Genomic DNA, 41,635 nt, shown 5'->3' with positions numbered 1-41,635 from the left:
TCATAATAAATATTATTTTAGAGCAAAGCTACCGGTCGAAAGTCAGCTAATCAAGATGCAGTTGGTGGGGTGGATACTCACTAGCTATACTTTCTTCCCTTTCCCATTTAATATAGTTTCTTGGAATTCTTTTTAAATCTGAAATAGAATTATTTAGTATTTCAGTTGGTATCCATTTTTTATGCCTTTTGGGATCTAAACTATAATGTAATTTTTCGTCTGCGGTATTAATTGCAGATGCCATAAAATCATTCGGAGTTGGAGGCAGTACCGAACTTTGAAAAATTTGGAATTTACTTTCTATCTCATTCGAGAACTTACCGAATGAAGATGAAGTCATTATTGACCAAATAATCAATTCTTTAAATCCACCACCAACTGGAATAAATAAATCTTGCTCATAGATAAGGTTTTCAGTAATTTTTATTTCCTTTTCAAGAATCTGATTGGAAAGTATAAATGAAAGAGAAAGTGGTGAACCAGATGTTGTAGGATCTTTGTATATTTCTTCAACAATTTCTATTACATATTCATTTGAAATTGGGCTTGTTATTGGTTTAATTTTAGCTAAAAGATAACCAGTTGTATATTTAATTGCAATTGTTATGGGGATATTATATTTTTCTGGCTTAACATTAGTCTCAAATTTTACTTTTTCAAATTTCGAATTATTTAATTTTTTAAAACTTACCGCTGTAAAGGCAACACTGAAGTCAAAATTATTACTTAGTCTAAGCCTTGTCTGAAAAAGGTGATACTTAAATGCTTCGGCTTCATTTTTTAATGGTTGAAAATTTGAGAAAATGCTGTTGTATCTGATTTTAAAATGTTTCAATCCTCTGAACCCAATTAAATCATTTGAAATAATATTTTTATTAGATTCACTTGTAAATAGGAAATAACGCTCCTTATCTGATTTGTTTTTTTCAGGGAATATTTTTTTATTAAGATTGGATAGTTCATTTTTCAAAATATGCCTAGTGTCAGATAAATCAAATTTTGGATTAATGTTACATCTATACAATGCGGAATCAAGCATGATGTTCTGACTATGTGTACAAAGTAGGTCCTGCTCATTGGTCTCAAAGACTACAGTTTTTTCTAATATACCGTCTATTTCGACTTCTTTAATTTTACTTGGCGTTGTAAGTATATTTGATAATACTAAGTCTCTATTAATACCCTGGATTCCAAGAACTGGTTTTGCAAAATTAAAATCTTCTTGTTGAATTAATAATTGTCTCGGAGCAAATTTATTTGCAACATGTAAGGAATCGGTAAAAGCTAAGTTACTAATAGATGGTGTTTCTTGTATCTCTTTTACAGGGTAGTACTCATATGTCGAGGTGACATTACTATCTAATTGCTCAACAATAAAAAGTTTTCGTTTATCATCGTTATTTATCCAAAATTGTTTTTGAGTATCTTTTATTTCAAAATTTATTAGAGCTATATAGTCAAATCCTTTATCAATATTCTGTAAGATTAATTCATGCTCCCAAACTTCATTCGGATTATTATTTGATAAATTCACAAACGACTTAAATGATAACCAATTTGAATTATGCTTAAAGATTTCTTTTAACCCAATTTTCCATTTCTCATTTTGTAATTGGGTTGGCAAAGTTGCAATAAACCTATCAATAAAATTATCTAATTCATTATCGGGAATATCTCTAGATTCTGAATTATGAGGTTTTCTTATATATAAAACATTAGCAATAAGACTAGATGTCTTGATGCGTTCCTTTTTTGAAAGATCCACTGATGGCGGATTTGTTTGCTGGATTTCCACATAATTACCCAATGAACCTATAAATGGACTTTCCCATTTAATCTTAATTTTATTGGTTTCTTCATCAAAGATACTGGTAATGAAATCCTTCTTCTCAGGTGTGTTGGATGGGGCAGTTTGTAGAGAAGAACGAAATTTGAAATAAAACAGATTTGTCGGTACACTGTTGGATGTCTCCTTTGAAATAATTGGAATTGGTTCGCTTTCTTGGCCGAAAATATCGACAGAAGTTGCCCAGAATCGGTAACCTTGTGGTTTTGACTGAGGTAAGCTACCTCTCCATAAATTTGGAGCCCAATTCGGTTCTAAAGATTCATTAAAAGGGAATTTATCCCATGTTAAAGGTAATGTTGGATCATACTTGTTTTTAAAGCCCTCTCTTATATTTAAATGATAAATGCATACATCTCCATTACCATCCTCTGATTTAGATTTAGGCATGAGCTCATATAACACTCTTCCATCTTCAGTTACATTCAAAATCTTTTCTGTATTTGAATTTTCACCTGCTTTCTGAAATGAAGGTGATTTGGGAGGATTACTTTGAAGTTTATTTATATTTTGATTTGTTGCTAAAAAATAAGGTTTAATATCCTTGGAGTAGGAGTATCTTCTTGATATAAGCCATGGTTTCAATTCATCTAACCCAGGATTGTTATTTGTATCAGTAAAATATCTATTTAAAGGTGAAGCACTTGATTCCGGCTCCCAAATACCGTAAATATTCACACCAGTAATGATGCTTGATTTCTCTTCATTTATTGTTCCATCTGGTTTTACTACAGGAAAATATTTATCATCTGGTTTAGTAGTTTTAAAAGTTACCCGACCATCGCCAGTTGATATTTCTAAATTTTCACTATACTTAATTTTATCTTGTAAATCCTGATCATTTTCAAATTCTGTTTTTATTCTTTTCAAATTCAAGTCATATTCTATTTCACTTGATTTTGGTTTATCTGGATTGCAACTAGTTTTGAAGCTTAATACATTTTCCAAACTGTTGCTCCCCTTATTTTTAATGATATTTAACTGAGATTTTAAATTGGGAATGTCTTCCAAAAAGGATTCATCATGTAGATCCCTCCAATCGTAAACTTTAGATTTATTTAATGTAGTTTTTGTTGGAGGAACATATTCAACACTTATCAAAATTTCATCGCCAGAGTCAATCCATTTCTTAATTATTGTCATTTCAATGTTTCCAATAGTAGTTCCAAATCCCAAGGCTTCTGCTAAAGGATACTGTTTTCCGCAATCATTTTCAACTCTGTTTGGTTGACTTATAGAAGGGCTACACCAATAATCGATAATATCCACACCCTGTCCAATTAAAATTGACAGTTGAGATTTTAAATTTTCTGCATTTGCTATATCAGTATTTATATTTTTTAAAAATTCAATGTTTTTAAAAAGTTTTAATAGAATCGAAGCATTGTTCCAAGCGCTAGTTAGTGTATCTTTGATCTCACTATTTGTGAATGTTTTTTTCGTTTTGAATTTATTATTTATGTGAAAGGTAAAAAGCTCAGGTATTTGATCTACTCTTTTTATTAATGAATTCTTGAAAGTTAAACTTTCCATTTTTTGAAATTCTTTTATAAAAATAGCTTGTAGATTTTTCGGTCGAATCTGATTAACAATCAAATAGCTTGCGAAGTTTTCGGCATAGGATTTTATTGAAACTTCTGAAAATAACTTATTAGATTCAAAATATCTATTATTAGTTAAAGCTACGATTGTTTTATCAAGTATTTTTTTCGAGTATCTACTTTGACTAGAATCGGCTAGTATGTGATAAATGCCAACGCCAGCATCTGGGTCGTTTTCTGGATTCCATTTTGGGTCGATAGGTTTTAAGGGCATACCTGACGTGGGAGGTGCAACCATAAGATAATTTAATGGTAGTATTTCAGGTAATATCAAATTACCTACTACTGGAATTTTATCAACAGCCCCATCAGCCTTTATGTATTCTTTTGAAAATTTGGTTCTTATGTTTAAGTAAAACTTGCCTTCAGGATTTGGAAAATATGTTACTTTATTCTCTTCTTTTATTTCATCAATAAACCATCGAACCAGAAATTCAAACTTCTGATTTTGTTTTTCTCTTAGGATGCCTATACAGTTTAAATCGAATGCCATATAAATTTGATTAAAATTGTGGTAAAAATTGATAATTAAGTGGAGCTGCCTCACAATGTCCAGAAATTACAGTAACTGTAATGTCTATTGATTTACACTTGGTCACACAGCCTATTTTGACACAGAATCTTGTACCGAACGAGCCGCCAATATGGGTAATGCCATTTTTAGTGCTGCCGCAAACTCTCATCCTTGCATAAGCACTTAAATAAACACCAGCCAATGTAATTCCAAAAATACTTACCTCAGCATATCCTTTTAGGTCTGCAAATACCTCACCCAGTATGGCATTTAGGTCGAAAGCCATATTCAAATCTCTTTTGATCATTGAATAATTTTCAAATATTGTTTCAAAGTATTCGGTCTCGATTGTTAAGTGACTATGGTAAGTTTGCAATTCATAATTATATGTAGAGTATATTTTATTTGCATATCTGTTTTTTAATTTAAGTGTTTCAAATCTAGATTCTTTGGTCATTATTTTAATAACAAGAACCCCACCTAAACTTACTTCTAGACCTGCTTTGCCTATACCAAAATTAATTTCATATTTCCAGCCAGCTTTTAACGCTGCAGCAAATAATAAATAGCCTTTGTCAAAGTCCAACTCATACATCACACCTGCAGCAACCATATTAGGCATTGGAAAAGTTGGGGGATACCAAGTAGCTTGGTTAGCTTTGCTCCAATCTCTTTCATATGCACTACCTCCAGTTTGAGGAGGCCAACCTAGGCTCCATAAAAAATATGGACTTCCACCAAAATTGGTTCCAAAGAAGACTTGCCCGGGCTGAAATACAAGGGATGGATTAACTTCTGTTGGGAAATAGAAGGTAGGTAATTGAAATCCTACTAATAATCTTTTCCTTACGAAATCTATCGAGAAAACAATTTGAACTTCATCCTTAATGCCAGGGATTTTAAACCAACCTTCGATTCTTAGCAACCCTTTTGATGAATATAATATACCTGTAATGCCTTTCGGTTTTTCTGTTACACTGCCATAAGCAAGTTTACCAGATGCAATTAGAGTCAAGCCTGTTTTATCAGAGTAATCAAATTCTTCAAGCCATTGGATTTTTTGTTCAAAATCAACAGGGCCTTTTAATGCTTCTATGCCTTTAAATGCACCGTTTATTACTATATTTTCAATACTTTTTAACCTGTCAGAGTTTTTAGAAACTAAAAACTCGGGTTCATGCAATTTTCCAAATCCGAGATTAATTTCTTTATCCCACCTAAGACCAAAAAGAGAAAATGGAATACCATTTTTTGAACCAATTTTTGCATAAATTTGAAAATCACCAAACATACTTGGTGCCGTTAGATTTAAAATCCCCATAAATGGTCGCCCACTTCCTTCATTAAGTGATTCTTTCTTTAAAGGCTCTCGTGGAAGAGATTGAGGATTTTCATAATATTTGGACGGATATGTACCACCCCATTTAAAGAGGCCTTCAATTTTTAGTTCATCTGATAAGGCAAGACTACCACCAACTCTGTCTAATTGAATATCAAAATCCCAACTACCAGATGCTTCATGGCTCAATACTATTTTGCCACCTACTTTTAAAAAGTTTTCCATTCCGAGGTTAAACTCACCAACTATTTCAAGAGTGTTTTTGTTAGAGCTATTTATAAAAATATTAACTACTTTAATTGCCATTGGCCATTTGCCAAATACCTTAATGTTTTTTGATGTATCTAAGAAAATAGAAATGACAGCAGCACCAGTTTCTAAATCAAAAGATGCTATAGTTTTTAAAACATGAGTTAAGTTAAGTTCGCCATCTATTTTTTTGTATTGCTCAAATATTGGGAGTACATTTATTAATTTTTCATCAGGAAAAAGTTCTATAGAAGCAAAAAGCTGCTTAAAATTAGTTTCGAATTTATTAAATCTTATATAATCAAAACCTGGGATTGTGTCAGATACACGGATTAGATTTCTGGATTCTGTAATTGGAGTAATAATAAAATTATCTATTCCTTTGTCATTAAATGTAATATGTGCATTTGCCTTAATACTAAATTTATGGTTATCTGCTGCTGTTTTAATGAGACCCAAAAAAACGTCAAAAGAAAATTTAGACAACTTACTTTCTTGCCCAATACATTCGATTTTGGAAATATTGAATTTTACTATTGAATTATCAACAATATTGAAACCTGTATAGTTGGGATTGCTTGTTATTGATTCTGGAATTCTAGAAATCCATGTAACTCCTTTTTCATCACGCCACCCAAATTCTAAAAATAAATTCCGATTAATCTCGTCAAGTAGTTTTTTTAATACTGTTGAAATTTTATTTGATGGCACTTGAACCATTAGTGGCATGTTCCTAAAGATAACGCCTACAAATTTCTCACTTGTTGGATCAATTTTCCCATTTGTAGCTTGATTTCCATTGTATGTTGGAAATAATAAAGGATATTTTGTTGTTATTTTTTTAAAACTGACAGGATTAAACCCGAAATTTTTGGATAAATCAATTCGACCTGCTTTGTTTTGGTCTAATCCAATACCAACTATAATATTTGAATTCGGAAAATTATTGTTAACGATGTCAAAGCAATACTTTGCACTTTCTCCTTTTTTCTTAATGACAAGAGGAATGCCTATAAAGCTTATAATTGGCCAAAAGCCTATAGAAGTTGGTTTTGCTTCAGTGGGTTCATCGATATTAATGTTGTCGTCAATAAACTTCTTAATTCTCTCATTGTAATTATAATATACTATAGTTAGTTCATTAACATTTTGATTTAGTAGCCATTCCTTAACCCTTGGGTCATTAAGATCTTCTTTCTTAAAATTTATATTTACATACTCTTTCCCTTTCTTTTGAAGACAGGTATAAATTTCTTTTGGATTAGCTGTTTCACAAATCAAACCTCCTGCTAAATATGCTGCACTAAATCCAATAGCCCCAGCATAAGCTATATAAATAAGTTTTTCTTTTTCTGCTTCGTTTACAGTTGTCGTGGTAATTATTGTGGATGTTACTTCTGTATTCTTGAATTTAAAGTTAGGAGCCGGTTTGTCATATAAGACGTCCAAATTCTGACTATCTAATATTTGAAATGAACTGGTTGTTGGGTTAATAGAAAATTTTTCAAGCCAATCTTCATTAGGATTAACACCATCTTTACCAATCTTAAATTCGACCTTGTTTTCTTTATAAATCCAATTTAGTTTATCGAAATTTAAATTCAATTGTGTTTTTAGATTACCTGGGGCAAAGGGTGAAGTTTCTAACTCTGGTGAATTTATTATAAATTTCTCGTCTTTTGTGTTTATTACAAAACTTGATTTAGTTGTGCTACCATTAACAACTAATGATGACGGAATACAAGGAATCTTTACCAGCCTTTTGTTTGATTCTTGAGTGTTTATTTTAGGAAGAACGATTGAATTTTGTTTTTCCCCCTTCACAGTAACACTATCGCCTGCTTGTAAAAAGAGTTTCTTTGAATTAGTATCTAACCTTAATACAGCAAGGTTTGCATCAAGTTTTACACTCGAACCTTTCTCATTATTAAGCCCCCTCACTTTAATACCGTAATGCAGATTGGTTAATGTTGGAGTTTCTTCTAAATTACTTTCATAAACAAAATGAGGTACATCTATAAACTTTTTGTCATTTAATTCTAGTATGTTATCATCATTTAGTGCGATATTATTAATCACCAAAGGATAATGAAATGTTAACCGTTTAGTATTTGTATAAAGCTTGGTTCGTAGTTCCAAGTGATTTACTAAAGGATGTGTTTTTGATATTGTAGTTTCTACATCTTTAAACTTTTGCGTAGTCAACCAACCGTCAGAACAAACTATGCTATCTATTTCAAGAAACGAAAAACCTACACCAATATTTTTATCTAACTCCCATTCAGAATTGTCATTAAATTGAACAAAATGGTCACTAGCCATTGTTGATAAAAATTTGAGATTTAGTTGGCCTAGCTCAAAATTTATAATTGTGTCACTGGATAAATTCACTGATACAGATTCAAAATCATCTAATGTAATTGAGGTGCTTGGAGAACCTGCAACAATACATATACCGTATGAATTATTTTCTAAATAAAAACCAAATCTACCAGTTCTGGGAGATTTTAACTTAGTTAATCTTAATGGAGGGTTATTGGTGTCAAAATATATATACGAGTTGTTAATATCAACATTTTGTATCTTACCAATAATTGACATTGCTAATTTTTCAATTGAAATTTCTAAAGAATTTGATTTTGAAATACCTATTTGCTTAATATACAGTATAGGTGAAATTTCATTACGGAACAATATTAAAATATTACTAAAATCAAAAATCCAAAAATCCAAAACCAAATCAATGAAATATAGAGAACCTTCTTTTAAAATACTTATTTTATCCAGTGGAATTATTAAGGGGTTTGATAAGTATTCATTTCCGTTTAAGGATAAACACAAGGATATTTTGCCTTCAATATAAAACTTTGATGAATTAGAATAAATCGTGCTTTCTCCTTCAACTCCCTGAAGTTTTATTATGCCATTAAAGTCTTTTGTAAGAATTGTAAAGCTCATAAGATTTAAATTATTTTATGTAAATAATATCTCCAGGGTTAAGAATTTTGAACGGAGGATAATATTGCTTTGTAATTTTAAAGGGATATATTGTTGACCCACTCAATACATTACAACGTGAGTAAACTTCTCCTTTTATTCTTTTTGACTTTTTGCCTATTGTTCTTCTGATTAAACTATTAGATAAATAATCATTTAAGAAAAGTTTTGAATAAGGGAGAACAAATTTCTTGTTTTTATAAATTACAGTTATTGTTGTAAAATAATCCGGAACGCCAAGTTGAACCATGATATTTTTAACTCCTGGTTTTCCGTTAAGTTTATTCAAATAAAATAAAGTTATTAGTCTTTCAGCTTCAAAATAGGAAGTACAATTTGAACCTCCACAAATTCCGTTATTTGTAACTTTTAACTTGTAAGAGTTATTTATTGCGTTAAACCAATTATTGGGATTGCTTATAGTGTTTTCATATTGAACATTCGGACTATTTTTTTCATAAAAAGGAGGCAAAGTAATCATGCCATCATTATCAATTAAACATGCTATATTAATTGATTTTTGTTCCCAAACGGTAAATGCTGTGTTGGCTTGAAACTCATAGTTTATTGTTAAGTTTATCTTTGTGTTAGGTTCAATGCAGTAAAATAAGAAAGGATCATAATCTATTTCTACTGATAAGCCATTCTGAACTAACAAGGATTTAAATCTTGAAAGTTTATTTCTAGCAGTACCACTACCCGGTACCCAGTTAATTGTGTCATTCTGCTGAAACTCAATCTTAATTTCGTTAGATAAAATTTGACTTAACAAAACCATTGTGCTTTTATTAATCAAATTGATATCATAATTCAAACCACTTGGATCCAAAGTAGTTTTTATATCAGTAGTGGAAAGATTGTTGCTAAATATCCTTATTCTGAAATTGTATTTACTGATATATGAGCTTGGCACAACATTTTTTAAATCTTCATCATATGCGTCCAATATTGACAACAAATTTGTGTCCGTTGATAATTCACTGGAAAATACATTTTCAAAAGACGTTTGCTCTTGTGAAAAACATTTTACGGATACAAAAATGAATGAAAATATAATTACAATTTTTTTCATGGTTTAGGATTTTGAGAGTTTGTGTTTAATGATATTGCTAAAACTCCAACAATTACCCCCAAAAGAGACTTAGTTAACTCAGGAATAAGAGGAACAATTTTATTGGTTTCAGTTATAAAATCTCTATGAGCCCAAACAATTGCCGCAGCAATAAGTGAAAGTATGTAGACATAACACGCAATTGTTTGAATGGCTGATGGAGATGGACTTGTAAATAAACTCAACGGATTCCATGATTTGGATTCCCTGAATTTAGAAGTTGGGTTCGATACTGTAATACCTAGTACGGCACCAAGATTAGTTGAAAGAACTGCTGCTATGCTTGTAACAGTGTTCGATAAAAACGCAGCAATTTCATAGTCATTGCCATGATGTGGCCAAGATTTCAAGCATGCTTGTGCTATTCCATAAACGAATGCTCCACATCCTATGAAGATTAGGAAGCCCAATAAGTAAGTGATTGGTTTGTTCATAATTTTTAAATTAAAATGTTTTAATTTATTTGTTTATTTTAAATTCATGCTGTGTCGTCTTTTAGGAATAAGGTAAAATGCTCATAAATTTAATTTTACTCTTTACGACAAAAAGCCAGTTTTGAATGAAGCCAGACCAAATTGTCTTTGTATAATTCAGATGTTTGAAACTTTTACACGATAACAACAGTTACCAGAAGAAGCTTCTTCCTCTGCTATTTTTCCATTTCAATTCATCTAAAATTTTATCCCAAAAACCCAAACCCGCCATTTCCTTCCCTCACTATCTCTCCTGCATTTCTAGTTATCAACAATAGGATTTAAAACTCAAGTGGAATTTGTTCTCATTTAAAATCAAATTCGAACAACTAAATATAAATAATATTTTATTCACAAAATACTGTACGTCAGAAAAATAGGGTTGATTTTGAGATAACTTTCCAAGAAACGAATTATTCATTTTTAATCCTATTCATTATGAAAAAATCAATCTACCCAACAATTGTTTTTTCGCTGTTTTCATTTCCGCTATTTGCACAGATTGGCGGAATTGAAAATTCCGTAAATGATATTGCGGATACCATCCGGACAATATTCCCCATTTTACTTGGGGTTATTTTCCTGGTAGGCTTCCTTTTTAACGCGGGGCACTTCTTTGGTGAGAACGCAGACCTTAAAAAAGGGATCACCCGGGTGCTGATCTTTGTCCTCATCGCAGGAGCAGTAGTGGGCATCTTCACCTACTTAATAGGTATTGTGGTATAATGAAACGCTTCGAGATCTATAGAAACATCAGGAAAAGGGCCATGATCTGGGGTTTACCGGTATCGCTCTTCGCTTTGATGATGATAGCAGTGGTAGGATCCCTGCTGGGGATCATCTTCTCCTTCAGTTTTGGAGTGGTTATCACTGCGCTTGCTTTCAACTGTTTGCTGTACATAGGGCTCACCCGTTTTGCCAGTCGGCCGCAGTTATTTCAGGTTGCAAGGGTATTTCCAGCTTCAATTAGTTCCAAACGTTTAAGCCAGTTGTATTATGAGCAAGATTAATCTCGCAGCTTCCCTTCCCATTGCAGATATCCAGGCTAATATCATCTTTGCCGGCAATGGCAATGTGGTATTAGCCTATGGAGCTGTGTTGCCTGAGATCTACTCATTATCTGAAAATGATTTTGAGGAGCTTCATGCTGCCTGGTTTCAATCGCTGAAATCCCTCCCCACAGGGACAGTAATTCATAAACAGGATATTTATCTTAAGCGGAATTATTCTTCAGAAAAGCTTCCGAATAAAACCTTCCTGGAAAAGGCCACCTGGTCCCACTTTAAAGGCAGGGAATATATGGAACATCGCAGTTATCTATTCTTTATCCTGACAAAGAATAAGTCCCTGAACAACCCTAAGTATGTGAATCCGTTTCAAAAGATCAGCAAGAAAATTACTGCTGACCTGGATGATAATATCAGAAGGTTTAAGAATGCCGTAAACGATGCTGTTTCTTTTATAAATAATAGTCGAAAACTGGAACTGGTTCCTATGGGGGAGGAAGAAATAAACGGGCTTACCACAGGTTATTTTAACGGCTTTAATGAAGGACTGGACACGAATATCCTTTTGGAGAAGAATGACATCAGTATTGGCGACCATCATTTTGATGTGCTGGCGGTAAACAGCGAATTGTGTTTTGGAGAGGGGGTACAGACCAGTAAAACCAATGACAGGTTTACTTCAGATGATTTTGTTTTTCAACAGGGATTTATAGATGGCCTGGGGCTGAATTTAAAGGAAAACCACATTATAAACCAGATCATTTACCTGGACGACAAGCAGAAATGGAGAAAGCTGTTAGATGCGAAAGTAGAGGAGCTGAATAAAAGTTCCAATTTCGGTTCGCAGAACAAAGTGGTGCTTAAGAAGATCCAGCACATCCTGGACCAGGTGAATTCCGATGAAACCTCCAGGATCATCAGGGGGCAATTGAATGTGATTTATTGGGACAGGGAAAAAGCCAGCCTATCGGTTACGGCTGCCAGGATCAAAAGCGAATTTAAGGAACTGGATATTGTTCCGTATTATCCGAAAGGGGAGGAGCGCAAGAATTACTTTTTGAACAGTTACTGCTGTTTTTCTTCCAATTTTTCCAATGAAGATCTTTATGTGACCGATCTAAAGCACGCCCTCTGCCTGCTTATTAATAACAGCAATTATAAGTCAGATCCCAAAGGAATTATTTTCAATGATCGTGAGCATAATATTCCGGTCTTAAAGGATGTGTGGGATGAAAAGAAAAGGAGGATCAAGGCCAGGAATTTTGCCATATTCGCCCCTACAGGAGAAGGTAAATCTTTCCTAGCCAACAATATTCTCCGGCAATATTTTGAGAGTGGCGTCCGCCTGGTGATTATTGATCTTGGTGGATCTTATACCAAGTTTGCAAAGCTTTATCAGAAGGAGCATACCATTCTGCGCTATGAGAACGGGAAATCGCTTGGAATTAATCCTTTTTATATTAGCAGCTGGGATGATCTTACTGCGGACCGGCTGGAGGACCTTTCGGAATTTCTGTTCGAATTGTTCGCTTCAGATCTAAAAGTGACCAAAGCCCAGTCTGTTTCGGTCAAAAAGATTCTACGGGATTATTACACAAATGTTCACGACAAACATTCTCTCCAAAGCTTCTATCGCTATGTGGAAAGGCATAGTCTTGATCTTCTGAACGATCTTAAGATACACCCCGATTACTTCAATATCAACAACTTCCTGCACATCATGTCTGAATACGTAGATAAAGGGATCTACAGTTTTCTTTTTGAAAGAGGGGAGGACCAGACTTATAAGATCGAGGATAAACGCCTTATCGTCTTTGAACTTGATGAAGTAAAGGATAATAAGGAGATCCTTTCCGTAATGCTGAAGCTGATTAAATCGGCTATACAGCGTACCATCTGGAGGAACAGGGCAGAGAAGGGGATTATCCTGTTTGACGAGTTTGCCAAGCAGCTGAAGTTTGAAAACGTGCTGGAAAGCGTGGAGTTTTATTACCAGGCCATCAGGAAGCAAAATGGAGCTATCGGGATCATCCTTCAATCCATAAACCAGCTACCTAACAATTCCACTTCAGCAAGTATTCTGGAAAATACCCAGGTGATCTATAGCCTGCACAACGAGAAAGGCTATGATGAACTTAAGAAGCGGCTCAACCTTTCCAGCCACGATCTTAATCAGCTGAAGTCCATAAAGAACAACTTCACCGGAGAAAGAAAATATACGGAGATCTTTATAAAGATTGGGAAGCAGAGCAATGTCTTTCGCCTGGAAGTTCCCAAAGAAGTGTATGCAGCCTACCTAACCGATGGAGCGGAAAACGACGCGATCATGGCACTCTATGATAAACACCAGGATATGGAGGAAGCCATTAGACAATTTACAGGTTCTAAAAAAATATAAAATGAAAACAAGAATTGCAATGCTTGCTCTGTTGCTCCTGTTGGGAGCGAAGGCAGGCGCACAGGGAATGCCCGTGTACGACAACACGAATTTTATAAGCCTTGCCAAGTCCTTGATCGAATCAGCTAAGCAGACCACGCAGCTGCTTAAAACAGTGGAATTTCTTAAAACACAAAAAGAGAATATTGAGCGGGTGAATAACGTCATCAGGCAGGTAAAGGCAGTGAGGGAACTTACCCGAAATAACCAGATACTGCTGGAAACTGTTCGGGATGATTTAAGGGATATTCTGAATTCCCCATACATCAAACAGGAAGAAGTAAACCGAATTTCAGCATCCTTTAATGCCATTATAGAAAACTCCCTGGAAGACCTGGATTTTATCGATAAGATTCTCACTAGTGACTATTTTAAAATGACTGATGCGGAAAGGGCACAGGTGCTCCGCGAAAGAGAACTGCAATCCCGCGAAATGGTGGCGGAAATCACCTTAAAGACAAAGCGCTACAACGACATCATTTCCTTCAGGGAGATGCAGGATAAGATCAATAACAGGGAAATTAAATATTAAATGGTAGCGGGTATCTTTTTAGGAATAGGCCTGGAATATGTGGACACCGTCTTCCAGGCTATTAAGGCCAGCAATTTTTCGCAGTACACCATTGCGGGAATGAAATCGCTCGCGGTACTATTTTTCCTGGTCAATATCCTCAAAAAATATACTGAAGGAGCGGCAGAAGTAGGAGGGCATACCTGGGGACTGAGTCCGGGAGAACTGATCAAGAACTTTGTGATTGTGCTCCTGGTGATTTTTTCCACCCAGATCCTAAATTTTTTTGACGCAATACTGGTGAGCATAGAAACGGATTATAAAGACACGGCCCCAGCGCTTATTCCGCTTCAGCTGCAGGATATTGATATCGAACAGGAAGTGGGCGCGCTGGAAGTAGCCAAAAAAGCAATGGCTTTATTATACGAAGCACTTGTGACACCACTATACCCGGTGAAGGTGATCTCCTTTGTAGTGGGATTGTTTTTATGGGTGCTGGATCTGTTTATCTACCCGCTTTTCCTGGCAGAAAGATTTTTCCTGTTGGGAATTATGCAGGCCTTCTTTCCCCTGGTATTAAGCCTGGCGGTATTTGAGAAATTCAGGAGTATGGCCTATTCCTTTTTTAGATTGTACGCGGCGGTTTATATGCTCGTACCTGCATTCTTCCTGGTGAATGTTTTTGTCAATAATTTGTATGCAGAGATCAATACTAATTTCTGGTCAAATCTCCTGGGAACATCAACCGATAATAATATCATCCGCATCATTGTAGAAGCAGGCTCTATCGCATTTATCGTCTTCCTGAAATTCAAACTGTACTCCCGTGCCACCTCTTTTACGATCAGGTTATTTACGGGATAAGTTATACAGCTTTTTCCGAAGAATTTTTTGATCCAATCATTTAAAAATTAAATTATGAACACACCTTACCAGAATATATACAATGTTTTAAAGATCAACAGGTTTATTGTCCTTACCGCCGTTTGCGGGGCAGTGATCTCCAGCATCTTCTTTGGCTGGATGGTTTTTGATATACATCGCTCTGCTTTAAACAATTCCTTCGCCATCAATACCGATGGCAGCGTAATTCCGCTAAAATGGGTCACCCAAAAAGAAAATCTTGAGGTGGAAGCCCTGGCCCACCTGGAACTGTTCCATACCTACTTCTATAATATCGATGCCAGTAATTATGAGCGCAACCTGGAAAAGGCGCTTTGGCTTGGCGACAGCTCTATAGATAATCTTTACAGGCAAAAGAAGGCAGACGGGGTTTATAACCGGCTGCTACAATACTCCCTGGTTCAGAAAGTAAAGAGTATTGAATCTGAAGTCAACATTGAGCAGGAGCCATACAGTTTTAGGACGCGGACCGTCTTTGAAATCAACCGCGGAAAAATTGTGGATACTTATGAACTGATCTCTTCCGGGAACCTGATAAATGTAGACAGGAATTTTCCCAACAACACCCACGGGTTGTTGATCACCAATTATTTTGAAAACACCTTAAAAAAATTAAATGATGAAAATTGACAAAAAGAAAGTCGTCTTTGGCTCTGTGCTGGCCCTGATTTTAATATTCATAGCGGTCTACAGCATGCTCATCCTGGGAGAGGATGAAGAGGAATCGCCCCAGTTGAAGCAAACCCTGGTTCCCGAACTGCAACAGGAACAGGAAGATTTTAAGTCCAGGCTGGATGCGGTAAATGCTTTAAAGGAGGTGCGGGAAACCACTACGCCCAGTATCTATGATGAAAAGTTCCTGGATTCCATGGGCTATTACGATCCTGAACTTCCGGAGCGGCAAAAGGGAGAAATGTTGGACAGTATTTACAGGAGTTCCGGCAGCCATTATGCAGAATATGATTTTCAGAATGATTTTTATGAGGAGGAAAGTTATGATCCTGAAGAGAACCAAGTGGAACAGCAGGAACCAGTTTCCACCGCTGTAGCTGCAAAGGAAATGGGCCTGGAACACCAGCTTTTTTATGCTTCCAACCCGGAAGTCAATCCCATTATTCCCTCAGCAGGCAATACAGAGGAAGAAATTTTAGTGGAAGTGGATGGCGACCAGGTGGTGCAGGCAGGTTACCGGCTCCGGATGAGGCTGAGTGAAGAGGCCACCCTCAATAATATCCCAGTTCCCGCTAATACTCCCGTTTATGGCTTTATCAGGTTTCAGCCGAACAGGGCATTGATCGAAATAGAGAATATTGCGCATCATCCGGTGAAGTTAAAAGCTTATGATCTGCAGGATGGTAGTGAAGGCATTTATGTTGAAAACAATATTCGTGCAGATGCCAGTAAGGAAGTGATTGATGATATTATCCAGGACATCAATGTTGCCGGGATTCCCCAAATAGGAGGAATTAAACAGTTGTTCCAGAGAAACAACAGGAACGTAAAGGTGCAGGTGACCAATAATTACAAACTTATATTAAAGTCCGTAAGGCAATAGAAATTATGAAATGAGCATATTGAGAATTCGATACAATCACGAATAAAGATGTGTGAATTGTATATGAACATTAAAAAACAAATATTATCTACATATGAAAAAGCAAGTTTTGATTTTCGGATTAATGATGGCCGCTTTTACCAGATTAGCAGCCCAGGAAGAACTATCTTTTCCTAAAGAATTGGATACGATCTACGCCAATGATAAAATGAATGTTGCCCTATTTTTTCCTGATCCTATCCGCCAGGGAATTGCGGGTGCCGAGAATTTTGTTTTCACCTATAACAGGGAGAAAGAACAGCACCTGGGCTTGCTGCAGGCAAAGCCGGGGGAAGAAAGTAATTTACTAGTGATCAGTACAACAGGTTCGGTTTTTTCGTATATTGTAGAGTATTCAGAGAAGCTTGAAAAGCTTAATTATTTTATAGCAGAATCCGGTAAGATTGGGGACGAAGATCCTCGTTCTTCCGGGGAATATAAAAAAGGCGATACGTTAATTTCAGATTCTACAACTGAAGAAGTATTGGCCGATAAAGAAACTTACTATAAGAATTTTAGTTCCTATTTATTGCAAAGTAAACAGCACCTTGGAAATTTAAAGAAAAGCCAGGATGGGGTACAGCTGAAAGTCGAAAATATAGTTTTCCATGATTCTAAACTGTATTTCGTAATGGAGATTGACAATGGCTCGCCCATAGATTATGAGCCTGCTTTCCTGAATGTCTCTGTGGAGACCAGGAAGAAGTTAAGAAAGAAGTCAGTCCAGAAGCTGCCGATGGAAGCTGTTTATAAATACCTGTTGCCGGAAATAATTCCGCAGGAAAAGAGCAGCCGGTTTGTTTATGTGCTGCCAAAGTTCTCCATTGCCGAAGATAAGGTGGTGGTAATCGACCTGAAGGAAGAGCATGGGGAACGGGATATTAAACTTAAAATTAAAAAGCGATTTATAAATAACCCTAATTGATATGTTATGAAAAAGCTTATTCTATTACCGACGCTAATCCTCTTCCTGGCCTGTGCCGAAACTGGTAAATCCTATACAGAAACTGCGCAGATCGTGGTAGAGAGTTTTTATAACAAGGATCTTAAAACCCTTAAAAAATACACCACCGAGCAGAGCTACCAGGCATTTGTAGCTGTACAGGATATGTTTGCCACTCCTGAGGCTGCCGATTCTGATTTTAAAGTTTTACAGGAACAGGAGGATGGGGAGATCGCCTGGGTTAAATTCACCACGGCCTACGAGGAAAAACCCGAAACTTTTAAGCTAGTAAAGGAAAATGACCAATGGAAAGTCACTGAGATTGGAATCCGGGAGAAGGGGCCGTTTTAAAATAAATCTTTTAATTTGAGCGATTATGAATTTTCTACAGGGAAGTTCTTCATTGTTTGAGGTTCCATTTTTGAAGTCATAGAAGTTTATAACATGCGCATTTCAAATTGAAAATATATTGATACTTGCTACTGAAGGAAAATACATTTTTTATATTTACCATTCCTTTAACAAGTTGTAATGTCCAGTAAATTTTTTACTAATAATCATAATAACAGTCTCTTTCATAAATTCAAAGGAGTTTTTGAAAATCAGAATATTCACCATTTTGACGCTTTAGTAGGTTACTTTAGAGCTTCGGGATATTTTAAAATTCGACCTTTTCTAGACAAAGTACCAGAAATAAGAATTTTGGTGGGAATAAATGTTGACGCTCTTATAAATGAAGCGCAAAAAAAAGGTCAATTATATTTAGAGGATACGAATCTCACAAAAGAAGAGTATTTGAATTTTGTGATGAAGGATATTTCCAAAGCAGATTACAATGAAGAGATAGAAAAGGGTATTCTGCAATTTATTGATGACATTATATCAAAGAAAGTTATAGTTAGGGCTCACGGTAAAAGAAATTTACACGCCAAAATTTATATTTTTCGTCCAAAACCATTTAATCATCATACACACGGAAGCGTTATAACCGGTTCGTCAAACCTTACTGATGCTGGTTTAGGAAGTAGAGAGGATTCCTCAAACTATGAATTCAATGTTTTGCTCAAGGATTATGAAGATGTGGTGTTTGCTACAGAAGAATTTGAAGATTTATGGGAGGAATCTACAGAACTATTACCAGTAGATTTAAAAGGGTTAAAAAAGAATACATATTTAAATGACGATATAACCCCTTATGAGTTATATATTAAAATGCTTATTGAATATTTTGGCGATGCTGTAATTCGAGATAAAATATCAGGTAAAGATCTTCCAGAAGGATATACGAATTTACAATACCAAGCTGATGCTGTAGTAGAAGGATTTGACAAATTGATGAAGCATAACGGATTCATTCTGGCCGACGTTGTTGGTTTAGGTAAAACTGTTGTGGCTGCCAGAATTATAAAAAAGTACATCGAAAAAAACGGTTATAACACTAAGGTTTTGGTGGTATATCCTAATGCCTTGGAAGCTAACTGGAAAAATACAATTAAAGATTTTGCCATTTCCAACTATGTACAATTTATCACTGTTGGGAGTCTGCATAAAATTATTGATGGCGAGAATATTAATTATAACAACCCTGAAAATTATGACTTAATTGTAGTAGACGAGTCCCATAAATTTAGATCTGCTACTTCAAATATGTATGGTTTGTTAGAGCTAATATGTAAAACCCCGCGCATTTCAGTTGGTAATGATATAAATAGAAAAAAGAAAGTGATGCTGATTTCAGCAACACCTTTAAATAATAAACCTGAAGATATAGCTAACCAGGTTTATTTGTTTCAGGATTCTCGAAAATCAACTATTGAGGGAGTTCCCAACTTACAATCCTTTTTTTCACCCAAAATAGAAGCCTATAAAAAACTTTATCAAATTAAGGATCACAAAGAGCTTATTCAAAAGGTTAAAGATATTTATTTGCCTATTCGAGATAAGATTTTCACCGAATTAGTTATCCGTAGAACAAGGGCTGATATTCAAAATATAAAACGATATAAAGAAGATGTAGATGCGCAGGGAATGGCATTCCCTGATATCAGGCAGCCAATAAAGGTAGAATATGCTTTTAATAAAAACTTGAATGATCTTTTTTATGAAACTGTCTTTAGTCTTATTGACGAATTAGGCTATTATAGGTATAGGGCGATTGAATTTATTGATGAAGAATATTCAGATATTTATGATAATGCAACCTTGATATCAAGGCAGCTGGCAATGATAATGAAGACTCAAATGGTAAAACGTTTGGAAAGTAGTTTCTATGCTTTTAAAACTTCATTGTCGAGGCTACAGGCCTCCAATCAAAGGATGATTGAAATGTTTGAAAATGATAAAGTTTTTGTGGCTCCAGATCTAGATTTAAATAAATTCTATGATGAGGGGAAGGAAGATGAGATTGAAGAAAAGATTAATGAATTAAATGAGCAGTCACCCAATAATGCAATTTATAAATCAAATGATTTTTCACCTGAATTAATAGAGGGTTTGAAAAAAGATCAAAAAATAATTGACGATCTTTTTCAGAAATGGGAATCTGTGAAAGAAGACCCAAAGATTAAGAAGTTTATTAAGGATCTTAATTCAGTCTTTTTTTCAGATGGAAATATGGAAAAAAAACTGGTTATCTTTTCGGAATCTAAAGAGACTGTAAATTACTTAGCGGAGTCTTTAGAAAAAGAAGGCAGAAAGGATGTTCTTTCAATTAGTGCCACCAATGTTAAAAAACGCTTTAATACAATTCGTAAAAATTTTGACGCTAATTATCCCGGAAAAAAAGAAAATAATTATAACATAATAATTACCACAGAGGTTCTAGCAGAAGGGATTAACCTTCACCGCAGTAATGTGATTTTAAATTATGATATTCCTTGGAATGCAACAAGATTAATGCAACGTATCGGACGTGTGAATCGAATTGGAACAAAAGCTAAGGAAATCTTGATTTACAACTTTTATCCTACAGCACAATCAAATGCTCTAATTAAATTAAATGAAAAAGCTCTTAAAAAGTTGCAGGGCTTCCATTCAGCTTTTGGAGAAGACAGTAAAATTTATTCAGAACAGGAAGAAATCATCAAAAATACTTTAGGAGATTTACAACCCAAGGAAGAAATTGATGAGCGCCTTCAGTATTTAGAAATAGTGAGGGAGTTATATTTGAATGAGACCAAAGAATATATACGATTAAGAGATCTTCCGGTAAAAAGTCGAGTAGGACGAAAGGCTTGTTTAAAACATAAGATAGCGAAAGATGTTATTTCTAACTCTTTGGAAAAAGGAACTTTGTGTTATTTGAGAAATAAAATAAAGGAAAGTTTTTATGTGTGTAATGAAAGCGAATGCGTTGAAATTACCTTTATACAGGCTGTAAAGTTATTTGAAGCCGAGAAGAGGGAAAAATCTACCTTACTTGTGGAAGGACATTTTAATGCAGTGAATAATGCTATAAAACATTTCAAAACTGTCTATAATTCTATGTTTTCAATGGAAGAGTATGACACAACAAATTTATCAGTTCAGGAAAGAAATTCAGTAATGTTTTTAAAGGCAATTATAGACTTAAAAAAATCTTTCCCAAATGAAATCTCTGATCAATTTGAAGAATTATTAAACACTTCCCTCAAAATAATATATATGGGAGTGTTCAGGAAATTTAGAAATGAGTTATCAGCATTGGCAAGGAGACAAAAAAAGCGTAAAATGCCTTTACCTAAGATCATTAGTGAGTTAAATACATTGATGAACAAATATCCTATCAAACAGATTGCACGAATGGATGCTTTACGTTGGGAGGAGGAAAAAGAAAGCAAACGACAATTTGAAGATCCCAAAATTGTCATAACAGAGACCTTCGCATAATATGAATAGAGATAAACTCAAATCAATTTTACAAAGCGGTTATAAAAGAGAGGATTGGAGGAATGTCCTTTCTTTTTTGTCTGGAAATAAAGATCTATTAAAACAGCGTTTAGAACCAAAGGAAATCGTCCTTGGTACTCAAAAAGCTTCTAAAATTGTTAAAGAACTATATGAGCTGGGTACACTTACTACTACAGATGGAGTTCAGTTGCCGATATTTGAAATCGAACTTCATAATAACATTAAAATAGAATATAATAAGGTTGGGGTTAACCCATTAATAAAGGATTATATTCTTAGAGATGCTGGTAAAGGAGCTATTGCAACTTTTCATTATTCAGACGACAGTCATCAGGAATGGAGGTTTTCTTTCATTAGTAAATTCGGAGGCAGTGAGTTCTTTGAAGAAGTAGAAGACGTTGAGACTAATCCAAAAAAATTCACATACATATTCGGAACTCCTGAGGAACATCGAACAGCTCTGGATAGATTATATAATCTGGAACAATCTACGTTTAAACTTGAAGATTTCTTTGAAGCTTTTAATGTGGAACCGGTTTCGAATAGTTTCTTTAAGGAGTACAAAAACTTCTATGTTGACTTTGTAAATTACATATCACAAGATGAGTCTTCCAGAAGAATTTTTGAAGAAGAAAAATCAGATGATTTAGAAAAGGATATAAGGAATTTTGTAAAACGTTTATTAGGACGTATTGTATTTTTATATTTCTTACAAAAGAAACACTGGCTGGGAGCGTCTAATACAGATTATGTGGATGGAGATACTAACTTTCTTGCTAAACTTTTCGAGGCAGATAAAGAAAATTTTTACACCAAATGGTTAAGTAAATTATTTTTTAGTGCTCTTAATACCCCTAACCGATCTAATGATGGATTTTTAATGCCTGATGGTGAGAATCTCTGCATTCCATTTTTGAATGGAGGGTTATTTGAAGAAAATCAGGAACCAAAGCGCCATCGGGAATTAAGATTGCCTTACTATTTATTTGAAGAGTTATTTTCATTTTTTAATGGTTATAATTTTACTATCTATGAAAATAGCCCTGAAGATCATACGGTAGCTGTTGACCCTGAGATGCTCGGTAATATCTTTGAAAATCTTCTGGAAGATAATAATGATAAAGGAACTTTTTACACTCCAAAAGAGATTGTTCATTATATGACTCAGGAGAGTTTAATTGAGTATCTAAGTACTCATTTAAGTAGAACGAAAGAAGAAGTGGAAAACCTGGTTAGAAATCAGGTGTTAGGTAATATTTCCAGGGAAGATTTAATGATTATCGAATCATTAATAGATAAAGTAAAGATATGTGATCCTGCTATTGGTTCAGGAGCCTTTCCAATGGGTTTATTGCAGGAAATTTTTAATCTAAAAGCGTTTTTACATTATGAACTAGGATATGACGAATGGAATCCGGCTAAAATTAAACAGGATATTATTCAAAATTCAATCTATGGGGTTGACATAGAAGAAGGAGCGGTTGATATTGCAAGACTTCGTTTCTGGTTATCATTGGTAGTTGATGAGGATAAACCACAACCCTTACCAAACCTTGATTATAAGATAATGCAAGGTAATAGTGTAGTGGAAAGCTTCAAGGGTATCGATTTAAGCAATGTTTCTCAGGGTAAAAATGTGAAAATTGCTGAGCTAGACAGAGACCTATTTGGTAATATTAAAAGTGATCAAATCAATTTAACATTTGATAAAGTAGGAGTTGCAAACAGCATAGAAAAGAAAACCCGAAAGTATTTTACTGCTTCCGTCGATCAAAAACCAATTCTTAAAAAGCAAATAAATGATTTAGTTCTGGAGTTTATAGAATACAATATCGAATTACGACAAAACCAAATAGATCGGTTTATTGATCAGATTGAGCGGGAAAATAAAGATGAGTCCAAAAGAACTAAAAAGCAAAATAAAAAATATAATGAATGGCTCTCAATTCGAGACGAATTAATTAAAAATAAGGCAGAATTAAAGGAGCTGCAGTATAAAGAAGAGAAACCATTCTTTCTCTGGCATTTATTTTTTGCAGATGTTTTTAAAGAGGGTGGTTTTGATATTATTATTGGTAATCCGCCATATATTAAAGAATATACAAATAGAAATGCCTTTGATGAATTCAGAAATACGGAATATTACCAAGGAAAGATGGATCTATGGTATGGTTTCGCCTGTAAGGGTCTGGATTGGCTGAAAGATGGAGGAGTAGAATGTTTTATTGCTCAAAACAATTGGATTACAAGCGCTGGGGCTTCAATTCTGAGAAACGAAATTCTTAGTCATTCTGAAATTAAAACTTTCATTGATTTTGGAGACTATAAAGTCTTTCAATCAGCGGGTATTCAAACTATGATTTACCTCATTCAAAAAAAGAACCAGCCTTCAAATGAATATAATGTACTTTATGGTGCCCTAAAATCTTCTAAAATTGATAGTATAGAACTTTCCGACTTTTTACAAAGTAAAAAGTCAGAAAGTGAATATTTTGAGAAATATACTCAACCTTTCAAGCCAGAAAAGCTATTAAATAGTTATATAAACTTCTATACTCCTGCTGTTAGAAAAATACTTCAAAAAATAAGAGATCTGTGTTCACTTAAATTGCAGCCTAATGAAGCAACTAACGGTATTCATACTCATCACGATTATTTGTCTAAAGCTATGTTGAAAAAATTGGATAGCAATTTTAAAGTTGGGGATGGGATATTTGCGTTATCAACTGAAGAACTTGAAAATTTAAATTTATCTACTGACGAAAAAGAATTAATAAAACCGTACTATTCAAAAACTAAAAAAGTTAATAGGTATTTTCTCGATTCTAAAAATGATGAGTGGGTTATATATACTTCTTCAGATTTTAAAGATCCAAATTCATTAGACGGATATCCAAACCTCAAAAAACATTTGGATAGATTTAAAGAGGTAATTACTTCTGATAATAAACCTTATGGTTTGCACCGAACGAGAAAAGAAAGCTTTTTTTTAAACGAAAAGATAGTCGCTACTCGAAAATGTCTTACTCCTACATTCACTTATTCAAAAGAACCGAATTATTTTTCAGCTGCATTTTACATTATTAATTCCGATAGAATTAACCTGAAGTATTTAACAACTTTTCTAAATTCTAAATTAATTTCATTTTGGCTGAAGTATGAAGGCAAACTTCAAGGGAATAATTTTCAGGTAGATAAGGAGCCATTAATGAATATCCCTATTCACAAGCCTGATAATTACAGTCCTTTTATTGAGCTTTTTGATGTTGTTCATTTCATTTATTGCAGTAAGGGAAGTATTATAGACAAGATTGGAAATGATCAATTAGCCCAATTTTTTGAAGAGGTAATTGATGGGTGTTTCTTTGAAATTTATTTTAAGGAAGAAATGCTTGAAAGAAACCTTGTTGTAATCGATATGGTAATTAATGAACTACAAAGCGTTAAGCTATCTAAGGAATTTGAAAATGAAAAACTTGAAGATATGAATTCAAGAATTAAGCTTCTTTATAATAATATGAAATTAGGAGAGGTTCAAAAACGAATCCAGATGTTCTCTATAAAAAGTCCCAAAACTCTTAAACCTATTTTGGAAAGCTAATGAGTTTTATTGATTTATTAAAAATAAAAAACTTTAAAGCGTTTAATGAAGAGTTTACCATAGAAATAGGAGGTCGACATTTACTTTTATATGGCGAAAATGGAAGTGGTAAAAGCTCTATTTATTGGTCTCTTTATACCCTTCTCCAAAGTACTACAAAAAGGGAAGAAGAAATTGAGAAATACTTTGATAGAAATAATAGTGAAAACCTTCTGAATATTTTCTCTGGATCCGATGATTCATTTATTAAGATCTCTGCAATTGACGAGGTAAACACCTTTCATAGTATCGGAAAGAATGGTTACTCATTAGAGGGCACAACGATCCGACAATATGATTACTTAGAAGCACTTAATAGTTCCAGTGATTTTATTGCTCATAGGTTGCTAATCAACTTTTATAACTTTAGAAATTCAAAAGAAATAAACTTATGGGAGGTGTTTGTTAGGGATATTTTTCCATTTCTTACTACTACTCATAATACTCGAAAGTTGACACTATCTCAACTCTTTAAAGAAATAAAAGAGACCTTACCCTTCTGGAGTTTCAGTCAGCTTCGTAAGACATTTAAAGTCAGACAGAAAAATCATCACCAACGAAATGCCACTAATGACCGTATTAATTCTCTGAATCGGGCATTGAAATCCGAATTAGCAACTATTAATAACCTGGTCAACAAATTTTATGAGGATCATTTCAAGGAAGATTATGAAGAGAAAATTGAGATCAGCCTTGAATATTCTGTCGAATTGAAATTTGGAGAGGTAACTCAATCAGAAGAAAGAGGAGGAGTAAAATATTTTTTTCCTTCCAAAAAGCATATTGTACTTAACAGTCCCTTTATAAGTTTAAATATAAAAAATCAAAAAGAGGATGGTACTTGGCATAATATACAGAGGCCGCAATCTTACTTTAATGAAGCTAAACTTACCCAAATAGCGTTAAGCATAAGATTTGCTTTAACGGAACAAAGAATGGGAACTTTTCCAGAGCAATTTTTAGCTTTAGATGATTTGCTAGTGAGCCTGGATATGAGCAATCGTGATAAAGTATTGGATATTCTATTAGGCAAATTTGCAAGTGAATATAAAATATATCTTTTCACCCACGAAAAATCTTTTTTTGAATTTTGTTTGTATAAAATTCAGCAATACAATCAAAAAAAGGAATGGAGTATACAGGAAATATATGAATCTGAAGGAAACGGATCACAGCCTACCCTTGTTAAAAGCGAATATGATAATTATGAGAAAGCAAAAAAGTATTTTAAAGCAAAAGATTATGTAACTACGTCACTTTATTTGAGAAAAGAGTTCGAGAAAGTAGTGAAAGAGAGATTGCCTATAGAATATACTAAAGTGATAGAGGGGAAGCCTCCTAATTTAGCTTATTACTGGGCGGAGTTTCGAAAACATTTTATGGCATTAGGAATCGATATGGATGTCTTAAATCCAGAGATGAATGATCACTTTGAACAGTCTAAAACTTTTATTTTAAACCGGCAGGCTCATCATAATTTGTCGGAACCTGTTTATACGATAGAACTTAAGAAGGTGTTTGATTTAATAGATGAGATTAAAAGTTTCTTTCCTATTCCTGAAACCACTATTCTATTGAGTAAAGGAATGATTTTGAAATTCTCACATCCTGATGAAAATTATACTATAGAATTTAAGCTGGTAAACGATTGGAAATTAGATAAAATTGAAGGAAGTATAGATTATAATATTCCAAAATGTGAAATTAAAACTTGGCAATACAACGATGTTGAGTTCTGGGATTTTAAAAAAGAAGAAAAAATGGATAAAACTCCGCCACCCACCGAGAACAAACTTGATTATATAAGAGATAATCTTGTAGCTAATAATTTTGTTCCACTTAATATCACTGATAAAATGTTCTTCGAAAATACGTCGGTCCATAACGGCCTATGTTCCTTAAAACAACTTATGGATAGCTATAAAGTTACATTATGAGTTACAATTACAATTTGACTGGCACTGCAGGTGAATACTTTGTATGTTCTGAATTAAGTCAAAGAGACATACTGCCTCTTTTAACCCCAAAAAATAATCCATTATTTGATATTATTGCTACCAATCAGGATGGCTCAAGATATGTGGCAATTCAGGTTAAAACTATGGGGCACGGTAATAAACAGGGCTGGAAATTAAATAAGCAGATCCAGGTATATAAAAATAATCCCAATCTTTTTTTGGTTCTGGTTAACTTAACAGAGGGTGGAAACAGTGATTTCTATGTTTATCAATATGACAAGTTTGTTGAGAAGGTTAATTGTACCTATCAGGCCTATATAGATAAGCCTCACCATATTACAGGTAAGCCAAAAAAAGAAGTGAATTTTAGATGGTATAACTTTGCAGATTTTGCTCCTGATGATTTTGAAAGAAAAAATGATTGGGCGCCAATAATTGAGAATTTAGCGGGTTGAACTTAGCAAGAAAATAAAATGTATTATTCCTTACTATTAACTATACAATCTTTTTTGAGATTAGTTGTTAATTTATAATAGCTCACCGTGTCGGAATGATATATTTGCTTTGGATTTTAATACTAGAAGAAACAGCAAGTTTTAATGAATCAGGAATTAAAATATAGTCTAGACAAATTAGAAATGCTTAATAATTCTGAGCATACTTCTGGATTGGTTCCTGTTCAGTATATATATTCTGATAGAGATTTACCGCCGGAAGAATATATCGCATTGGAAAATGCTAATAAATATGGTGCCCATTATGTTTATTTCCGAAAATTCGAAAATCGCCCATCGGTTGCACAGGTTTATCTCTACGACTTTACCAATAAGTTAGATGTAGAAGAGGATGAATTGACGAGTTTGCATAAGCAGCTGTACAGTTCTGGTCAAATCCCAATGTTTTTTGTTTTTACCAAAAAAGATGTTCGAATATTCAATTGTTTCGAACCACCAGCGAAAGGTAAAAATCTAAAATATACTCCTCTCACCACTATAAAAATTGCATCCGATTTATCCGAAGAACTTGATTCTGAAAATCAAGAAAAATTTAAAGCGTTTTCCGGAAAATATTTTGATAATGGAACTTTTTGGGAGAATTCAAAATACAGTGATGAATTTAGATTTATTAATAGTGCTTATGAAAAACTACTAACTGAACTCAAACAGGCTTTAAAAGATATAATTAATCAAGATATTCTGCCAGCAAATTTTGCTCGTAAAATAATGGTGGTTTCTATTCTAATAAAGTATTTGGAGGAACGTGAAGATGAAAAAGGGAACAAAGTATTTCCAGAAAACTTCTTTTCCCGCTTCTCCAAAAATGCTACAAAATTTTCAGATGTTTTAAATCAGACGGGATCATATCTTAAATTACTAGATTATCTCGCAACACATTTTAATGGAGGTATTTTCCAACTTGAAGATGATGAGCGAAAATTTATAGCGAATAAAGATTTATCAAGATTTGGCCAATTTTTAGATGGAGAAACGGAAGGTATTCAGTTCGTATTCTGGAGACTTTATTCGTTCAATGATTTGCCTGTTGAACTCATCAGTAATATATATGAAGAGTTTTTAGGTAAACAACCAGGAGTTGTTTATACCCCTCCTTATCTAGTTAACTTCCTGCTTGATGAGTCAATGCCTCTTAGCAGTGAAGAAACAGATTTTAAAATTCTTGACCCAGCTTGCGGATCGGGCGTTTTTCTTGTTGGAGCATACCGACGTTTAATATATCGATGGCGGAAAAAAAACAAATGGTGTGATCCGGATTTAGAAACTTTAAAAAAATTACTCCGTGAAAATATTTATGGTGTTGAACTCAAAAAAGAAGCTGCGGATCTTACAATTTTCAGTTTAAGCTTGGCTTTATGTGATGAATTAACTCCCTTACAAATTTGGAAAGAACTTAAGTTTGATGACCTTCACAAAGAGAATATTCTCCATGATGACTTTTTCAATGTTATTTCTGACAAGAAACTGCAAAAGCAATTTGACTTAATTATTGGAAATCCTCCCTTTGAAGCAAAATTGACGGAAGCAGCTAAAAAGATTGAAATAATTAAAAGTAGAGAACGAAAAATCTCTATTCTGTTAGATGATAATAAGGTAAAGGAAACACCTGTAAAACTACCTGACAATCAAATAGCTTTACTTTTTCTTGAGCAATCTGTGGAGCTTTGTAAAGAGGAAGGACTTGTATGTCTTATTCAACCTTCTGGGCCTTTACTCTACAACAACTCTTCTTTCCAATTCAGACAAATACTGCTGAAAAAGTACAACATTCCTCAAATAATAGATTTTACACATATAAGTAGAATTCTTTTTGGCAAGAATGGAGATGTAGCAACTGCGGCTATTTTTATTAAAAATGAAAGTTCTAAAGAGAATGGGTTACTTCATGTAACCGTTAGAAGAACAAAGCCCCATAAGGAAAAACTATACTTTGAACTTGATACTTATGATTTTCATCATGTGCCATTTAATTTGGCTTATAACGATTCCTTAATCTGGAAATCAAACTTTTTAGGAGGTCATAGACATCATCAAATAATTCAAAGACTTTCTAAATTATCAACTTTCGAAGATTTTCTGATTAAACAAAAAGATGAAAATGGATGGGCCTATTCAGAAGGTTTCACCGCTGCTATAAAATCCGATATAAAAAAGCTGGACAAACTAAAATCAGAAAGATTCAATTCATATGATTCAGAAGAATCATATCAAAAGGAATTAAATAAATTAGAAGCTCCTTTTTTAACTGGAAAAAAACATCTACCTGTTGAAGCCCTTAGTTCCTTGGGTGTAGATGAATCCCAAATTGAAGAGTCATTGAATTTACAATATTTTCATAGTAAGGGAGACCCTAAAATATATGATGCCCCACATTTATTAATTAAAGAAATAATAGAGAGTTCTTCTTTTTCCATTCCTGTCACATTTCGAAATGATGATTTGGTTTTTAAAAATTCAATTTATGGTATTCATGGCCACTCAGAAGAAGCACTACTTGAAGTTAAAAATCGATTTTCTAACAATCAATTATTCCCTTATTATTTAGCTGGCATTAGCGGAAGGTTTATGGTAAATAAATCTTCTTCCTTGTTGGCTACCGACATTAAGAACCTTCCCTATCCTGAAGATCATAAGGAAATTGAATTAAACGATTCGGAAAAAACTGTCGTTAAAGACTTTGTTGAATACCTCATTGAATTCAGACGCAACGGAGAAAAATCGACAATTGCTATACAGGATGCATCTATCCAGCATCTTTCAGATTTTGGAGACACATATCGTAATGTTCTACGGTCAATTTACAAATCAATAACACCTTTTCACCCTTTTGAAACCGATTCCTATATCTGTTTCCCTTTCTATTTTGGAGAGAAACCTGAAATTGATTTTACCGATTCCGAACAAGCCGAAAAGCACATAGAAAAACTCGTTCAAAAGAACTCAGGACTTAGCTTAAGATTAACTCGAATTGTAAGATTATATGAAGGAAATATCATTTACCTAATCAAGCCGAAAAAGCTCCGTTACTGGTTAAAATCTATTGCTCTCCGAGATGCAGATGAAACTTTTTCAGATTTAAGAAAACAAGGGTTCTAATGCTGGCAGATACTTCTAAAAATACAACTAGCGGTCAGCTAACCCATGGAATTGAATTGGATTCTTCAATTACTTCGGTCGTTGATTTTATAGAAGTTCACTTTGCTCAGTTTCGGGAAAAAATCAAGGGAGAAGTCACTGCTAGTGAAAAGTCTCTTACTGATAAACTGTGTAAATATTTCAATCGTAATGCAGGAAATTATCCATTTTATTTTCACCATGAAAACGTTGAAGATCACTCTACAGGAAAAAGTCCTCAAATTGATATTGGTACAGTTTCTAGAAGCGAACAGATTAAAATTGGGGACAGAAACTATAGTGAATGGGATTCTTTTTTTTCATTAGAAGCCAAAAGGCTGCCAACTCCAGGACATAACCGTGAAAGAGAATATGTAATTGGCCAAGATAGACGAAGTGGTGGAATTGAAAGATTCAAAAATGGAATTCACGGTAAACCTTTAAAATATGCAGCTATAATTGCTTATATACAAAAAGAAGATGCAGATCATTGGTTTTTAAAAATAAACGATTGGATATTAGAATTACTGGATTCAGATCCAGACGTTTGGACAGAGCAAGATAAATTAATTCGGACGCAGAGTGAATCTATTGGAGTGGATAAGTTTTTATCGAAAAGCTCTAGGGCATGGGGTAAGGAGAAGCAAGAGCATATAAACCTTTATCATTTGTGGATTAATCTTGCAGATGAGTAAGAAATAACAGAGCGTTTTGGTAATGAGTAATATTTTTTTCTTTCCATTAATCCTCCTCCCGTTTAAAAATAGAATTCGCTTCCAAATAGATCCTGGCAAAATTGACATCCAACTGCTCTAGGGTATATTGATTTTCCTGGGGTAGTTCTCTTATAATTTTAGGCAGTTTAAACTGTACCTTCCTGTCCTTACCATCAGCATAGGTAATGAACTCTCCTTCCTTGAGCCTGAAAAATTCATCAGCCCGAATTTTGGATACTTCTTTTTCGCCGGTGGTTACCCTTGTATCAAAATTTAAATTATGGCCACGGTTGATGCTGGTGGTCTCTTTCTTTACAATTTCAAAAAATCGTTCATAGTATTTCGCGGTATCAGGATCATTCACCTTTCCGAAGAACTGGTAGGAGAGATTGGAAAGGATCGCTTTGCTGGCTTTATCCCCGTAAATTATATCATTCTGTACCTTATCCTGCATCACGTACACCGTGGCGATATCATAACTCCTTAAAGTAGCAGGAATGCGGTGCATATTTAGCAGCCGGATAGTAGGCGCTTCTTCCATAAGGATAAAGGAGGTTTTCGCATTGCGAACACTCATTTGCTTGGTGATGGTATGGATAATGGTCGCTATCACGGGAGAATAAGCAGTTTCATATTTAGGATTATTGACCACGGAAATAACCGCTGGGTTTTGAGAGGAATTTATGTCCAGGGGAACTTCATCGGCCGATAGAGCCATAAAGATGTTTTTGGTACAGATCTTTTTAAGTGCATTGGCCAGCGTACTTTTGACTCCTGCCGTTTGCCTTTCGGAGCCTATCCCGGTTAGAAAAGCACTGGCCATTGCCCGGGAAATGGTATTGGAATTCAGGAAGGCGAGCAAACCATCGTTGGGCAGATTCTGGTAAATAGCAATAAGATGCGGGATGGTACAGAATTGAGGATAATCAGTTCGAAGTTTCCAGATGAGTCCGCCCACCAGTCCTTCCGCAGCATCATAAAAGAATTTATTGGAACCTACCGTGGTGGAATCTTTCTGTTCCAGGAGGTTGTCCAGCAAAACCCTGGAAACTTCATTTACGCTCTCTTCATTTTCCAGGTAACGAGGCGCAATGGGATTCACCCGGTTAAAGATCTTGTCGAAGGAGATGATATAAAAGGAATTTTCCTGTTCCTTAAAAAGGGGATAGGCGATTTCAGTAAGCTCAAAATTTTTATAGTCGTGGATGATCCCGCAATAAGAATACTGTTGGAAATGCTTCAGGAAACCATACACAATACTTTCCGTTTTTCCGCTGCCGGCTGCCCCAATTATGGAAGCACCCCTTCTAATATTTTTGATCTTCAGTTCCCCGGGTTCCAGTTTGAATTTCACCTGGTACCTGGAATCATTATCAAGTTCTTTTTTCTGAAGAAATACATATAAGAGGATGTTGCATAAAAGCAGCGGACAAATGACTAAAAGCACAGACAATAAAGCGCTATTCCAGGATCCGCTTAATAAGAGTATGTTGAGCAGGACACCTCCAACGAAAATGAGGTTTGTAAGGAATGCATACCTGATAATTTTGTATACCATGTACATAAAAGCGCTTCCCAGGAGGCATAAAATAAAGAGGCTGATGTTCATAATTAGCAGAATTAAATTCCAATGGAAGAGGATTCTATAGCTACACCCAATCCTCTTTTTAAGCTGTTAATAGACTTAAGGGTAAGCTGGACTTTGTTCGTGGGAATGGAAATAATGGGTATTCCTGTTTCTCTTAGGATTTTATGGGCTATCGCCTTTTCACTTGCGGTTAACCCCATTAAAGTGCGAATATATTTTTGAGGATCATTTATAAATTGCTTCCTGGACTGGTAAGCTTCCACAAAATTTCGTTTATAGCCGAAAGTGGCATCAAAGGTATTTTCGGCTTTGGTGAAAAAAGCATCCCTGTCAAATCCCCTTTTTACTATTTTTCCGTTCATTTCAACATCTGAAGCTTTATACTTGCTGCCGGGGGATAAGCTGAAAGTGTTGGAAACATCTTTCCTGCTTACAATAATGTGAATATGGCTCTGGTTCCCTTCCTTCTTCATGCCCTGCACAATACGCTGGCCGTTGAGCTGATGCGGCGCAGAAGCTTCCAGTTTATTTATTTGCTTTTCGATGTTTTTAGTATCCCCGGAAATTTCGCCCCGCTGGATCTTCCGAAGTTCCGTTTTAAGTTCAAGGATTTGAGTAGCGTACGGCTGGTTCTCTTTCACCTGGATATCGGTTCCTTTATAGGTTCGTTGGTGCTCAATTTTGGCGTAATATTTAATATCTTCTACCGTTATTGGCCTGCCGTTGATCTCGCGGTTAAAAGAAGCCGCGTAATCTTTTATCAGCTCACGGGTATATTGCTTCAACGCTTCATTGTCATTTTCTAATCGGTTTAATTCATATTTGCTGGGGCTTACCGTAATGGAATAAAATTTCGGCTCCACCTTTTTAAGCTTGGCGGTGTTGGCATCGATTTCCGATACCACTTCTTTAGCGGAAATTTTATCCTCGTACTGGTTGAAGAAAAACTCCTTATCCTCGAGGTCCAGGCGTTCCGCCTCCAGGTTTTCTTTTTCCAGGTAATCGACAAAGTCGGCAGCGCTTTGGGAATAATTGTCTCCAAGTTTCTGCGGGGTTATGGTGATATACATATGAAGTGGGTTTTTGAATTATTTTTCAGGTTTTATTTCCAGTAATTATCCTTGTCAGGAAATTGCTTTTTCTCCACGTATCGAGGCTCTTTTTTAGGTTCAGGTTGTTCCAGGAGCGCATTCAAAATAGAGATGGTCGGTTTGGTCTGGTTCTTCTCTATATCTTTCATGATGGCTATAACCGCATTGATTCTTTTCTGTAAATTCTTTTCCAGGCGCACCAGGTTTTCTCCAACATCATCATGAGGCGAAATGGAGTTCCTCTCAAAAAAATCGATCATCACAGCAAGGGTTTCCGAATGTGTGGCCGCAATTTTTTTTGAGAATTTCCTGAATTTTTTAGCCACAGGATTTTTAATACTCACTGCGGAAAATTCTGGTTTTTTGGATCCTTCCTTCTTCATTTACAGTAAATTTCAACGTGTTTTCAGGGGCTGCCAGGGCATTTACAGTAAATTATCAAACGACCTCAAAAGGGATTAAAAATTAAGTAACTGTAAATCAAAATATTAACAACAAAAATTATAGCTCAACCTCGCTTTGCGGGTTGCCCTCTTGCTTTTCATTTTTGTCCGCCCCAAAGCGGACAAATTTTTCAAACAATGATTAAAACCATTGCCTGGTTATGTGGAAAGTCAAATGGGAAAAGCCTAAAATTTTACGTCGTAATTGTTACTTGTAGAAGTCAAAAAGAGTAGTAACAATAATTAATTGAGCTAAGTTTCAACTCTTTAAAGATAGCTTTTTTTCTTCTGCGGAAAGAGGAATTGCTTATTTAAAAATTCCATTTTTTCAGTTAAATTCATAAAAAAAGCCTCTGCGTAACAAAGGCTTTTAAACTGGATGAAAGAAATATTTATCTAGAGCAAACCTTCATCGGCAAAGCTGAAGTAATCCCCTTCCGAAGTTAAAATCAAATGATCGAGGACTTTAATATCGAGAAGTTCCCCGGCTCTTTTGATTTTTTGGGTAAGGGATTTGTCCGCTTCACTGGGGCGAAGGGTGCCTGAAGGATGATTGTGAGAAAGGATCACTGCGGTAGTAAGGCTTTTAAGAACTACCGCAAAAACTATTCTTACATCTACAAGCGTACCGGTGATGCCCCCTGTGGAAAGGGTATAAATCCCTTTGACTTTATTGGAATTATTAAGGAGGAGCATTTTAAAACTTTCCTGGAGTTCAATATTGTTTTTATCCCAGTGCTCAAAAAGAATAGCTGCCGCATCCCGGGAAGAAGTGATTTTCGGATATGATTTTGCTTTGATGTTTCCGCTGTAACTTATGGCGATTTCATTAACTTTAGGTTCCATTATGAGCTGATTTAAAAGTGAATAATGAAAGAGGGCGAAGCTTTCCAAGGAGACGCCCTCTTTGCTTTTCTAAGTTTAATTATCCTGTTGGTTACCTGAAGTGCCAAGAAGCAGGATCTCATGCACTAAGATCTCAGTGATGTAATGTTTTTCCCCGGACTCGTTTTCATAGGTACGGCTGGTCAGTTTTCCTTCAATGGCTATTTCTTTTCCTTTGGAGATGTACTTTTCAGCAAGTTCAGCCTGTTTGCCCCAGGCCACCAGGTTGTGCCATTGAGTCTGCTGGATTTTTTCACCATCTTTTAAGTAATAATCATTGGTGGCCAGCGAGAACCGAACCACAAGATTTCCATTTTCGAACCGGTGGGATTTAGGATGTTCTCCCACGTTTCCGATTAACTGTACTTTGTTTCTAAGCGTTTTCATAATGATAAGATTTAAAAGGTTTATAATTGATTTTTAAAGATTTACTTATTGCATCCTGAACGTTTTCCCTTTTTTTGATGCTTTAATTCCGCTTCCTTTTTGCGTGAGTTGTATGATTTCATTTTTTCAGTCATTAGATTTACTTCCCGCAGAGCCTTCACTGTTACCTTTTTTTGATGCCAATACAGTTTCAAAATTTAGAATTAGGGAGGACTTATAAATAGGGAATGAAGAGACCGGCTTTATGCAGTCCGTACTAACTTCTGAATTTTGGTATTTCGCATCACAAAAAAAGGTAGGGGCAGTGAAGGCAGGGCAGGAGTTCTAATGGGAAAAGGAAGAATACAAACAGGAGCAGGAAGCGGAATTAAAATAAACACGAAAATCCATTTTGGCGGACTTAAGTGGAAAAGCATAACCGGAAATAGGAGAGGAGTTACTAGCATAATGAATGAACAGAACAAGTCATTTATAAATAACCTTCTGTTGCTTTTGCACTTGTGTCCAAGACTTTTTAAGAGGAAGCGCTTTTCCCTGGAGGAACGGAAGGGGAATGGGCTGAGGGGTGTGAAATAGATACTTGTTCCAGTAAATAGTTACCACTTATGTACTAACAATAACCTACTACACACTTACTAATGGAAATGCTTACTCCTCGGTAATCTCATAGGTGTCAGTGCTAAAATCATACATAAATGTAAATCCTTCCTGGCCATTGTGGCGATATTGAAAATAAGGATCCCAGCTCCAGCTTAATTCATACAGGGTTATAAGGATGTGATCAACATCCTCCACAGGATCAATCTTTACACCTGCTTTTCTATATCTTTTAAATACCTGCGTAAAGATTTCTCTCCCGTTATTAGTGGCTCCTGAAAAGGACATATTTCTTGTAACAATGTTATTATAACCATCGGTTCTAAAATATTCAAAGCTTATATCATAATCCGCCACGGTGTCTTTAAAATATACACGTGTTTCGACTAAAATATCGTCATAAGAAGTAAGTTCTGTGAATTCATCTTCAATAGTACAGGAAGAGAATAGCAACAACATAAAAGGGATTAGAACCGAGGGAGTTTTCAAAGAGAGTGTTTTACCTAAAGATTAATTAAAATTTGACGGGGAAAATAATACTTTGTTTTAAGCATTCGTAAAAAATTGCAGGTTTTTGCTTCTTCTTTTTTAAAAAATATGAATATTAGCATTCTGCTATTTTGGAAACCAACTTAAAAATGCTGAAAACATCTCGTTTTGTACTGATAATATATTTTCTTGTGTTCTTTTATTTTTCCGGTAATGCCCAGGAGAATGACCTTGAATATGGATTAATGAACATAGGAATAGGAGGTATAATTGGAGGAGTGGGTGCGGTAATCAATAAGAAACCAGATCAAAACTTAGGCAGAACCGTTGTTAAAGGTTTTACACATGGAGCTTTAGGTGGCTATTTAATCTTTGAAAGTAAGCGATTGGTAAGAAAATTTGGAAGTGAGAAAAACTACAATTATATCTGGCCTTCAAAAATAGTTAATGCAGCAGGGAGTTCTATTATCGAGAATGCTGCGGCAAATCGGGAGTTATGGGAGCGCTGGCATTTAAACCTTGGCTTCAATCATATTGAAGTAGATTTTAAAGATAAATTTAAGGTAAGTTATAGGATCATGCCTTTTTCCTTATTACGTACATTATATCTTTTCAGTAAAGCACGTCTCGATATTGATCGGAGTATGGTTTTTGGAATTCTGGTTTTCAATCAGGAGACACCAGAGATTTTAGAAGAGGGCAGGAGTAGCAGAGGTAAAGCTTATTTAAATCATATTTTATTGCGGAGAGGAATGCATCAAAGTACTGAGGCCCATGAAATTATTCATACCTATCAATATGAGGGATTTTCCGGTATAAATACTTTTTTTGATAGTCCTATGTCCCGGTTAGAACAGAAGAGCAAATTAGCTAGAATTTATAATAAGATATTTTATACAGATTTTAATGCTGTTTTCTCAATGAGTATATATAATTTTGAATGGGAACGTAAAGGTTACTGGGAAAATTATTTTGAAAAGGAGGCCCGATTTTTCTCTTATTAATTTTTTGCGAACCGCCGAAATTCAACATGTTCCAAAATAAGAAATGTGTAACTATTGATTCATGAACAATGTATAATTATCAATTCCTCAAGCCTTGTAGTATATCTTTTGGAAAGTCTTTCCTGTTTTACTTTCCAGGTTTGGCCAAGGTCCTGTCCGCCAAATTTCACCTTGTCTGATAAATTCCGGTTCAGATGGTCGATGGTTTTCATCAGTTGTTCATGCTTTGGATTTGTGGCTGAAAAGAGGGATAACTGCTTTTGATTTTCAGGTCTCAAACCCATTAGTATAATGCCTGCCTTTTTATATTCATAGCCCTGCCTGAAAATTTTTGCCAGCCCCGATAATGCAGCCCTGGTTATTTCGATAGTGGAACTGGTAGGGGAAGGTATTTGTACAGCTATATTACAACGGTATTGCTTTAGGTCCTGCCGGTGCGGATTGGTATGCAGGAAAACATAGATCATGCTACAGCAGGAATTTTGTTTGCGGAGTTTAAATGCTCCCCTGACACAGTAAGTGCTTACCCGTTCCCTGATTTCATGATATTCGGAATACATTTTTTCGAATGCCCTGGTAACCGCAATATTCTTTTTTATGGCTGGTTCTTCCAAATCCAGAATGTTCTCCCCGGAAAGATCTCTCTTTAATCTTAGCCCCACCTGTGTCATTTCCTTTCTTACGTATTCGTTGGGCAGCCTTGTAAACTGTAATGCATTATAAACTTTTATTTGATGCAGTCTTTTTGCATGCTGTCTCCCGATCCCCCATACATCTTCTATTTTTGTCCATGCAAGTGCTTTCTCAATTTTTTCTTCAGAATCAAGAATAAAAACGCCACCTGTTCTTTCGCTAAACTTTTTTGCAATCTTATTTGCGATTTTTGCCAGGGATTTTGTGGGAGCGATACCTACGCTAATCGGGATACCGGTACCACGTTTTACCATTTTGATCATTTGAAGCCCTACCTGACGGAGATCAAAAAACCTGAATCCTTCGAACTTCAGAAAAGTTTCATCAATAGAATAGATCTCGACTTCGGGAGAGAACCGCGAAAGAATATTCATTACCCTTGCGCTCATATCACCGTATAAAGCATAGTTAGAAGAAAAAACATTTACCTTATGCTTATCAAATATCTTCTGAAACTGGAATGCCGGAGCGCCCATGGGAATATCCAAAGCCTTGGCTTCATTAGATCTGGCTATTACGCAGCCATCATTGTTACTAAGCACCACAACGGGTTTATCGAGCAGAGATGGGTCAAAGACACGCTCGCAGGATGCATAGAAATTATTACAGTCAACCAGGGCGAACATCTAAACAGCTTTAATAACATTGGTGACAATTCCCCAGATTAGAAATTCGTTATCTGCGGTTACTCTTATTGGCTTGTAGGCATCATTTTCAGGAATTAGACACACCGTGTCCTTTTCAATTTTAATGCGCTTTACAGTGAATTCCCCATCTATAAAGCACACGGCAATTCTTCCTGAAGCCGGTTCCAGGCTTTTGTCTATAATGAGCAGATCGCCATCGGTAATTCCGGCATCCCGCATGGAATCGCCTTTAACTCTACCAAAAAATGTAGCGTCTTTATTTCTGATTAATTCCTGGTTAAGGTCTATGGCGTTTTCCAAATGATCATCTGCAGGGGAGGGGAAGCCAGCAGAAATGCCGCATCCCACTAGCGGGAGCAATACTTCCTTGATTTTAAACAAAGGGATGGGAGAGATTAAAACTTTCATGGCGGCTAAGTTATAAAAAAGGAAATAATCCATTTATAAGGAATATATCCATTTCTGAGAAATTTTTAGTTTTTTAAAGTTCAAAACCATTTTTCACCTAAACATGAAGAGCCAACCAAATTTTTCCGTGCCATCTTCAATGGTAGTTCTAATTATTGTATAAGATTTCAGAAATGGAGGAAATAAATCTCAATATCTTTATAAACCATACTTTTACTACGGTTCAACCTTACCTGAAATTTATTTAAGAATCCTATTTTAGCCACTTAATTTGATTCTTGTATGGGGCTCAGGCGCCGGAGGCCTGCCTGAATGTGAGAGGGAGTAATTATTTGTTCATATAATCCTGCCAGGTTATCAGGATATATTTTCTTTTGTTGTTTTCAATCCTGGATAGAAAACCGAATTCATATACAAATAAATAAATATCCCCTTTTTTATTTTTCCAGTAGTGGGTGAAAAAATTGGGATCAAAACCCTTGTCGGTTAAAATATGGGCCCTTACCGTTGCTTTGCCGGCTTTGTTGAAGCTCTTTAAGATCTTCCTGTTCATTTTTAACTGGCGGTCTACAGTGGCATAAAAACTTCCGGAGCCTTTTTGTATTTTTTTATAGTGGTAGTTGCTTTTACAGTAGGGATCGCAGAATTTTTTATCCCTTCTGCCCTCTAATTCTTTCTGACAGGCCAGACAAAGTCGCTTTATATTCATTTCTTCCATAGCCGTTTTATTCGTATAATATACGGATAATAAACGCTTAGTGGCTTATTACCGGTTACTTTTACTTAAAAGTAACAGCAATGGAAAAGAGGTTTGTCACTTTAAAGCATCTAATGATCGGTCAGCAAAGATGTATAGGGATAAAGTTTCATGCAGATAAAGTTTTGCAGGCCCTGGCCAATGAATTGCCGGGAGCGGCATGGAGTGAGGAATATCATATGTTGTATATTGAGAACACTCCGGAAAACCTGGAACTCGTTTTCAGCAAATTCCGCGGGGTTGCCTGGATCAACTGCAGTTACTTCTATTCAAGCAGTAGTTTTCAACGGGATAATGAAAATGCGGATATGCAGTGGTTTCATAAAAGGAAACCTGCTGAAGGCCATAGAACCTGCCCTGAGAGCTACCTGAACAAGCTGGAACTGAAGCGTTATGCAAATAATACCATAAAAACATATGTTTCCTGTTTTGAAGCTTTTATAAACTATTACAGGGAAAGGGAACTGCAGGAACTCAATGAGAATGATATCAGGGTTTATCTGCAAAAACTGATCAGGGAGCAAAGTTCCAACTCTTATATCAACCAGGCCATAAATGCTATTAAATTTTATTATGAGGTGGTTTTGGAAATGCCCAACAGGTTCTATGCTGTTGAACGGCCAAGGAGGGAAGACAGGCTCCCGCAGGTGCTGGCAAAAGAAGAAGTACTTTCTATAATTGAAAATACTAATAATTTAAAGCACAGGTGCATTGTAAGCCTGCTATATTCAGCCGGCCTAAGAAGAGGGGAAATTCTTAACCTCAAGCCTGAGGACATTGACAGCAAGAGGATGGTCATAAGAGTACGTTCAGGCAAAGGAAATAAAGACCGTTATACCATTTTATCTGAAAAGCTTGTGGGGGAATTAAGGAAGTACTACAAAGTCTGGCGACCAAAGACGCTTTTGTTCGAGGGGCCGGGGTGTAAGCCCTATAGTGCAGAGAGCGTGACTTGTATAGTAAAGGGAGCTGCAAAAAGGGCAGGGATCAGGAAAAGAGTGACTCCCCATATGTTGCGGCATTCCTTTGCCACGCACCTTTTAGAAAATGGCACCGATTTGAGGTACATCCAGGTGTTGTTAGGCCATAAAAGCACCAAGACCACGGAAATTTACACCCATGTGGCCACAAATATTTTTTTTAAGATCAAAAATCCGTTAGATTAGCTGGTAAAGACAAAAGAGATATAAATGTAATACTGCATTTATTCGTACGTTGTGAGGCATCAAAGGGTAGAGTAGAGGGCGAAAATTGAACTTTCTGCTATTTTTGTTTAAAAAGGTTTGGTCT

At 35.3% G+C, this 41,635-nt stretch carries 31 protein-coding genes; 18 read left to right on the top strand and 13 right to left on the bottom strand.

Features of this window, described 5'->3' with window-relative positions:
- Positions 1 to 46 precede the first annotated feature (46 nt).
- Genes AB8M93_RS17275 through AB8M93_RS17260 form a run of 4 tightly spaced genes read right to left on the bottom strand, consistent with a single transcriptional unit; the run spans position 47 to position 10,091 of the window.
- Positions 47 to 3,940 (bottom strand): hypothetical protein, encoded by a 3,894-nt coding sequence (locus AB8M93_RS17275; protein WP_373060020.1) that lies wholly within the window; start codon positions 3,938 to 3,940, stop codon positions 47 to 49.
- A 10-nt stretch (positions 3,941 to 3,950) separates the two neighbouring features.
- The gene (locus tag AB8M93_RS17270) at positions 3,951 to 8,507 is read right to left on the bottom strand and encodes a hypothetical protein (protein WP_373060018.1); all 4,557 of its coding nucleotides are present in this window, start codon (positions 8,505 to 8,507) and stop codon (positions 3,951 to 3,953) included.
- 10 nt (positions 8,508 to 8,517) lie between these two features.
- Positions 8,518 to 9,618 carry a hypothetical protein gene (locus tag AB8M93_RS17265; RefSeq protein WP_373060016.1) on the bottom strand — a complete coding sequence of 367 codons (1,101 nt, stop codon included), beginning with the start codon at positions 9,616 to 9,618 and terminating at the stop codon, positions 8,518 to 8,520.
- The gene (locus tag AB8M93_RS17260; RefSeq protein ID WP_373060014.1) at positions 9,615 to 10,091 is read right to left on the bottom strand and encodes a hypothetical protein; all 477 of its coding nucleotides are present in this window, start codon (positions 10,089 to 10,091) and stop codon (positions 9,615 to 9,617) included. Before AB8M93_RS17260 ends, AB8M93_RS17265 begins: the two co-directional genes overlap by 4 nt.
- Before the next feature lie 477 nt (positions 10,092 to 10,568).
- On the opposite strand from AB8M93_RS17260, the gene AB8M93_RS17255 reads away from it, so the two are divergent.
- The 15 genes from AB8M93_RS17255 to AB8M93_RS17185 all read left to right on the top strand — a co-directional run bounded on the left by AB8M93_RS17255 (position 10,569) and on the right by AB8M93_RS17185 (position 31,335).
- Entirely contained in the window at positions 10,569 to 10,856 is a 288-nt protein-coding gene (locus tag AB8M93_RS17255; RefSeq protein WP_373060012.1) for a hypothetical protein, read from the top strand.
- The gene (locus tag AB8M93_RS17250; protein WP_373060010.1) at positions 10,856 to 11,140 is read left to right on the top strand and encodes a hypothetical protein; all 285 of its coding nucleotides are present in this window, start codon (positions 10,856 to 10,858) and stop codon (positions 11,138 to 11,140) included. Before AB8M93_RS17255 ends, AB8M93_RS17250 begins: the two co-directional genes overlap by 1 nt.
- Positions 11,127 to 13,535: a TraG family conjugative transposon ATPase gene (locus AB8M93_RS17245; protein WP_373060008.1), complete on the top strand. Its 2,409-nt coding sequence runs from the start codon at positions 11,127 to 11,129 to the stop codon at positions 13,533 to 13,535. Before AB8M93_RS17250 ends, AB8M93_RS17245 begins: the two co-directional genes overlap by 14 nt.
- Position 13,536: 1 nt before the next feature.
- Positions 13,537 to 14,106 (top strand): conjugal transfer protein, encoded by a 570-nt coding sequence (locus AB8M93_RS17240; RefSeq protein ID WP_373060006.1) that lies wholly within the window; start codon positions 13,537 to 13,539, stop codon positions 14,104 to 14,106.
- The gene (locus AB8M93_RS17235; protein ID WP_373060004.1) at positions 14,107 to 14,949 is read left to right on the top strand and encodes a hypothetical protein; all 843 of its coding nucleotides are present in this window, start codon (positions 14,107 to 14,109) and stop codon (positions 14,947 to 14,949) included.
- Positions 14,950 to 15,003: 54 nt separating this feature from the next.
- The gene (locus AB8M93_RS17230) at positions 15,004 to 15,618 is read left to right on the top strand and encodes a conjugal transfer protein TraK (protein WP_373060002.1); all 615 of its coding nucleotides are present in this window, start codon (positions 15,004 to 15,006) and stop codon (positions 15,616 to 15,618) included.
- Entirely contained in the window at positions 15,605 to 16,543 is a 939-nt protein-coding gene (gene traM, locus AB8M93_RS17225) for a conjugative transposon protein TraM (protein WP_373060000.1), read from the top strand. The genes AB8M93_RS17230 and traM overlap by 14 nt, the downstream gene beginning before the upstream one ends.
- 94 nt (positions 16,544 to 16,637) lie before the next feature.
- Positions 16,638 to 17,507 (top strand): DUF4138 domain-containing protein, encoded by an 870-nt coding sequence (locus AB8M93_RS17220; RefSeq protein ID WP_373059998.1) that lies wholly within the window; start codon positions 16,638 to 16,640, stop codon positions 17,505 to 17,507.
- 6 nt (positions 17,508 to 17,513) lie between these two features.
- Entirely contained in the window at positions 17,514 to 17,876 is a 363-nt protein-coding gene (locus AB8M93_RS17215) for a Tim44 domain-containing protein (RefSeq protein WP_373059996.1), read from the top strand.
- A 180-nt stretch (positions 17,877 to 18,056) separates the two neighbouring features.
- The gene (locus tag AB8M93_RS17210; protein ID WP_373059994.1) at positions 18,057 to 21,392 is read left to right on the top strand and encodes a helicase-related protein; all 3,336 of its coding nucleotides are present in this window, start codon (positions 18,057 to 18,059) and stop codon (positions 21,390 to 21,392) included.
- 1 nt (position 21,393) lies between these two features.
- Positions 21,394 to 25,014: an Eco57I restriction-modification methylase domain-containing protein gene (locus AB8M93_RS17205; protein ID WP_373059992.1), complete on the top strand. Its 3,621-nt coding sequence runs from the start codon at positions 21,394 to 21,396 to the stop codon at positions 25,012 to 25,014.
- Positions 25,014 to 26,990: an AAA family ATPase gene (locus tag AB8M93_RS17200; protein ID WP_373059990.1), complete on the top strand. Its 1,977-nt coding sequence runs from the start codon at positions 25,014 to 25,016 to the stop codon at positions 26,988 to 26,990. The genes AB8M93_RS17205 and AB8M93_RS17200 overlap by 1 nt, the downstream gene beginning before the upstream one ends.
- Positions 26,987 to 27,466, top strand: coding sequence for an aspartate-ammonia lyase (locus AB8M93_RS17195; protein WP_373059988.1), 480 nt, complete (start codon positions 26,987 to 26,989; stop codon positions 27,464 to 27,466). The genes AB8M93_RS17200 and AB8M93_RS17195 overlap by 4 nt, the downstream gene beginning before the upstream one ends.
- Before the next feature lie 144 nt (positions 27,467 to 27,610).
- Positions 27,611 to 30,622 (top strand): HsdM family class I SAM-dependent methyltransferase, encoded by a 3,012-nt coding sequence (locus AB8M93_RS17190; RefSeq protein WP_373059986.1) that lies wholly within the window; start codon positions 27,611 to 27,613, stop codon positions 30,620 to 30,622.
- Positions 30,622 to 31,335, top strand: coding sequence for a hypothetical protein (locus AB8M93_RS17185; RefSeq protein ID WP_373059984.1), 714 nt, complete (start codon positions 30,622 to 30,624; stop codon positions 31,333 to 31,335). Before AB8M93_RS17190 ends, AB8M93_RS17185 begins: the two co-directional genes overlap by 1 nt.
- Positions 31,336 to 31,381: 46 nt before the next feature.
- Here the strand turns inward: AB8M93_RS17185 and AB8M93_RS17180 are convergent, their stop codons facing one another.
- The 5 genes from AB8M93_RS17180 to AB8M93_RS17160 all read right to left on the bottom strand — a co-directional run bounded on the left by AB8M93_RS17180 (position 31,382) and on the right by AB8M93_RS17160 (position 35,750).
- Complete coding sequence (locus AB8M93_RS17180) at positions 31,382 to 32,965, bottom strand: type IV secretory system conjugative DNA transfer family protein (RefSeq protein WP_373059982.1); 1,584 nt, start codon at positions 32,963 to 32,965, stop codon at positions 31,382 to 31,384.
- An 11-nt stretch (positions 32,966 to 32,976) separates the two neighbouring features.
- Positions 32,977 to 34,014 (bottom strand): MobB family relaxase, encoded by a 1,038-nt coding sequence (gene mobB / locus AB8M93_RS17175; protein ID WP_373059980.1) that lies wholly within the window; start codon positions 34,012 to 34,014, stop codon positions 32,977 to 32,979.
- A 32-nt stretch (positions 34,015 to 34,046) separates the two neighbouring features.
- A complete protein-coding gene (locus AB8M93_RS17170; protein WP_373059978.1) occupies positions 34,047 to 34,418 on the bottom strand; it encodes a BfmA/BtgA family mobilization protein in 372 nt (123 codons plus the stop codon).
- 456 nt (positions 34,419 to 34,874) lie between these two features.
- The gene (locus tag AB8M93_RS17165; RefSeq protein ID WP_373059976.1) at positions 34,875 to 35,324 is read right to left on the bottom strand and encodes a JAB domain-containing protein; all 450 of its coding nucleotides are present in this window, start codon (positions 35,322 to 35,324) and stop codon (positions 34,875 to 34,877) included.
- Between the two features lie 75 nt (positions 35,325 to 35,399).
- The gene (locus tag AB8M93_RS17160) at positions 35,400 to 35,750 is read right to left on the bottom strand and encodes a single-stranded DNA-binding protein (protein ID WP_373059974.1); all 351 of its coding nucleotides are present in this window, start codon (positions 35,748 to 35,750) and stop codon (positions 35,400 to 35,402) included.
- Positions 35,751 to 36,020: 270 nt separating this feature from the next.
- Between AB8M93_RS17160 and AB8M93_RS17155 the strand changes: the two genes are divergently transcribed.
- Positions 36,021 to 36,326 carry a hypothetical protein gene (locus tag AB8M93_RS17155; protein ID WP_373059972.1) on the top strand — a complete coding sequence of 102 codons (306 nt, stop codon included), beginning with the start codon at positions 36,021 to 36,023 and terminating at the stop codon, positions 36,324 to 36,326.
- A gap of 72 nt (positions 36,327 to 36,398) precedes the next feature.
- On the opposite strand, the gene AB8M93_RS17150 is transcribed toward AB8M93_RS17155, so the two are convergent.
- Positions 36,399 to 36,836, bottom strand: coding sequence for a hypothetical protein (locus AB8M93_RS17150; protein ID WP_373059970.1), 438 nt, complete (start codon positions 36,834 to 36,836; stop codon positions 36,399 to 36,401).
- Positions 36,837 to 37,114: 278 nt separating this feature from the next.
- Between AB8M93_RS17150 and AB8M93_RS17145 the strand changes: the two genes are divergently transcribed.
- Positions 37,115 to 37,840, top strand: coding sequence for a hypothetical protein (locus AB8M93_RS17145; protein ID WP_373059968.1), 726 nt, complete (start codon positions 37,115 to 37,117; stop codon positions 37,838 to 37,840).
- A 59-nt stretch (positions 37,841 to 37,899) separates the two neighbouring features.
- Here the strand turns inward: AB8M93_RS17145 and AB8M93_RS17140 are convergent, their stop codons facing one another.
- The 3 genes from AB8M93_RS17140 to AB8M93_RS17130 form a co-directional block, all read right to left on the bottom strand.
- A complete protein-coding gene (locus tag AB8M93_RS17140; protein WP_373059966.1) occupies positions 37,900 to 39,159 on the bottom strand; it encodes a Y-family DNA polymerase in 1,260 nt (419 codons plus the stop codon).
- Positions 39,160 to 39,588 carry a LexA family protein gene (locus AB8M93_RS17135; RefSeq protein ID WP_373059964.1) on the bottom strand — a complete coding sequence of 143 codons (429 nt, stop codon included), beginning with the start codon at positions 39,586 to 39,588 and terminating at the stop codon, positions 39,160 to 39,162.
- A 328-nt stretch (positions 39,589 to 39,916) separates the two neighbouring features.
- Positions 39,917 to 40,297, bottom strand: coding sequence for a hypothetical protein (locus AB8M93_RS17130; RefSeq protein ID WP_373059962.1), 381 nt, complete (start codon positions 40,295 to 40,297; stop codon positions 39,917 to 39,919).
- 89 nt (positions 40,298 to 40,386) lie between these two features.
- Between AB8M93_RS17130 and xerA the strand changes: the two genes are divergently transcribed.
- Positions 40,387 to 41,511: a site-specific tyrosine recombinase/integron integrase gene (xerA, locus tag AB8M93_RS17125; protein WP_373059960.1), complete on the top strand. Its 1,125-nt coding sequence runs from the start codon at positions 40,387 to 40,389 to the stop codon at positions 41,509 to 41,511.
- Positions 41,512 to 41,635: the final 124 nt, after the last annotated feature.

The organism is Autumnicola aciditolerans (genome assembly GCF_041679265.1).
GTDB lineage: Bacteria > Bacteroidota > Bacteroidia > Flavobacteriales > Flavobacteriaceae > Autumnicola.
This window is presented reverse-complemented; position numbering and strand designations above follow the sequence as displayed.

What these genes read in the sequence shown, in the direction of transcription:
- AB8M93_RS17160 (WP_373059974.1), bottom strand. Translation starts at nt 35,750, where the DNA reads ATGAAAACGCTTAGAAACAAAGTACAGTTAATCGGAAACGTGGGAGAA.
- AB8M93_RS17240 (WP_373060006.1), top strand. Translation starts at nt 13,537, where the DNA reads ATGAAAACAAGAATTGCAATGCTTGCTCTGTTGCTCCTGTTGGGAGCG.
- AB8M93_RS17185 (WP_373059984.1), top strand. Translation starts at nt 30,622, where the DNA reads ATGCTGGCAGATACTTCTAAAAATACAACTAGCGGTCAGCTAACCCAT.
- AB8M93_RS17250 (WP_373060010.1), top strand. Translation starts at nt 10,856, where the DNA reads ATGAAACGCTTCGAGATCTATAGAAACATCAGGAAAAGGGCCATGATC.
- AB8M93_RS17230 (WP_373060002.1), top strand. Translation starts at nt 15,004, where the DNA reads ATGAACACACCTTACCAGAATATATACAATGTTTTAAAGATCAACAGG.
- AB8M93_RS17215 (WP_373059996.1), top strand. Translation starts at nt 17,514, where the DNA reads ATGAAAAAGCTTATTCTATTACCGACGCTAATCCTCTTCCTGGCCTGT.
- AB8M93_RS17220 (WP_373059998.1), top strand. Translation starts at nt 16,638, where the DNA reads ATGAAAAAGCAAGTTTTGATTTTCGGATTAATGATGGCCGCTTTTACC.
- AB8M93_RS17165 (WP_373059976.1), bottom strand. Translation starts at nt 35,324, where the DNA reads ATGGAACCTAAAGTTAATGAAATCGCCATAAGTTACAGCGGAAACATC.
- AB8M93_RS17260 (WP_373060014.1), bottom strand. Translation starts at nt 10,091, where the DNA reads ATGAACAAACCAATCACTTACTTATTGGGCTTCCTAATCTTCATAGGA.
- AB8M93_RS17190 (WP_373059986.1), top strand. Translation starts at nt 27,611, where the DNA reads ATGAATCAGGAATTAAAATATAGTCTAGACAAATTAGAAATGCTTAAT.
- AB8M93_RS17140 (WP_373059966.1), bottom strand. Translation starts at nt 39,159, where the DNA reads ATGTTCGCCCTGGTTGACTGTAATAATTTCTATGCATCCTGCGAGCGT.
- AB8M93_RS17135 (WP_373059964.1), bottom strand. Translation starts at nt 39,588, where the DNA reads ATGAAAGTTTTAATCTCTCCCATCCCTTTGTTTAAAATCAAGGAAGTA.
- AB8M93_RS17265 (WP_373060016.1), bottom strand. Translation starts at nt 9,618, where the DNA reads ATGAAAAAAATTGTAATTATATTTTCATTCATTTTTGTATCCGTAAAA.
- mobB (WP_373059980.1), bottom strand. Translation starts at nt 34,014, where the DNA reads ATGTATATCACCATAACCCCGCAGAAACTTGGAGACAATTATTCCCAA.
- xerA (WP_373059960.1), top strand. Translation starts at nt 40,387, where the DNA reads ATGGAAAAGAGGTTTGTCACTTTAAAGCATCTAATGATCGGTCAGCAA.
- AB8M93_RS17275 (WP_373060020.1), bottom strand. Translation starts at nt 3,940, where the DNA reads ATGGCATTCGATTTAAACTGTATAGGCATCCTAAGAGAAAAACAAAAT.
- AB8M93_RS17245 (WP_373060008.1), top strand. Translation starts at nt 11,127, where the DNA reads ATGAGCAAGATTAATCTCGCAGCTTCCCTTCCCATTGCAGATATCCAG.
- AB8M93_RS17205 (WP_373059992.1), top strand. Translation starts at nt 21,394, where the DNA reads ATGAATAGAGATAAACTCAAATCAATTTTACAAAGCGGTTATAAAAGA.
- AB8M93_RS17235 (WP_373060004.1), top strand. Translation starts at nt 14,107, where the DNA reads ATGGTAGCGGGTATCTTTTTAGGAATAGGCCTGGAATATGTGGACACC.
- AB8M93_RS17170 (WP_373059978.1), bottom strand. Translation starts at nt 34,418, where the DNA reads ATGAAGAAGGAAGGATCCAAAAAACCAGAATTTTCCGCAGTGAGTATT.
- AB8M93_RS17195 (WP_373059988.1), top strand. Translation starts at nt 26,987, where the DNA reads ATGAGTTACAATTACAATTTGACTGGCACTGCAGGTGAATACTTTGTA.
- AB8M93_RS17210 (WP_373059994.1), top strand. Translation starts at nt 18,057, where the DNA reads ATGTCCAGTAAATTTTTTACTAATAATCATAATAACAGTCTCTTTCAT.
- AB8M93_RS17200 (WP_373059990.1), top strand. Translation starts at nt 25,014, where the DNA reads ATGAGTTTTATTGATTTATTAAAAATAAAAAACTTTAAAGCGTTTAAT.
- AB8M93_RS17255 (WP_373060012.1), top strand. Translation starts at nt 10,569, where the DNA reads ATGAAAAAATCAATCTACCCAACAATTGTTTTTTCGCTGTTTTCATTT.
- AB8M93_RS17180 (WP_373059982.1), bottom strand. Translation starts at nt 32,965, where the DNA reads ATGAACATCAGCCTCTTTATTTTATGCCTCCTGGGAAGCGCTTTTATG.
- AB8M93_RS17270 (WP_373060018.1), bottom strand. Translation starts at nt 8,507, where the DNA reads ATGAGCTTTACAATTCTTACAAAAGACTTTAATGGCATAATAAAACTT.
- AB8M93_RS17130 (WP_373059962.1), bottom strand. Translation starts at nt 40,297, where the DNA reads ATGAATATAAAGCGACTTTGTCTGGCCTGTCAGAAAGAATTAGAGGGC.
- traM (WP_373060000.1), top strand. Translation starts at nt 15,605, where the DNA reads ATGATGAAAATTGACAAAAAGAAAGTCGTCTTTGGCTCTGTGCTGGCC.